The sequence below is a fragment of the uncultured Thiodictyon sp. genome (assembly GCF_903946935.1).
Lineage (GTDB): Bacteria > Pseudomonadota > Gammaproteobacteria > Chromatiales > Chromatiaceae > Thiodictyon.
This window is the reverse complement of the sequence record NZ_CAJAXH010000270.1, coordinates 1-49,040: the sequence shown is the minus strand read 5'-3', so window position 1 is coordinate 49,040 and position 49,040 is coordinate 1. Positions and strand designations below refer to the sequence as shown.

Genomic DNA, 49,040 nt, shown 5'->3' with positions numbered 1-49,040 from the left:
GCGCAAACCGACTTCAAGCGAAACGCAGGTTTATATTGCATCCGGACGCTTGCTTCTTCGGCAGATCTGCAATAATCAAACGCCATATTTATTAGCCGTTAAGTAATCCTCTACCTCAAAATGGTTCTTAGACAGCCTCTTAACCGCTCGATGGCGATCCGGGCCGAGCAGTACTTCGCCGCCTATTCCGACCAGCCGCCTTTGTCATGGTTCCGACCGCCCTGCTGTATTCTGCGCGTCCATGCTGGCTGAGCGATTGCCGTCCCTGGTCTGGATTCCGGCGTCCCGGCCTGAATGACAGCGCGCCCTGACCGAAGCGACGATCCATCCCCAACCGGAGGTCGAGGCTTTAGCCGGTGGCGGCGCCCGACATATCCAAGGAAGATCAGTGGTGCCTGCGCGCTGGGCCGGCTAAAGCCTCGACCTCCTGTGGTCGGAACGATGATCAGGGCCGGTGCAGAAGCAAAAGGGGCCAAGCTCGAATAGAGTTCAGGGCCGCAAGGCCGAAATTCACTCGAGCATGACCCCTTTACCTTGGTGAATGGTCAGGCCATTTTCAGGATTCATCATTGAGCCCGGCCCCTTTTTGCATTACAGAGCAATGACGTTGGCGGCCGCCGGGCCTTTCTGGCCTTGCTCAATGGTGAACTCAACGCGCTGACCTTCATCCAAGGTCTTGAAGCTGGTAGACTGGATGGCGGAAAAGTGTACGAACACGTCTTTGCTGCCGTCAGCCGGTGAGATGAAACCAAACCCTTTCTCCGCGTTGAAGAACTTTACCGTGCCAGTCATTTTGTTTGCCATAACAGTCTCTCAGTTGATTTCGGATTGCGACGGATGGGCGGCCTAATAAGCCGCCGGACCAGCGGTAGTCAAGCAAATCTCGCTCTGCTTGTCAACGACATTGCAATAAGGCGCCAGGCTCGAATGGCACTAAGTTAAGGGCTTGGCTCAGATATATCGTGAACTTACGCGAACCTGGCGGAACCAAGATCCTGGTTTCTCGGGCGCGGCATCCCGTGTTTCTCAGCTTTCGAGCCAGCATCCGAGCCACGGGCGCCCGATTCGAGTTCTCGCAAGCCAATGATTTATTCTGACGCTGAGTTTAACTTAGTGCCATTCGAGCCTGGCCCATTTTTGCTCTCCCCAGATTGAGGTCGAGCCCGGCAACAACCGCGTAACGATTACTTCGGCTTGAAGGAAGCCGAAACGCGCTTTATGATTGGATCAAATATGCTTTTCTTCCCTGCGGGGTATTCCAGGATAAACGTGAAAAATTGATCGCCGGCCAAGATGGTTTTCTGGTAGAAAACCCTCTCGCCGTCAACGCCGGAAACGACAAACCAATCGCGCTTCATGGCTTTATAGGTGACAACTTTTTTCGGGCTATCCGTTGACCCACTGCGTGCAGCGTCAAGGTAAACGTCTTCCAAGGTTTGCTCAAGCGCATTATTTGATCCATAAACCAAGAGACTTGCATCAGCATCTTTCGTCAAGAATTTCTGGCCGTCGCCGTTATCTGCCTCGCCTTGTGGGTACAGAATCCCTGCGGGATAGTCGATCGAGTAACCAAATCGTGCATTCTGATAAGTGTTATAATGATCGGCGAGCACGACCTGACTCAATACAGTAAAGACGAAAATCAGCAAAAGGTAACGCACGTTCTTGAACTCCGATTGTGACCCCGGCCAGGGGTGTGAATTCCAGGGGTAGTATACCTAATTCAGGTTTGGCGCGAGGCTGAATTAAGTAAGCTGCACCGATAGTTGAAGAATTGGTGCCGGCCCCAGGCATTCCCGGCGCAGAGCGCCTGACACATGCGTGACACCGCTGAGCGGTGTCACGAGAGCGGGGGGGGGGGAGGTTCGGTGGCTGGGATAATGATCAAGGCCGCCGGAACGATGGTCATCGCCCTCGCGCCAGATGCGCCCGTACCATTTTGATCTCGCCATAGGAATAGTCATCGCCGAGCGTCTGCTTGGCAAGGGTGAGCGCATCAGGCCCGGTCTGCTCCAGCACGGCGGCGATCCTTGCGAGCTTCTCTTTATTGATGAAATCCGTGACGGCGAGCTTGCCGCTGCGGATGTAATGGGCCAGATGGTCCTCAATGGTGGTGGGTTTGAGCGACCGGCGGCTGGCGATCGCTTCGATGCTCATGCCCTCCCGGTAGAGGTAATAGCTGATCGATCGTGTGTTGGCTTCCGCCGCACCGGTTTCGGTCTTGTCCGGCTGCCCGGGGCGGGGGACGGCCGCGGGGTCGATGCCTTGGCTGCTGCACCAGTCGGAGACGATGCCCAGTATCTCCCGGCCGTAGCGCTCGACGGTCTGCTTGCCGATCCCCTTGACGGCGGCCAGCGCCTGCGGGTCCTGGGGCAGGGTGTCGGCGATCTGTCTCAGCACGGCTCGGGTCAGGATGCGGTAGCGGGCGACGCCCTCGCGTTCTTCCTCTGCCGCCTTCTGGTCGCGCCAACGCCGAAGCGCCCCCAGCAGCCCCGGGGCTTCGGCGTCACCGGCCCCGGGGGCTGGCCCTCGATCCGGCGGCGGCCCGGCGGGCTCCGCGTCGATCCGCGCCTTGGCCAGCGCGCCCAGATGGGCGGCCGTCGCGAACCCCTCCCGGCAGCTCGCAACCCCGGCGGTCTTGACTGCCAGTTCCTTGCGCAGTTCCTCGACGGCCTGGCGGAGCTGCTTGCGCAGCGCCTTGTTGTCGGTCCCGAACGAGAAGGCGTCGAGCCAGGGGCGCAACCCCTGCTGGAGCCTCTCTGCGAAATAGGCGGACGCCTTGCGCACGCGCTCCTGTACGCGCGCGTCGTCCTCCGGGGGCAGGTCATCCCGGAACAGCGAGCGGAGCTGGCCCCGGAACTTGGCGGCGACGGCGACCACCGCATCATGGGTCTGTCGCTCCAGCGCGTCGATGGCGTCCATGCCGTTCGCGTCGATCACCCGCCGGTTGTCGCGCAGCAGGCTGAGCAACCGCCGCAGCCGGGCGCCGAGTTCGTCGAAGTCCCAGCACTCCTGGAGCAGCCGCTGCTGGTAGGCACGGCGCGCGCCATCGATCCGCTCCTGGGTCGGCGGCTCCCGGGTGGCCTCGGCGACATAGTCCGCAACCACCTGGTCGGTCATGACCGCCCGGCGCGGGATCGGGGTGCCGAGCACCAGTCCCTCGAAGGTCTTGCAGCGGCTCAGGGCCACATAGACCTGCCCGGGCGAGAAGGCCGCCCCGGCGTCGACGATGGCCCGCTCGAAGGTCAGGCCCTGGCTCTTGTGGATGGTGATGGCCCAGGCCAGGCGCAGCGGGTATTGGGTAAAGCGGCCGATGACCTCCTCGGAGATCGCCTTGCTCTCTTGATCGAGGCTGTATTGGATGTTCTCCCAGGTGGCCGGCTCGACCTCGATGGCGTGCTCGTCGCCGGGGCAGCGTACGAGGATATGCGCGTGCCCGAGGTGCTCGATGGTGCCGATCTTGCCGTTGAAATAGCGCTTCACCGGTGCGCCGTCGTTGCGCACGAACATGACCTGGGCGCCTTGTTTCAGGGTCAGCGTCTCGGCGGTCGGATAGCTGTGCGCCGGGTAGTCGCCCTCAATCGTCGCGGCGAATGCGTGCGCCTTGGTGCCGAGCGCCGTGAGGTGCGTCTCATTGATGCGATCGGCGCCCTGGTTGTGCGTCGTCAGGGTGATGTAGCCCTCCGATTCCGCGGGCCGGAACCCGGGCAGATAGCGTGAATTCAACCGCTCCAGGGTCGCGTCGTCCAGCCGATTGTCGCGCACGCGATTGAGCAGCTCGATGAAGTCCGCATCGGTCTGGCGGTAGATGTGCTCAAGCGCGATCGGCACCACCTCGGTCGCCTGTAGCGCCCGGCTGCCGAAGAAATACGCGGAGTCATAGAAGTCCCGCAGGATGGCCCAGTCCTGACCGGGCACCACGGGCGCGAGCTGATGCAGATCGCCGATCATCAGGAGCTGGACGCCGCCGAATGGCCGGTTGGAGCGGCGCTCCCGGCGCAGCACGAAGTCGACCGCATCGAGCAGGTCGCAGCGGACCATGCTGATCTCGTCGATCACCAGCAGGTCCAGGCCCTGGACGATCTCGCGCTTCTGCCGGCCCAGGTGCTGCTGCGCCGCCTGGCGCTCGACCTCCCCGCCGGGTACGAAGGGTCCGAACGGGAGCTGGAAGAAGGAGTGCAGGGTCACGCCGCCGGCATTGATCGCGGCCACCCCGGTCGGGGCGGTGACGACCGTGCGTTTGGGCAGGTCTGCTTTGAGTGTATGCAGGAAGGTGGTCTTGCCGGTCCCTGCCTTGCCCGTCAGAAAGACGCTCAGATCCGTGCCACGGATGAGCTCCTGCGCCAACTGCAACTGTGGATTGGGCATTTGCGTCTCGACGACTGTGCGGGCTGGGGGTCATTGTCCGGCTTTTCTGGTCTGGCGGCCACTCGCGGGGCCGGCTTTGATCGGGTAGACCTGCCCAACCCGCCTCGCGGCCTGGTGACACCGGCACGTGATGCGACTTGACGCGACTACCGGTGGGGCAAATACTGGATCAAAGGAATATCCTTCCAATGCCTTGTCCCGACCAGAGTCAACCAAGATGCTGCAAACCTACACAGCAAGATATACCTGCTTTCACGGCGGCTACATGGGTCAGTTGATCGACTGGCCTGAGGTCGTTACAGAAGGTGCCAACCTCGAAGAGTGCCGGGCCATGCTCCGCGATGCGTTGCACGAGATGGTCCAGGCATACCAAGACCTTGGCCGAGAAATTCCGGAAGGTGATTCCGGTCAAGCGGCACAAGCAATTCGATCGCATAACCGCAAATGAGCTGTGCAAACAGGCCGGGTTGGCTCCGAAGTATTGAGTGCGTAGGCTGAAGTGGGGAGACGGCCAATCTGCGGCATAATCGCCCGGTCGCCGACCGAAACACCGCGAGACCCTGACCCATGCCCACCCGCAGACTCAGCCCCATCGCCCTGCTCGCCGCCCTATTGTCACCAGCCGTCGGGGCGGCGCCATTGCCCGACGGCTTCGTCTATCTGCGGGCGGTCGCCCCCGATATCCCGCAGGACATGCGTTATTTCGGCAGCCACAACTTTATCGGTCGGCCGATCGACGGCTACCAGGCCCCGGAGTGCATCCTGACCGGTCAGGCCGCGGCGGCACTGAAGGCGGTGCAGGGAGACGTGGCCGCCGCCGGCCTGCGGGTCAAGGTGTTCGACTGCTACCGCCCGACGCGGGCGGTGGCGCACTTTGTCCGCTGGAGCCAGGACGTCGCGGACCAGCAGATGAAGGCGGAGTTCTATCCGCACATCGACAAGGCCGACTTCTTCCGGCTGGGGTATGTGGCGGCGCGCTCCGGTCACTCCCGCGGGAGCACGGTCGACCTGGTGCTGGAGCCCGCGGCGGCAGGGCCGACGCCGGTCCCGGCGGTGAGCGATCAGCCGCTGGTGGCCTGCACGGCGCCGCAGGGGCAACGCTTTCCCGACAGTCCGCTCGACTTCGGCACCGGTTTCGACTGCATGGACCCCCTCTCACATCCTGACAGCACCGCGGTGCCCGCCGCGGCCCAGCACCACCGCGCCCAACTCGCGCAGGCGATGGAGCGGCACGGCTTTCGCTCGTTGCCCGAGGAGTGGTGGCACTTTACCCTCAAGGCCGAGCCCTTCCCGCAGACCTATTTCGACTTCCCGGTGACGGCGCCGGGCGTCGGCAGCGAGTAAGCTATGCAAGCCACTAAGCTCACCCCCGAATTCGCCCTGATCCGCGCCCATTTCGCCGCCCTCGGGGCCGCGCGGTCGGACGTGCTGCTGGGTGTCGGCGACGACTGCGCCTTGCTCGCGGTGCCGGCCGGGCAGCAGTTGGCGGTGAGTATCGACACCCTGGCGGCCGGGGTACATTTTCTGCCCGACTGCGACCCGGAGGCGATCGGTCACAAGTGCCTGGCGGTGGGCTTGAGCGACCTGGCGGCGATGGGTGCCGAGCCCGCTTGGGCGACCCTGGCACTCACCCTGCCGGCGACGCTGCCGCGCGAATCGCCTGACTGGCTGGCGGCCTTCGCCCACGGTTTCGGCCGCCTGGCGCGCGCCCACCGTGTCGCCCTAGTGGGCGGGGATACCACGCGCGGGCCACTCTCCATCACGGTGCAGGTGCATGGGCTGGTCCCGGTTGGGGCTGAGATACGCCGCGCTGGCGCCCGTCCGGGCGATCTGGTCTGTGTCAGCGGGACCTTGGGCGACGCGGGGCTGGCCCTGCGGGAGTTGCTGGCCGGGCAGGCGCCGTCGCCAGCGCGGCGTGCGCGGCTCGAACGCCCGACCCCGCGGGTCGCCCTGGGGCTCGCCTTGCGGGGGCTTGCGAGTGCCATGATCGACTGCTCCGACGGGCTGGCCGCAGACCTCGGCCATATCCTGGAGGCGAGCGGCGTGGGGGCGGAGCTGGACCTGGCCGCCTTGCCGCTGGAGGCGGCGGTGGCCGCCGCGGTCGACCTGGATGGTGACTGGGGGCTGCCACTCGCCGCCGGCGACGACTATGAACTGTGCTTCTGTCTGCCGCCCGCGTACCTGGAGCGGTTACCGGAGATCGCCGCGCGCTGCGGCTGTCCATTGACCCCGATCGGACGGATACTGAGCGGTCCCGGGCTGGTCTGTCGGGCACCCGATGGGGCGGCGGTCGCGTTAGAGCGCGTGGGGTTCGATCACTTTCATTGATATGGGATCGTCATCATTATGAATACAGATGAACAAGTCATTACCCAAACCAGGAAATGGGTCGTCGATGTTGTAGTCGGATGCAATTTCTGCCCCTTTGCCGCCACCCCGGTCAAGCGCGATACCATCCATTACCAGGTCGACCGTGCGACCGACCTGGAGGGCTGTCTGACGGCGCTCCTCGCCGAATGGCATCGGCTGGATGCGCATCCGGAGATTGAGAACACCCTGCTGATCTTTCCCGATGCCTATCCGGAGTTCACCGACTATCTGGACCTGGTGGCCATGGCGGAAGACCTGTTGGCCGCGGAGGACTATGAAGGCACCTATCAGGTCGCCGGTTTTCACCCGGATTATTGCTTTGGCGATGCCCCGCCGGACGATCCGGCCAACTATACCAACCGGTCAATCTATCCGATGCTGCATCTGATCCGCGAAGAGGGCCTGGAAGAGGTCCTGGCCCATTACAAAGACCCAGACGGCATTCCGGACCGAAATATCGCCTTTGCCCGGGAAAAGGGGCTGGCGTATTTGAAAATGCTGAGAGCCGCGTGTCTTTAGCCGCCAGACGAGAGAGCGCGTCCAGCCCGGATTTCTCAGGAGTCTCACGCCAAGGCGCCAAGCTCGCCAAGAAATACAAGAGGGTAGGGCTGGCATCCAGATTACCCGCCGGGTGGCTGCGCCAACGCTGATAACGCACTGAAAACCCTTGGCGAGCTTGGCGCCTTGGCGTGACAACTCCCCTTTCCCGGTTCACAGGCTCTGTCGGGGGCCAAAAAAAGGGGCCGCAGTGGCGGCCCCTGGCGTTCTCGTGTGACCCGGCCGGGGGGCGATCCCCCGGCCAGGCCGACTCTCAGGCGCCCCCGACGGCACTCCCGACGACCGGCGGCTTGGTCATGGGCTGGCTGCCGGTCGTGGCACCGTTGCCCTTGGGCGGCGTGGCGGACTGGTCGGTGTCCTCCGGGGGCTCGCGTACCGGGCGGCCGTTCATGATGTCGTCGATCTGGTCGCGGTCGATGGTCTCGAAACGCAGCAGCGCGCTGGCCATGGCGTGGAGCTTGTCCATGTTCTCCACGAGCAGGTCCTTCGAGCGCTGGTAGTTGCGGTCGATGATGATCCGCACCTCCTTGTCGATCGCCTCGGCGGTGTCGCCCGAGATCTGACGCTGCTGGGCCACCGAGTGTCCCAGGAAGACCTCGCCCTCCTCATCGGCGTAGGCCAGGGGACCCAGGTTGTCGGAGAGGCCAAAGCGGGTGACCATCTTGCGGGCGATTGCGGTCGAGCGCTCCAGGTCGTTGGAGGCGCCGGTGGTGACGTGTTCGGGCCCGAAGATCAACTCCTCCGCCAGACGCCCGCCGAACAGGCTGGAGATCTGGCTCTCCAACTGGCGCTTGCTCATGCTGTAGCGGTCGCGCTCAGGCAGGAACATGGTGACGCCGAGTGCCCGGCCGCGCGGGATGATGCTCACCTTATGCACCGGGTCGTGCTCCGGCACCAGGCGCCCGACGATCACATGCCCGGCCTCGTGATAGGCGGTGAGCTTCTTCTCGGTGTCCGACATGACCATGCTGCGCCGCTCGGCACCCATCATGATCTTGTCCTTGGCCTTCTCGAACATCTGCATGGTGACGCTGGTCAGGCCCGCCCGCGCGGCGAACAGGGCCGCCTCGTTGACCAGATTGGCGAGATCCGCACCGGAGAACCCGGGGGTGCCGCGGGCGATGGTGCGGGGCACCACATCATCGGCCAAGGGCACCTTGCGCATATGCACCTCAAGGATGGCGGTGCGGCCGCTGAGATCCGGCAGGCCGACGACCACCTGGCGGTCGAACCGGCCGGGGCGCAGCAGCGCCGGATCGAGCACGTCCGCCCGGTTGGTGGCGGCGATGACGATGATGCCCTCATTGCCGGCAAAGCCGTCCATCTCCACCAGCAACTGGTTCAGGGTCTGCTCGCGCTCGTCGTTCCCGCCACCCATGCCGGCGCCGCGGCGACGGCCGACGGCGTCGATCTCGTCGATAAAGACGATGCACGGGGCGCTCTTCTTGGACTGCTCGAAGAGGTCGCGCACCCGCGAGGCGCCGACGCCGACGAACATCTCCACGAAGTCGGAGCCCGAGATGCTGAAGAAGGGCACCTTGGCCTCGCCGGCAATCGCCCGCGCCAGCAGGGTCTTGCCGGTGCCGGGCGGCCCCACCATCAGCACGCCGCGCGGGATGTGCCCGCCCAGGCTGGAGAACTTCTGCGGGTTGCGCAGGAAGTCCACGAGTTCGCCGACCTCCTCCTTGGCCTCCTCGCAGCCGGCCACGTCGCGCAGGGTCACCTTGACCTCGCCCTCGGCGTGCTGGCGCGCGCGGCTCTTGCCGAAGCCGAAGATGCCGCCGGGTCCGCCGCTGCCCCCGCTGCGCCGCATGAACCAGACCCAGACGCCGATCATCAGCACGAAGGGCAGCCAGGCGGCCAGCATCTGCCCGAGGATACTCGGCTGGGCCGGGGGTTCGGCGCGGATGGTCACGGTGTTTTTGAGCAGATCGCTCACCAGCCCGGGGTCGCCCGGGTCGAAGGTCTCGAAGTGGCTACCGTCGGTGCGGGTGCCCTTGATGCGCTGATCCTGGATGCGCACCTCTTGGATCGAGCCGTCGCCGATTTCAGTGAGGAACTGGCTGTAGCTCAGGTTGCGCGACTCCATCTGGGTGGGTCCGTTCAGGCCGTTGAGCATCATCACCAGCCACAGGGATACGGCGACCCAGAGCAGTATATTCAGGTTCTTGGCATTCATGTTCCGCTAGGATCCTCAGCAAAAGGCGGCACCGCGCTGAATGACGCGGTGCAGTGTTGCGAACTACATCGGGGCAGGGGGGGCAAAACCAAAGGTGCGGGGTAGGGGGGCGCCGCCGGGTCGCGGGGCGCGCGGCCGCGGTGCGGCGTCAGGCGCCACCGAACAGGGTCGCGATCCGGGCCTGGATCGCTTGGGCGGCCGCGCGCGGATCGGCCGCGTCGCGGATCGGCCGGCCGATCACGATATAGTCGGCGCCGTTGCCAAAGGCCTGCTCGACCGTCACCACCCGCTTCTGATCGTCCTCCGGGCGATTGTCGACCGGACGGATGCCGGGGGACACGACCAGGAATTGGGCGCCGAGGTCTGCGCGTAGCCGCGCCGCCTCCAGTCCGGATGAGATCACCCCGTCGCACCCCAGCCGCAGGGCCTTGCGGGCGCGCGCCAGTACCAATTCCTCCACGTCGCATTGGAAGCCGAGCGAGTCCAGATCGGTGCGGTCGAGACTGGTCAGCACCGTCACCGCCAGGATCTTGAGGTCGCGCTTCTCCCGCACGGCCGCCTCGAGCATGCTGTCGTTGCCATGGACGGTGGCGAAGTCCACCCCGCGATCACGCAGTTGGCGCACCGCCCGCCCCACGGTCTCGGGTACGTCGAAGAACTTCAGGTCGCAAAACACGCGCTTATTTTGGCCCAGGAGCCATTCGATCAGCTCGAAATAGCCGCCGGCCATGAAGAGCTCCAGGCCGATCTTGTAGAAGCCCACGGTGTCGCCCAAGTCGCCGACGAGGCGCTCCGCGGCGACGCGGTCAGGCACGTCCAGCGCGAGGATCAGTCGCTCGGCGACGGGTATGTCTTTGTTGGACAGCAGGGCGCTCATGGCTGAAACCTCGGGTGATTCTGACGCCGCAGTTTAGGCCCTCGCCTGCCCGCTGTCGACTTGGGCGGGGGTCGCGCGGCGCCCTGAGCGCACGTGTCAGGCCGGCACTCAGGGGCGCTTGTAGCCGTCGATCATCCCGCGCACCAGATTTTCCTTGTGTTGGAAGCTGGCGACGGCGACCCCGATCAGGTGCAGTGGGACCAGGGCCAGGGTGGCGTAGGCGAGGAACTCGTGGACATCCTTCCACGCGTGGGCACTCTGGGTGGCCAGACCGGTGAGCGTGGTCAAGATGAGTCCCAGGATGAGTAGGACGGCCATGGCCCCGCCGGTCGGGTTATGGCCCAGGTAGCGTTTCGGGTGCCCGCGCAGGACCTCCCAGGCATAGGCCTTGACGGCGGTGGGTCCGCGCACGAAATTCCACCAGCGGGCATGCCGGGGGCCGATCACACCCCACACCAGCCGCGCGGCGAGCAGCCCCATGATGAAATAGCCGACGGCGACATGCAGGTCCTCGAGCTCATCCCCGGTGAGGAAGGCGATCAGCACGGCGACCGCCAGGCTCCAGTGGAAGAAGCGCACGAAGGGGTCCCAGACGCGCACGCGTTCGGCGGTGGTACTTGGGTCGGTCATGGGTCAATCTCCTTAACGATGTGACGTCGCGCCGGTCGGCGCAGGCGGGACGCCAGAGTAGCCGCGCCTCCCGCCGAGGTCTGTATGGTAGCGCACCCTAATCCGGCTCCCGACTGAACCCCCGCGACGGCGGGGTCCAGCCCCGTTCGGTGCGGTCGTGCAATTGCATCCGGTCCGAGTTGAGCGCGTCCTGCAGGGTGCCGACATGCTCGCGGATGCGCGCCTGCAGCGCCAGATTACGGGCGATGTCGGGGTCTTGATCCCACAGGTCATACATCCCGGCGAGGCCCGCGGCCTCGTGGCGGCGGAAGGCGCGTGTCATCCGCTCGACCTTGTAGGGGTGCATCCCCAACTCCCGCAGGGCCGCGGCGCCCAGGCCGAGCGAGGTGTCAAAGACCTCGCGCACCGCCAGATCGGCCCCAGCCTGTTTGAGCAGATACAGGTGCCCCACATCGTAGGCCCGCGCCAGGATCCGGACCTGGGGATAGGTCCGCCGACAATAATCCACCATCTCGACCGCCCGGTCCCGATCGTCGATGGCGACGATGAAGAGCCGCGCCCGCGCGAGCCCCGCCGCGTGCAGCAGGTCCGGGCGGGAGGCGTCGCCATAGTAGCTCTTGATCCCCAATTTGCGCAGCAGGTCGATCTGGTCCGCCCGGTGGTCCAGCACCACAGTCTCGATCCCGGCGGCGACCAGCAGTCGGTTGACGATCTGGCCAAAGCGGCCGATCCCGGCGATAACCACCGTGCCCTCCTCCTCGATGGTGTCCGGCGCCGGCCCCTTGCCGTTGCGCAGCCGCGGGGCGATCAGCCGGTCATAGAGGATGAAGAGCGCCGGGGTGAGGAGCATCGAGAGCGCAACCACCAGCGACAGGGTCCGCGCCAGCCCGGTCGGTACCACGCCGTTCTGCACACAGAAGCCCAAGAGGACGAAGCCAAACTCACCGGCCTGGGCCAGGCTCAGGGCAAACAGCCAGCGGTCCCCCGCGCGCAGCCGGAACAGCCGCGCCAGCGCGAGCAGCACCAGCGCCTTGAGCCCCATGACACCCAGGGTCAGGCCGAGCAGGGTGGCGAAGTCGCCGAACAGTAACGGCAAGTCGATCCCGGCCCCCACGGTAATGAAGAAGATCCCCATGAGGATGCCCTTGAAGGGCTCGATGTCCGATCTCAGTTCGTGGCGGAACTCGCTGGTGGCCAGGATCACCCCGGCCAGGAAGGTGCCGAGCGCCGGGGAGAGTCCCACCAGGGTCATCAAGAGCGCGGTGCCGACGACCAGCAGCAGGGCGCTGGCGGTGAAGACCTCGCGCAGCCGGGATTCGGCGATATAACGGAACAGTGGGCGGGACAGGTAGTGCCCGCCCAACACCACGGTCGCCACCGCCCCCAACACCACCAGGGCATAGCCCCAGTTGGGCAGACCGGCCACCAGCCCGGCGGCGCCCTGGGCGGCCGAGTTGTCACCGGCCGCCGCGCTCAACCAGGCGGCCAGCGCGAGCGGTTCCGGCTGGGCCAGGAAGGGGATCAGGGCGAGCACCGCGATCACCGAGATATCCTGGAACAGCAGGACGGCGAAGCTCGCCCGCCCCCCCTCCGTCTTGGTCAGGCCCTTTTCGCTTAGGGTCTGGATGACGATGGCGGTGGACGACATGGCGAACACCAGGCCCACGGCCAGCCCCAGGCCCCAGTAGAGCCCGAGCGAGAATGCCAGCGCGGCGATCGCCAGCGCGGTCAGTCCGACCTGGAGTCCGCCGAGCCCGAGCAGCCGGCCACGCATCTGCCACAGGAGCTTGGGCTCGAGCTCCAGACCCACCAGAAACAGCATCAGCACCACGCCGAACTCGGCCACCTGCTGGATGTCTTTGGTCTCCGCGCCCACCAGCCCCAAGACCGGGCCGATCAGGATGCCGGCGATCAGATAACCCAGGACCGAGCCCAGGCCCAGGCGGTGGGCCACCGGGACCGCCACCACCGCGGCGGCGAGATAGACGAAGGCGTGAAACAGCATTCCCTCCATGGGTCAGGCCCCCCGGATGATCGCGTCGAGGTCGGCATTGAGCTTGGTCCTGGGGGCCGCCGCCGCCAGGTCCAGCCGATGATCGCGCAGGGCCTCGAGCACCCGCACCCAGTCGGCAATGTGTCCCGCCAGGCGCCCATCCTCCACCGCGGTACGGGCGCCGAACAGTGCGAACGGCGGCAGGAAGACCATGCCGCACAGTCGCGACATCTGCTCCAGGGGCGAGAGCAACTCGCGGATCGTCAGATGGTTGTAGCCGGCGGCGCAGTAGGCCGCCTCCGGCCCGCCGGCGGTCAGTGCATTGAAGAAGACCTTGCCTTGCAGGGCGGGGGCCGCGGCGTCGTAGGCGAACCCGCGCTCCAGGACCAGGTCCTGCCACTCCTTGAGGATCGCCGGGGTGGAATACCAGTACAGCGGATACATGAAGCAGAGGGCATCATGGGCCAGGAGGCGCTCCTGCTCCAGGTCCACGTTGAAGTCGAAGGTCGGATACTCGGCATAGAGGTCCACCAGGGTCACCCCCTCGACCCGGGCGGTCGCCGCGGCCAGGGGTCCATTGACCTCCGAACGCTCCAATGAGGGGTGGGCGAACAGCACCAGGATGCGGCGCCGACCGACCGCCTCGTCCACTTTGGTCGACCCTGGCGCGTTCGACATCGCGGTGCCCCCGAACAAGTTGCTGCCTAAAGCGGTGCAGCTTACCCAAGGATCGCGGTCGGGCATAGCCCCTTGGTCGGCGCGCCCCGGGACCCCAGGTCGTGCGGCCTCTGCTAGCAGCCTGTCGGACTTGATGGCGTAACCGATTGATTAAACAGGAAAACGACTTTTTGGCGCAAAAGAGGAAACTCTTTGCATTCAATCGGTTGCATCACTAAGTCCGACAGCCTGCTAGGCGCTGCTGCGGTATCCCGGCTAGCTGCGGCGAGCGTCGCCGGGTCCTCAGCGGCCGCGGCGGGCGTGAGCATCAGGGCGGACAGCAGGCACAGGGCGCGGGCAATCCTCAGTCTCATTTCAGCTGCGCCTCTATCCCATCCCAGTGCCTGTCCGTCACCATCACGAAACGACAACGCCCGTTGGAGAGGTTCGCCCACAAGCCGCCGATCAAACGGTCATCCGCCGCGGCCTTCCAGCGATCGGCGCCCTTGTATTCGACAGCCAGAATCGAGCCTGGCTGCCCCTGGGACTTCGGCAGTTGGCACACAAAGTCCGGATAGAAGCGCCCGTCAGCCTTCTGGAGAAAGAAGGAACTGCCCTCTCTCCGCACCAGGTTGCGAACCCAGAACTGGATATGGCCCTTTTGCGCCGCGATGTCCAGCCAGCAGGCGCACTCGAATTCCTCCTTGCTGTCGAAATCGCCAATGCGCCCGTAGAAGTGCCGGCGGAACTCAAAGCGCCCGAAGCGACCGTCGTAATCGCGACTCGGCGCATAGGCCTGGGCATGGAATTCAAAGGCATACTCGTCGACCACCGTCACACGCGACGCCGCATCATCCCCAAAGAGGGTTAGCTGAAAGGCCTTGCCGACTGCCTGCTTGCGCAGCTCCCGGATACGTGCCTCAAGACGGTTACGGATCATGAACTTTTGCAGATTGGCGCGCGCCAGTGTGCCATCATCGCGCTCCAGCAACTGCCCCAACCACGCGGCCACAAAGGCCTGCTTACTGGCGTGCGTCAGGGATGGTTCCGGCAGATTGGTACATAACCAGGTCGCCAAGCGTATCGCGTCCCAATGTTCAGGCTGATAGACCAGCCCCAGGTCGCGTTGCATTTCCTTTATGAAGCTAGACACGACCTTGCCACTGGCGTCGACATCGATTTGACCGCCTTCGGAGACCTTTAGGCCCGCATCCAAGGTGGCGATGTCCTCGCGCGTTGGTGCTGCATCGTACTGTCCCAAATCCCAGGGGTACTCCAACACCTCCGGATCATCGAATAATCTCAGCTCCCCCTGGACCCACAACGCCAGTTGCGGTACCCGCAAGCGCTCGCCGCGTTCAGCCGGTGTCTGGAACACCTCGATCGCCGTCGTGCGGCTGACTTGCGCCGCCGCCTCGATCGCCGCCGCTGCCGTCTGCGTCACGACCGCGGCCTTGAGCACCTCGGTTTCTTCCACCGTCAAGGGCGCGTTGATCGTCAATGTGTTGAGTTTGCCGTCCCATACCACCTTGTCGCGCACGGGCTTGGGCACACTCTTGAGGTTCGGCTTCTCCAACAGGGTGACGGGCACCGGATGGACGACCACGCGTCCCCCGTGCCCAGCCAAATCAAGCTGCCCCTGCCCATCCTTGGCCGCCCTGACGAACGCAGAGACCTCGCGTCGCTCGAATCCGGCACCGGCTACCAGACGATCACGCAATGCGCCGGCGGTGTCGGCAAAACTCGGCGACACGACGAAGGCATAGGACTGATTGAGCGCGCGCGCCACCCGATGACTGGCATCGGGTTGCCGTAATATACGTCCGAGCAACTGCTCCACCGCCGTCGCCGAATGCAGTGCGGCCATGCTCACCAGGATATAGGCAAAGGGACAGTCCCAGCCCTCGGCTAGGGCGCGCTGGGTGATGACGAACTTGACCGGGCAGTGTGGGTCGGCAATGCCCAGCTTATAGTCGGCATCGATCTGCTCGAGCCCCTTTTCCTCCCCGGTGGCCACCATAATCTCGTAGGCGGGGATACCGTGGTTGCCGATCAGCTCATCTCGTACCCGCTCAAAATCCAGCGTCTCGACCCCGGAACGGCGCGGCTCGGACTGAATCAGCACGATCGGCCGCAGATAGGGCGCACCAGTGCGCCGCTCCTCTTCCGCCAGTTTATGCAATGCCTCCCGCCGGCCGATGGCGTCGGCCAGGCATTGTTGCCAGTTGGGCTCGGTCTCCAGCACCACCGGCAACTTGATCATTTCCTCCGCCTTCAACTCGGCGGCGCAAACGCTATGCAACACATTGCTCGGGGTGCGCTCAAGGTCCGGCGTGGCGGTCAGTTCCAGCACCCCGCTGGGGCGGAAACGGGCCAGCATATTAAAGGCCAGTTCGGTGCGGCTGTTGTGCGCCTCATCGACGACGACGAACGGTCGACGCAGCCGCAGCATGTTGGCCAGCGAATAGGGGATGGTCCGGTCGGCGCCCTCCCCATCGGTCAGGAGTTCATCGCGCTGGGAGGGTGACAGATTATCGAAATGATGCATCAGCGTACCGCTGGACTGATACACCTTGCGGCATTCCTCCTCCTCCACCTGAAAGGCCTGCCGGGTCGCCACGATGATCGTGGTCGTGGTGTCCAGCGTTGCGCGGGTCAGGCTCCTGGCCTCATCCAGGTCCATCACGGTGATGGCGCCGGCCTCGCGCAAGGCGGTGTGATACGGGTGCCGCCGGTCCCTGAGACATTTGAGCGTCTGCTCGCGAATCGGCCGGCTGGGCACCAGCCAGAGGATGACACTGTGCTCACAGCGCAGCAGATGGGTGTTGACCAACGCGACGCTCTTGGCCGCCAGCCAGGTCTTGCCGCCGCCGGTGGGCACCCGCAGACAGAGATAGGGCATATCCGGCGGGAAGCCCGGCAGGGCATTATAGGCCAGGCCGCGCCCCCACAGGCGCTCGGTGACGGCCGTGAAGGCCAGCGAGGGCGACGGCAACTCATGACACGCCTTGAAATAGGCCTCGAGCGATTCGAGCACCTGCGACTGATAGGTCTTGGGGGCGAAGGTCGTCATGCTCACACGTCCAATGCGTAAGGGGTTTGCTTGAAGGTGATGCCCTCGCGCGCGGTGCGTGAGCCCAGCCGGTTGGCGGCGGCGTAGATCACCTTGGGGCCGGTGAATTTCGGCAGCGCATCAAAGACCGGACCGGTCAGCACATTGCCGCCGGCCGGCGCTGTGTCCTTCAGGATGCCGTTATAGAGCAGATAGATCGCAATGCCTTCATTGACGCCAATCAAGGGACCGTCGGCCGTCCCGGCATAACCGCTACCGGTCTCGGCGAACCAGACGAATTCTGCAAGCTGCGCGAATGTCACATCAGCGCGGATCTGGCCGGTGGCATCGAACAGTGGTTCGGCGGAAAGGCGGCAGAACTGGAAGCCCCCACCGAGGCCCTCGACGGCACTGCCCTTGGCGTTGGTGTAGCCCTGGGCGACACGCTTGACGCGCTCGGCGGTGACGCTACGGGCGATCTCTTGCTCCATCTCGACAAGGATGAACCGCCGATCACCGCCATCTTCCCCATTCTGCTTAATGACTGCATGAGCGCTAGTCCCGGAGCCCGCGAAGCTGTCGAGAATCATCGAATTCTGATTGGTGGCGATTTGTAGGATGCGCTGGATCAGGCGGGTAGGTTTGGGTGTCGCAAAATGTACGTCAACATTTAAGTTGTTCAGCTCTAGCTTGCCTTCCTGGTTATTCCCAGTTTCGTCGGCGGTCCAGAAACTTCTAGGAACGACCCGTTTTGCCTCCGTGAGAAATTTTTTGAGGCGTGGCTTTTCGGAAAGCCCATCGGCACCCCAATAAATCATGTTCTCCGCAACGTGTCGGTCATGGGTGGTCCTTTCGTAGGCCCAAACGCGCGTTCTACTTGGCCAGATTGGCTTACCAGTATGCGGCTGGCGAATTTCATAGTAAAGATTTGGACGTTCGTCCGCCGTCTTTGCACAGGTGTACGCTGAGGAGTTCCACGGCCCGCGGAGGTCATTATCCGGGTTTCGATAGTTACCGACTTGCTTATCGGTCATTACCAAACGATTTGGACGCCAGGATTCGATCCTCTTGGCGAAAACGATGATTGAATCCAAGTCGGTGCTGAAATATTTGGCATCATTGGCGGGAGACACCCGCTTATGCCACGCAATGGTCGCTACGAAGTTGTTGGAGCCAAATATCTCATCCATCAATAGTCGCAGCGTTGCAACCTCGTTATCGTCGATGGAAACGAAGATGGCGCCATCCTCCTGCAAGAACTCTTTCAGCAACACCAGCCGCGGATACATCATGCACAGCCAGCGGTCATGGCGATCCAGTGTCTCGCCTTCCTTGCCGACCACGTCGCCGAGCCAGCGGCGGATCTCCGGGCTGCTGACATTGTCGTTGTAGACCCAGCCCTCGTTGCCGGTGTTGTAGGGCGGGTCGATATAGATGCACTTCACCTGCCCGGCATAGCGCGGCAGCAGGGCCTTGAGTGCGTGCAGATTGTCTCCCTGCACGATCAGGTTGCCGCTGTCGGCGGGTCCGCAGGACAGTTCAGGCACCGGCTCCAGCAGCCGAAACGGCACTTCCCGGTGATGTCTGACGACGGCTTCTTTGCCGATCCAATTCAACGTAGGCATTCAGGTACTCTACAATAAAAAAATGCAGCTATCCCAGTGCAATTTCATCTGCGATGCTTAGCGCTTGCCGATAGACCGCATCACTCAACCAAAAGCCGGCCTGAGAGCGCAAGGCATCCAGGCTCGGACCGACAGCCGATAGCAACCCGCGCTCCTTTGCAAGCAATAGCACACCGACGACCCCATGGTCCGCAGACCCATCCGCTGCGCACGATGCCGTCCCTCGCGCTCGTCCATCAAGACCAGCGTGGCGCCGATCTCCAGACCCAGGGCGATAGTCGCCGATTCTCCGGCATCAAGGTCCTGGCTTAGCGCCAAGACCAGAGAGCGGTTCTGAACGTTGTGGCACTCCACCCAGGAGGCGGCAGCAACTTGAGCCCGGCCCGGCCAGTGATGCCCTCCCGCTGCAAGTTCCAGCTGCACAGCCTCGGCGATATGCACCCGGCCGAGCAGCCGCTCCAGCAACCCCATCGCTCCAATCGCGGCCAGATTGGTCAATGGCGACGTATTGCCGACGACCCCATTCATGACCCGGCCTGACGCAGGTCGTCCAAGATGGCTAAGTCTTCGGCGAGGTCCGATTCATCGTAATGCGGGGAGATGCGCCGGGTGCCCAGTAATTGGCGGAAGTCCCATAGCGACATTCCAGCGAGTTCCCGCGCCTTGCCGATGGACAGTCGCCGCTGGGTATAGAGCGCAAGGGCAAGCTCTTGCTTAATCTCCGGGACCGACAAGCGCGCAGATTCCAGGACATCCGTCGGGATTTCGATTTGGGCCACGGCCATTGGCTGCTCATTAGTTATGCGGGGGGGGTGTCGATCATCGCTCCGGCCAGCGGCGACCTCAGAAATCTCTCACGAAGACACAAAGGCACAAAGGTCTTCTTCTCCGTGTCTCCGTGTCTCCGTGTCTCCGTGAGAGAACAAGTATTAACGCGCCCCCCGCAGCCGCGGATCGAAGGCGTCGCGGACCACGTCGGCGAACAGGTTGGCGGCCAGGACCAGGGTGAACATGAAGAGGAAGGCGGCGGCCAGTGACCACCACACCACCGGGTCACGGGCCAATTCCAGGCGGGCGCTGTTGATCATGTTACCCCAACTGTTCATGGTCGGGTCGACGCCGATGTTGACATAGGACAGCACCGCCTCGGCCAGCACCAGACCGCTGAAGTCCAGCACCAGGGTGATCATGACGATGTGCAGCACATTGGGGAGGATGTGCCGCCCCAGGATGGCGAAATGGCCGACACCCAGGGCCACACTGGCCTGGACATAGTCTGCCTCCCGCAGCTTCAGCGCCTCCCCACGCAGGAGCCGGCAGAGCCCGGTCCAACTGGTCACACCGAGAATCAGGCACAGGAACAGCAGCCGCAGGTCGGCCCGCTGCACCAGGCTCTCGAAGGCCTCGGCATGATTCGCCATATAGACCTGGAGCATCAAGATGGCGGCGGCGATCAGCAACACCCCGGGGATCGCATTCAGTGTGGTGTAGAGATATTGGATGATGTCGTCCACCCAGCCCCGGAAATAGCCCGCCATGATTCCCAGCAGGACCGCCGCCGGCAGCATGACCAGGGTAGTGAGTGTGCCGATGACCAGCCCGGTACGGATGGATTTGAGCGCCTGGAAGAAAACGTCCTCGCCGACCTTGTCGGTGCCCAAAATGTGATACTTGAGCGCCAGTGTACCCGCAACGAAACCGAGTACCAGCATCGCCGCCAAGGTTCCGAGGACGGTGCGCCAGGGCACCTCGGTGCGAGCGGCGCGGGCCTGCGCGAACATGACCGACAGGGTCAACCCCCGTCGCCGCGCCTTGCGCCAGAGGATCGCCGCCACGATCGACCCCCAGACCGCCAAGCCTCCGATCAGCCCCCGCAACGCGGTGGCAACGATGTCCCACCCCCGTTGGCTCGGGTCCTTCAGGTGTTGTCCGCCGTATCGCAGTGGCGGGTAGTCCCGGATCACGCTGCCGTCCGGTTGGGTAATGGCCTCCTTGACGAACAGGTGAGTGGCGAAGGGCGCCGAGTAGGTCTTCTCCTGGCGTTGCCGCAAGGGGGTGGCCCAGGCGTCGAGTAGGCTCAAGACCTCTGGGCCGAATTGGCGCCCGGCGGGCTGACTGACTTGGTCGGCGAGCGGGAGGCGAAAATGGATGGTATCCAGGACCCCGATCAGGCAATAGCAGGCCAAGACCACCAGGGTACACATGCCGACCCGTGAGCGGGCGACCCGCCGCCAGGGGGCGCGCAGGTGTTCATGGCGGGAGGCATAGAGCGCGAAGCCGAGGCCAATGGCCAGCAGCAGGAAGACCAGTGCGTCGGTCCAGAGGATGACTGGCATGACGGGCATTATTGCAACCGCACCCGTGGATCGACCAAGGTATAGGAGATATCGGTCAGGATCAGTCCCAGGATATAGAGCACCGCACCCAGGAAGACCATGGCCCGCACGATGGCGAAGTCCTGATTGCTGATGGCGTCGATGGTATAGCTGCCCAGCCCCGGGATGCCGAAGAAGGATTCGGTGATCAGGCTGCCCATGAAGAGCAGCGGCAGCACCACCACCACCCCGGTGAGTATCGGAATCAGGGCATTACCCAGTATATGACGGAACAGCACCCGCCGCTCGGTGAGGCCCTTGGCGCGGGCGGTGCGCACATAGTCCTTGGAGACCTCCTCCAGGAAGAGCGTGCGATACCAGCGCGCCCCGGAGCCCACCCCGCCGATGAACCCGACGATGACCGGCAGGATGAGGAACTTCCACGCGTTCCAGCCGGTGTCGTAGCCGGAGATGGGCACCAGATGGAACAACTTACTCAGCAGGAACTGGCCGCCGATGATATAGAAGAGCCCGGAGATCGACATCATCGCCACCAGCAGCACCACCGCCCCCAGGTCCAGATAGGTGGCGCGAAAGAAAACGATAAAGAGGGCCAGGCTGACGTTCAGCGCCAGCCCCACCAGCAGCACCGGGACCGCAATCGCCAGGCTCGGCCACATGCGCTGCGAGATGTCATAGCCGATGGCGCGCCCGTTGTCCGACGAACCGAAATCGAAGGCGAAGAGCTTGACCGAACGCTGAAAGAAGATGGTTTGAGTGACCTTGGCGAGGCCCGGCGCCGCCTCGTTGAAGAGCAGGGGTTGGTCATAACCGTGCTCGCGCTTCCAATTGGCGATGGCCGCCGCTGTCACCCGCTTCTCGCCCAGTTGCATCCGCGCCATCTCATCGGGCGTGTTGAGGACGAAAAACAGGACAAAGGTCAGTAGGTTCACCCCGATCAGGATCGGGATGGCATAGAGCAAGCGGCGCAGGATATAGGCGGTCATAGTGCGGTACTGCGTTCGCGCCGCCGCACCATCCAGAGGGCCGGCAGCACCAGGACGAGGCCGAGCCCCAGGAGCCCCCAGAGCGGCCAGAGGATGGGCGGATTCCACTCGCGGCGTAGACGATCCCGCAGCACCGGATCGACCCGTCGGTATTTCAGCGTGTTATTGGCCATCTTGTTGGGGTTGGCATTGAATAGCCACTGGTGATGTAGACTGAATCCCTTGGGATAAAAGCCCCAGAGCCAGGGGGCGTCGCGGCGGGCGATTGCCATCATCTGGTCCACCACCGCCTGGCGTGCGGGGCCATCCTCCATATATTTCATCCGATCGAAGAGCGCGTTGAATTCGGGGTTGTCGTAGTTGGATGCATTCTCGCCCTGGTGCTCCGCCTTGCTGTTTGGCCCGTAGAGCAGAAAGAGGAAGTTCTCCGGGTCCGGATAGTCCGCGTTCCAGCCCCACATATAGACCTGGCCGGTCCCGTTCTGCATCTTTTCCTGGAAGCGGTTGTAGTCGGTGGAGCGGATGACGAGCTCGATGCCCAGCTTATCGAACTGCTTGCGCATCCAGGCGAGCCGCGACTTGTCATCTGGCCCGGTGGCCACCGCCTCATAATTGATACTGAGTGCGCGGCCGGTCTTGGCATCGCGCCCGCCGGGGTATCCGGCCTGCGCCATCAGGGCGCGTGCCTCCTCAATCCCGCGGCGTACCGGGCGGCCGTCTTGCCATTGATAGACATAGGGGTTGATCCCGCCCTCACCCTCGCGATAACCGCTGATCCCGGGCGGCAACGGCCCCTGGGCGATCAGTCCGCGGCCGTTGGCGAAGATGGAGACGAATTCCTCATAGTCCACCGCAATCGAGATCGCGCGGCGCAGCAGCCGTGCCTGCTCCGTATAGCCGCCCACCACTGGGTCCAGCATATTGAAACCCAGGTAAGAGATCGAGGTCTCCACCGAGGTCAGCAGCGCGATACCCCTGGACTTCATCTCATCGGTGAGGCTGGGGCCGCCGTCGCCGCCGATGCGCACCGCCTGATCGAAGGCGTCGGAGGAGATGCCGGACGAGTCGTAATAGCCCTGGACGAACTTGTTCCAGCGCGGGATATCCTCCTTTTCCAGGCTGTAGATGGCCCGGTCGACGAAGGGCATGGGCCGGCCGGCGTCCTTGAGCAACCCGGCCGCGGCGTCCCCCGGCATCCCCTGGGTGGGGAAGGTCTCGCCCCAGAAGTTGGGGTTGCGTGACAGCACCATCCGCAGGTTGGGGTTGTTCTCGGTCAGCATGAAGGGGCCGGTGCCGACCGGATACCAGTCGAGCACGATGTTGCGCTCCTGCATGCCGGGCTGGGCGTAGAACAATTCCGCCTCCCAGGGCATGGGGGCAAAGAATGGCATGGCGAGCCAGTAGACAAACTGTGGGTATTTGCCGATGACACGGATGCGCAAGGTCAACGGATCGACCACCTCCACCCCGTCAAGGCGCGCCTCGCGCAGGGCCTGGACGCGCGCGACCGGGTCCAGCGTGTCCGCCGCCGCGAGCCGCTCGCCCAGTTCCCTGAAACCCAGGATATGCTCCTGCATCACCCCGGCAATCGGCGAGTGCAGCCAGGGCGCGGCCAGACGCTTGATCTGGTGTGCAAAGTCAGCCGCGGTGAGCTCGCGGGTGCCGGTGTCGGGGAAATCGGCCAGGCGGTTGATGCCGCGCAGGTCTGACGCGGTCAGTCGGTGGTAGCGCGGCGCGCCCGAGCCGTCGCGGGCGAAGGCCGGGTGTGGCTGGAAGCGCACCCCCGGGCGGACGTGGATCAGGTAGTCGCTGTAGGCGATCTGCTCGGCCGGGGCCGTATCCGGCAGGGCCTGGCCCTGGGCGTCGATAAAGTGTGCGACCGGCACCTGCGTGGCGGACAGGGGGGCCAGTTGGTAGGGCCGCAGCAACAACTGGTACTGGAGCGGGGGCTCGTAGACCTGGGCGAGAAAGGCATACTCGTCGGCGGAGTAGGAGCGCACCGGGTCCAAGTGCTTGGGGCGCTCGCTGAAGGAGGCATAGAGTGTGTTGGTCAACCCCTCGCCCGCGGGGTAGGGGTCATTCCAGGGGGCCTTGCCGCAGCCGGCGAGCGGCAACGCCAAGGACAGTGCGAGCAGTGCCGCGCCCACGCGCATCCGCGCCGAGCGGCCGCCAAGCGCCCGTGGCCCACCTGCCGCGGGGCAGGCTGGCACCGGCCGACAAGTTTCGGTAGTGTTATGGGTTCCCATAGGGTGCCATGATCGCACGGGACACGGCGCCGCCGAAAGCCGCACCGCGCCCCACCAGCACACACCCTGCGCCCGACACTCACCGACCACCACCACGGAGCAACGACGACCCATGGGCTTCCTACAAGACAAGCGCATCCTGATCACCGGCGTGGCCAGCAACCGCTCCATCGCCTGGGGCTGTGCCACCGCCATGCACCGGGAGGGCGCCCAGATCGCGCTGACCTACCAGAACGACAAGCTCAAGCCGCGGGTGGAGGAGTTTGCCTCCCAGTTGGGCTCCGATATCGCCCTGCCCTTGGACGTCGGCAGCGACCGGCAGATTGCCCACTGCTTTGCCGCCCTGGAGGAACGCTGGGATGGGCTGGACGCCATCGTCCACGCCATCGCCTATGCCCCCAAGTACGAACTGGAAGGGGACTATGTGGACGCCCTGACCCGCGAGGGCTTCAACACGGCCCACGAGATCTCCTCCTACAGCTTCTCTGCCCTGGCCAAGGCCAGCCGGCATTTGATGGAGGGCCGCAACGGCTCGCTGCTCACCATGAGCTTCCTCGGCGCCCAGCGGGCCGTACCCAACTACAACGTGATGGGGCTCGCCAAGGCCAGCCTGGAGGCCAATGTCCGCTATCTGGCGGCCTCACTCGGCCCGCACGGCACCCGCGTCAACGCCATTTCCGCCGGACCCATCTACACCCTGGCCGCGGCCGGCATCTCCCACTTTCGCGCCATGCTCAATCAGGTGGAGAAACACACCCCGCTGCGGCGCACCGTGACCACCGAAGAGGTGGGTAACGCCGCCGCCTTCCTGTGCTCGGATTTGGCCAGCGGTATCACCGGGGATGTGCTGTACGTCGATACCGGGTTCAACATTCTGGGCCTGGGGTAGGTCGCAAGGGGCGTTGATCCTCTCGTGACACCGCTCCAGCGGTGTCACGCATGTGTTGGGCGCTGTGCGCCCCGAGGCGACCGGAGTTATGCAAAATGTTGTATCCCGTCTACATCCATCTGGGCGACGCACAACACGCGCATGGGGTGACGATCCCTGATTTCCCCGGATGCTTTTCGGCGGCAGATGATTGGGAGGCACTGCCGGCCCAGCTCCAAGAAGCGATCGAGGTCTATTGCGAAGGTGAGGACCTGGTCATCCCGCCGCCGACTCCGTTGGAGGAAGTGGCGACGCGCTCAGAGTATGAAGGGGGTGTCTGGCTACTGGTGGATATCGACCTTGCAAGACTGAATCCCAAGGCAATCCGGCTCAATATCTCACTACCCGAGTCCTTGGTACGGCGCATCGATGACTACGCAAAGGCACATCACCTGAGCCGATCGGGCTTTCTGGCCCGGGCGGCATCGCAAGCATTGGAGCAGTAGCGAAAAAATGCCTTAACTAGAGTGTATTTTGCTTATCTGGCGCTCCTAAACACTCGTGCCTGGCTACCTTGCTTCATTTTTGAAATTGCGGCGTTTACAGAATATGCATAATCAAACATTTAGCTCTGGTAAAAATTTTCACTTAAATGCGTGCGTCGGTGAAAATTCCGGCCTTTCAGATAATCGTTACGGATATTCGCGTGGATTCTCCGACGCCGTACGCGTATTGCTTTCGGCGGCAATCAATGGCAACTATCGTGATTTAGTGACCGGAGAAGAATCGGCCACTATGATTGATGGATTAATCTATCCAATTTGTTTTTGCGCTAGACACCACATTGAGCTTTTTCTAAAGGGGCAGATTTTAGTTGTATCCGGTATACGAGGACAAACCGAACACATATCAAGCGAACATAGCCTTAAAATACTTTGGGATATATTTTACGATCATTGTAAAAAGACAGATCGACGTCTAACAAAACTAGCAACCCCAATAATTGATTTCATTACGGACTTCGACCAATTGGATCCTAATGGCCAAGTATTTCGCTTTGCATACGACAAAGAAGGAAATGAACATCTAAAAAGTCAACACACAATTAACATTGAAAACTTTAGAGTTCGCTTTAACGCTCTATCAGACTTAGTTGAAGAGTTCGAAATTCAGAGCGAACTTATTAGCCTTGAGTATAATTGCAACACCTTTAGCAAAGAACTTTCGAGAACTGAAATTGAGGAATTAGCGAACCTACTTCCCGCACGCTCAGAATGGAATTCGGATGCCTTTATCAATGCAAAAAAGAGCTTTATGGAAAAATACAGCTTATCTAACAGAGCGTTTAGTCGCGCGATTGCGATTATCCAGAAGAGTCGAGAGTTTTCTATCAAAATTGGCATCGAGATTCCGATTTCAGAAATAACGTCCGACGTTTTTTGTCGCCTTAAGCGCATAGCATCAAAAGCAGAATCTTCAGATATTCTGTCTCGCGAAGAGTGGAGCGCCTTATATGCCGTGTGCGAGATTGGCCATTCATTTAGATATTCAGATGGTTACGATCAAATATACGAGCGAGCATTGTCTGAAATGTCAGAAAGCTGCATCTCCCCCTCCGACGTTTTGCGCAACACAACCGCTCGGAATGATCGGTTCCGCATCGGCTTAAACAAACTGGGCCAAATTTCTTTACTAGAGAGCTTTAATGCCATTTTCCCTAAACAGAATTGATTCGCAAAGATTGAGCGCCGTAGGTTGGGGTGAGGAACGAACCCCAACCTACCGATCTCGACCGAACTTTTAATCCCCGCCAGGAGCATCAGCGATGAGCGTAGCCGAACAAGTGTTACTCGAGAAGATCAGGCAACTACCACCGCAACGACTGGCGGAGGCGGAGGATTTCGCCGATTTCTTACGCACGCGCGAGGACGATCGGCGCCTCACGCAAGCTGCCGCCAGGGCGGGCGAAGCAAGTTTTGCGGCGGTATGGGACAATGACGAAGACGCTGCTTACGATCGGGTATGACGGTGGCATACACCTTCGGCGACGTCGTATTGATGGCGGTTCCGTTCACCCTAAGCCCGGGAATTGCTCACGCCAAGGCGCCAAGCTCGCCAAGAAATACAGCCGGGAGTTCCACTATCCAGATCACCCTCCGCGTGACTGGCGCAAAGCGAATAACGCCTTGGCGAGCTTGGCGCCTTGGCGTGACAACTGCTCTTTCTGGGTTCACCGATCAGTCGGGCGCCAAGAAGGTGAATCTGGCTTGAATGGGGCAGTCTGCTCGACTCAGCGAGGCGCCCTATTTTGACCTACGTCCCTTGCTCGCCCTTCCCGGCAAGCAAGGCGCCCCCTTGCATCAACTCCCGCCGCGATTCAGCCAGGCTGAAATCTTACCGATCCATTCATAGCCCACCGGATCATCCGGACACTGTGAAATGCCGCATTCCAATAAGGTCGAGACCAGGTTGGCGGCAATCAGCAAGGTGAACACCACCAGCACCATGCCGGCCAACCAGCCGTGCCGGCGCCGGGCGGCAGCACCGTCCGTACTGTTGGGGAGACTGAGCAGCACGGCCACGCCAACGATAATCCCGACGAAGGTGATGAAGGCCCAGGTGTAATAATGCAGGCCTAAGAGCGGACTACCGAAGCCCGGATCGCCGGGTGCAATATGCAGCAGGACCTGTCGCATGGCCACGGCCGCCCCGACCAGTGCCGCCATGATCGCCAGGCCATAATGCAAGGGTCTGACGCCAAAGCGTACATTGAGCAGGAAGCCCAATCCGGCAGCCCCCAGCGCCGCGCGCTGCAGTAGGCACAGGGGGCACGGCAGTTCACCAAACACCAATTGATCGACAAAGGCCGCCACTAATGCCGTCGAGATCAGGACCAATGCAAGCACATTCAGCCGAACAACCCATACCGATGCAGGCATAATAACTCCGGGAATCATTGAACCGATCAATACGCGGACCTACAGACTGATCGGCAGTTGATCGGTCATGTGATGAACCAACAACCCGCCGATCACCACAATCGTCACGAAGCCGGCAATGACCCCAGTGGCACGCGCACCACTCAGGATCGACACCGCAGCAATCAGACACAGCAGGAAGGTAATGTACATGGGGATTCCTTACGCTTGAGGATGACCTGAGTGGATTCCCGCCGGGATCCGCCGCGCCGCCTTGCTCGCCGTTGCGGTCACCGCCATTCGAGTCGCAGAGCGCCCAGCACCTGCGTGACACCGCAAAGCGGTGTCACGAGAACGGTTGAGGTTGGCTTGTCTCACCTCAGATGAGGATCTCATCGGCATGCAAAAGGTCGCCGAACAGGTCCTTCTTGATCACTTCCCAATTGCGGCGGGCCTTGGCCGCGGCGCCCAGGATATAGCGGCGGGCGATGAAGACCTTGCGGCTGTCCTGCTCCGCCTCGTCCATGAGCAGCCAGCCGGTGTAGAGATAGCTGTAGATCTCCACCAACTCCTTGGCGGCGATGCTTTGGAACTGCTTATCGGTCTTGTCCCCGACATACTTGAGACAGTCGAGGAAGAGCGCCCGCATCTCCTTCAGCTCATCCGCGAGGCGCGCCAGGTTGCCGGAATTCTCCTTTTGTTCCCGGGCGGTGAAATGGTCGGCAAAGATATCGTTGATGACCCCGCCGACCGCCGCGACCAGCTGCAACTGCGAGGTCCCTTCATAGATATTGGTGATCCGCGCATCGCGCGTCAGGCGCTCGACATTGAACTCCTTCATGTAACCGGTGCCGCCATGGACCTGCAAGGCGTCATAGCTCACACGATTCGCGTTCTCGCTCAACACATACTTGGCCATCGGGGTGAGCAGCGCGGCCACCCGGATGGCCTCCTTGAGCTTGGCAGACTCGGCCGATGAATCCTTGCCCGCCGCCTTGAGCGAGTCGATCTTCTCCTCCAGCTTATTGCGCAGGTCCACCCAGTGACAGGCGGCGTAGAGCAGCGAGCGATCGCTCTCGATGGTTACCCGCATATCCATCAGCAGGTTAGTGACCACCGGGATATGGTAAATGGCCTTGCCGAACTGCTCGCGCGCCTTGGCATAACTCAGGGCCTCCTCATAGGCCGCCTGCGAAATACCCAGACCCTGCGCGGCCACGCCCAGGCGGGCGCCGTTCATCATGTCCATCACATACTTGATCAGGCCAAACTTACGCTTGCCGATCAGCTGCGCCGGGGTATCGTTGAATTGCAGTTCGCAGGTGGGCGAGCCGTGGATGCCCAGTTTGTTCTCAATGCGCCGGATCTGCACATTGTCTTTGCCATAGCAGGCAAACAGACTCAGGCCCCGGCCGTCCTTGGTGCCAGGTTCGGAACGGGCCAGCACCAGCAGGATCTGCGCGTTACCATTGGTGATGAAGCGCTTCACGCCCTTGAGCCGCCACTGCCCGGACTCATCCTGATAGGCCGTCATATTGACCGCCTGCAGGTCGGAGCCGGCGTCCGGCTCGGTCAGCACCATGGCGCCGGTGGCCTCGCCGCTGGCGAATTGCGGCAGGAATTCCTGGCGTTGCGCCTCGTCGCCGTATTTGTTGATGGTCTCGGCGATGTCCTGTAGACCGAACAGGTTCATCAGCGAGGCCTCGGCCCGCGCCACCATCTCAATCGCCATAGTATAGATGGTGGTCGGGCAATTGAGTCCCCCATAGCGTCGCGGCAGGGTAAACCCCATCAACTCGGCCTGGGTCAGCTTTTCCAGGGCCTCCTGGATGCCCTTGGCATAGGTGACCTTGCCGTCCGCAAAATGACTACCCTCTTCGTCCACGGCCGCCGCCTGCGGGGCCACGGTGTTGGCGGTGATATCGCCGACGATCTCCAGCACCTTGCGATAATTATCCAAGGCGTCCTGGTAGTCGGTGGGTGCGAAGTTATAGCTAGCGGCCTCGGTATAGCCGTGCTCGGCGATGTCGACCACCTCCTGGAGTTGCAGGCGGTCGAAATGAAACAGCAGATCGGTGTTGTCGGTGAAATAGTTGGCCATGGCTCTGCTACTTTAGTTTGTGCTTGTAGGCGTCGATGAGCATCGGGATCACGTCCATCGCCTCGCCGACGATGCCGTAATGGCAGACGCCGAAGATCGGCGCGTCGGGATCGGAGTTGATGGCAATGATCTTATTGGCGTCCTGCATACCGGCCCGGTGTTGGATGGCCCCGGAGATGCCGCAGGCGATATAGAGCTTGGGGCGTACGGTGACACCCGTCTGGCCCACCTGCCGGGCATGATCGATATAACCGGCATCCACCGCCGCCCGGGTGCCGGCGACCTCGCCGCCGATGAGCCGGGCCAACTCATAGAGTATCTGGAAGTTCTGGTAGTTCCCCATGCCGTAACCACCGGAGACGATGATGGGAGCGGCCTTGAGGTTGACCTTGCTCTCCTCATGATGCCGGGCAATGATGCGCACGAGTTGGTCGGCCGCCACCGGCGAATAGGGAACCGGGGTGATCCGTCCGTCCACCGGTTGCGCCAGCGGGACCTTTTCCATGACCCCCTCGCGTACCGTGGCCATCTGCACCGGCGAATCCGGGCAGATAATGGTGGCGATGATGTTGCCGCCGAAGGCCGGGCGAATCTGCAACAGGAGTTGCGCGTAGTCCTTGCGCAGATAGGTGACGTCTGAAATCTGGAGGTCCGTGCAGTCGGCGGTCAGTCCGCTGCGGGTATGGGAGGCGACCCGGGGGGCCAGGTCCCGGCCAATGAAGGTCCCGCCAAACAGGAGGATGCGCGGCTGATGCCGATCCACCAGCTCGCTTAGGATGCGGCTGTAGGGCAGGGTGTTGTAGTGTTGCAGGTCCGGATGATCCGCCAGCAGGACCTCGGTGGCGCCATAGCGAAAGGTCTCCGCGGCCAGGGCCTGCACGTCGTGCCCGAGGAGTACCGCCTTCAATTCGCCATTCAGGCTTTCGGCCAGCTTACGGCCCTTGGAGAGCAGTTCCAGACTGACATCGGCCGGCTGGCCGTCGCGCTGCTCGATAAACACCCAAACCTGTTGCTGATTATCTTTCATAGGGGTTATCCGAAGATGTGGTCTTCCATCAGTTTATCGATCAGCGCGTACATCCCATCCTTGTTGGCGGGGATGATTTCGTGTGTACTCGCGCCCAATACCACTGACTCGATCTTGTGGACCTTGGTCGGCGACCCGCCGAGCCCGCAACGGGCCGGCTCGACATCCAGATCGTCTGCGGTCAGGGTGGGGATAAAGAGACCCTTCGAGACATACTCCTCCTTGAGCTGATCGACATACAGCAAGGAATTGCCCTCGGTCATCTTTTCCAGTTCCAGCAGGGTATGGGCATTCTTATAGGCCATGACCCGCTTGGCCCGGAATGGCCGGGGCGTGGCGGCATCCTTGACCACCGTGATCAACAGTGGCAGGGTCCCCTCCAATACCTCGAAGCCGTTATCGACCTTGCGTTTGACGGTGATCTTATCGCCCTGTGCCTCCATGATCTCCTCGGCATAGGTGATCTGCGGCAGCCCCAGCTTTTCGGCGGTTTGCGGACCCACCTGGGCGGTGTCGCCGTCGATCGCCTGGCGACCGGCAAACACGATATCGTAGGGCGCCATCTTACGCAGCGCCTCGGCCAGGACATAGGAGGTGGCCAGGGTATCGGCGCCGGCGAATTTGCGGTCGCTCACCAGCACGGCCTCATCGGCCCCCATATAGAGGCAATCGCGCAGCAGGTCCGAGGCCTTTAGCGGACCCATGGTCAGCACCCGCACGGTGCCGCCGTAGCGATCCCGCAACTGCAATGCCAATTCCAGCGCGACCTTATCCTCGGGATTGAAGATGGTGGGGAGTTTACTGCGATTGACGGTACCGTCGCTCTTCATGACCTGGCCGGAGATATTGGCCGTGTCAGGTACCTGTTTGACCATTACGATGGAATGGTAGCTCATGGTCTGCCTTATGATGTGCTGCGGGAGTCATTGGATCATGATACCACCGGGGCCAGCGGGGCTGAGAAAGCGCAAGGGGGTGGTTACATTGACCGAAAAAAACTAACCGGCCAATTCTACCTCATTTTTTTCTGGAGCGGGTCGCCGACCTTGACCTCATTGCGACCAGCAGTCATCGACCGGTCGGGGCGCGATTATCGCCGCGGCGGGCGGGATGCCAGCAGCAGCACGCTTGGATGGGCCGCGCCGAACAGCGCAGACCACACCAGGTCGCCGAACGGCACCCCGAGCACCGAGCGGCCGCTCCAGCAGGCGCGCGTAGGCGCGCCGACGGCGCTCGGCCGTGCCGGACACCTGACCGAACATCGGCAACTCGACGTTCTCCAACGCGGTCAGGGTTGGCACCAGGGCGTAATCCTGAAACACGATACCGATGCGCGCCGCGCGCAGGCGGGACCAGGCCGCGGCATCCGGCACCTCCTGGCCGGCGAAGCGCACCCGTCCATAGGACGGCCGGTCGAGCCCGGCCATCAAGCCGAGGAGGGTGGTCTTGCCCCCGCCGCTCGGGCCCTCGATCGCCAACCCCTCTGCAACAGGGGCGCGCGTGGGTCGTCGGCCCCAGGTGCCGCCGCGACCAACGAGCAGGCGAAGGCCAACACGAGGGCGAGACCGCCGCCGCGCCGATGTGCGGGAATGGGGGGGCGGCGCCAGTCATCCGGGTTCTCCAGTCCGGTCTGCGGACCTGGGCCGAATGCCGAGCCCGGCCAGGACCAAATCGGTATCGGAGAGGTCGCCGATGACGCGGCGCACCGGCAGGGGCCAGCGGCGGATCAAGGTTGGGTTCGCCATGATCTGGTCCTCATTGGCGCGGTCCGGGCGCTCCAGCACGTCGATGATCTCGACCCGATAGCGTCCACGCAGCTGGTCGTCGCAGAGTTTCTTGAGATTGATGACGGCGTCCAATGAGCGTGCCGTATGCCCCAGAATATAGAGATGCAAATCCCAGAACTCGTCTGGGGCGTCGCCACACCCGGCGACCTCTTCGCGCAGACCATTGACTGCCATGTTTTCCTCTGCTGGATGATGCGCGTCTCACGCCCGCTCAAGCGCGCGGCCGGGGACGCTGATACTGTTCGGCAAGCAAGCCCATAACCACCCTCAATGAGGGGCACATCGCCCCGCGTCAATCCTCCAAGACGCCAGGCGTGGGTAGCTCGGGCCCGAGGTCGATGTCCAACGCACGCCCCAGTGCGGCCAGGATTTCCTGGGCGCTGTCCCACTCGAAGCAGCCGAGCTGGTGTTCCAATTGGGCCACCAGGGGGGACCAGGCGCCGGCGCCCAGTGTAACCTTAAGACCGGCGAGGCACGGCGCGGCCGCCATGTCACAGTGGCTCACCAGCGTCGCCAGTTGCCGCAGGACCGGCCCGAGGCGATCGGGGTCCAAGACCTTGGGGTCGTCCGCCACGGGTGCGGGCGGCAGCCGGGCCAGGCCGGCCAGGACCGGCGTCAAGGCCGCCTCCAAGGCCTCCAGGTGGGTGGGGATCAGTTCCAGCGCCTCGCGCTTCAGCGCATCCTCCAGCGCGGCCGCGGCGCGCGTCACCACGGCCATCGCCCGCGCGATGGCGCCGATGTCCGCGACGGCGCCGGACCCGAGCGTTCCCGCGTGGGGGTCGAGCAGTTCGGTCAGGGTCGCGATCAGGGCTGACTCATTGATCGGTTTGATGAGCACACCGTCCACCCGGGCGTCCCCGGCCAAGGTCATGGCATCTTCCCGGTCATGGGCGGTGACCATGAGGATCACTGGGGTCTGCGCCAGTCGGCTGTCGGCCTTGAGCCACCCGGCCAACGCGATGCCGTCCAGACCCGGCACCCGCCAATCGGTGAGGACCAGATCGAAGGTGGTGTCACGCCCGGCCGCCGCCGCCAGCACCTGTCGGGCCGCGGCGCTGGAGTGTACCGCCACGGCGGCTACATCATGGGCGCCGAGCATGGCGGTCAAGGCCTTGCGGATGGCCTGGTCGGCGACCACCACCAGCACCCAGGTGCCGGCCAAGGGCCGCAGTCCAAGGCGCGGCGGCGGGCCGTCGAGCGCGGCGATCCCCAAGGTGACGGCGACGGTCACGGTACTACCCCGCCCGGGCACCGTCTCCACCTCGACCCCACCGCCCATCAACTGCGCCAGCTGCCGGCAGATCGCCAGCCCCAGACCGGTCCCACCGTAACGGCGGGTGTGGGAGCCGTCGGCCTGGGCGAAGGCCTGGAACAGCCGCTCCACCTGTTCCTGGACCATGCCGATCCCGGTATCGGAGACCGCGAACCGCAACTGCACCGTGGCCGCCGTCACCGCGGCCGGCGTCACGCGCACGACGATCTCGCCGTGCTCGGTGAATTTCACCGCGTTGGCGGTCAGCTTCGTGAGGACCTGGCCCAGTCGCAGGGCGTCTCCCACCAGGCAGCGGGGCGTCTGCGGGGCCACCGCGACGCTAAAGGCCAGGCCTTTCTGTTGGGCCTTCAACGCCATGACATCGGTGAGGTCCGCCAGCAGCCCATCCAGTGAGAAGGGCGCCGGGTCCAGTACCAGTGTGCCGGCCTCGATCTGCGAGAAGTCCAGGAGGTCGTTGATGATGCCCAGCAGCGCACGGGAGGCGGCGTCGATCCTGGCCAGATAGTCTCGCTGTTGCGCGCTCAGTGCGGTGCGCAGGGCGAGGTAGGTCGTCCCCATGATGGCATTCATGGGGGTGCGGATCTCATGGCTCATGTTGGCGATGAACTCGCCCTTGGCGCGATTGGCCACCTCGGCCTGCGCTTGGGCGATGACCAATGCGTCCTGGAGCTGCCGGCGTTCGGTGGCGAAGCGTTGCTCGGCCGCCTGCCACCGCTGCGCATGGCGCCGATTCAACCACAATACCGCCCCGGCGGCGCCCATCAGCAAGCACAGCAATTGCAGAACCATCAAACGACCCACATCACAGTCACCCGCCATCCGACCCAGTTCAGCGCGCCTCGTGCTCGCGCCGGTCGGCCCGGCCGATCAGGGCCGCACAGGCATCCAAATCGAAATTATAGGCCCAAGCCCCCAGCGTCGTCCGCAGCCCCGCATTACGTTCGCCGAGCTGTGCCGCCAGGGCGCCGATGCGCCCGAAATCGCCCAGACTGACGGCCTCACGCAGACCGGCGCGCCATGCTGCGGGAAGGGTGGCCAGGTGAGCGGCCAGTGCTTCGTCAGACATCTGGACCGCCGGTACCCGGGCTTCCACGGCCCGGATAAACCGCAGCCCCGCGCGGCGCTCCAGGATGGCGAACAGTTCCTCCGCCAGGAACGGCTTGCGGGCGAAGGCGTCACAGCCGCAGGCCAGAAAGCGGTCGCGGTATTCGTTGAAGGCACTGGCGGTCAGCGCCACGATGAGGGTCCGCACCGCCGCGGGCCGCGCCGCCATGCGCGCCTTGATCTCTCGGGTGGCCTCCTCGCCCGACAGGATCGGCATCCGCATATCCATGAAGACCACATGGGGCTGCCACTGCTCCCACAGGTCCACCGCGGCCGCACCGTCGGCCGCCTCCCGCACCGCGAGCACGGCCGGTTGCGGATTCAACCCCTCCAGCAAGGCCCGTAGCGGCCCCCGATTGTCCGCCCGATCATCCACGATCAGCACCCGGCAGGCCGGCTGGCCGGGCACCAGACCGATGACCGGGCGGTCGCTCCGCTCGGGAGTCGGTTCGGCGGCACCCACCGCGGGCAACGCCAGGGTGAAGGAGAACGCGCTCCCCCGGCCGGGCGTGCTCTCCACGCTCAGTTCACCGCCCAGGAGGCGGACCAATTGGCGACACAGGGTGAGCCCGAGGCCGGTCCCCTCCTGCAAGGCCCGGCCGCTGGCGGTCTGGGTGAAGGGTTCGAACAGTCGTTCCAACTCGTCCGGGGCGATCCCCGGCCCGGTGTCGGCGACGCAGAACCGGACCCGCTCCGGGTCGACGGTGGCGACCCGCAGCACGATCGACCCCGCGCTGGTGAATTTGACTGCATTGCCGACCAGATTGAGCAGGACCTGGCGGAGCCTCTGGGCATCCCCGCGCACCAGCGGGGGGAGCGGCGGCGCCTCGACGGCGAGGCTCAGTCCCCGCTCCCGCGCCCGCGGCTGGAAGACCTCCGCCACCTCGGCCACCAGCCGGTGCAGCGCGAACGGGGCGGCCTGCGGGGTCATCCGGCCGGCCTCGATCTTCGCCAGGTCGAGGATGCCGTCGATGAGTGTGAGCAGGTGCTCGCCGCTGCGCCTGATAATGGCCAGGCTGTCGTGCTGGGTGGCGGTGATGGCGGGGTCGCGCGCCAACACCTGGGTGAAGCCGAGGATGGCGTTGAGCGGGGTGCGGATTTCATGGCTCATATTGGCCAGGAAGATCGACTTGGCGCGGTTGGCCGCCTCCGCCTGGTCTTTCGCGATGACCAGCGCCGCTTCCGCCCGCTTAGCCTCGCCGATGTCTTGCAGCAGGGCGACGGTATACTTGAGCGAGCGATCCGCCTCGCGTACGCATCCGACCGACAGATGGACCCAGATCGCCTCCCCGTCGCGGCGGATAAAGCGCTTTTCCAGCGCGTAGGTGTCAATGTCGCCCGCGCGCACCCGCTCGAATTGGGCCACGTCGGCTGGGAGGTCGTCGGGATGGGTCAATTGCGCCCAGTTCATGCCGGAGAGCTCCCGTTCCGTATAGCCGAGCAGCGTACAGATTCCGGTATTCACCTCCAGCCAGCCCTTGTCCGGGGAGGTAATGGCTATGCCGATGAACGGCAATTCAAAATAACCCCGGAACCGGGCTTCGCTCACCGCCAATTCATTGGCCGTCCGCTCGGCCGACTCCTTGGCCCGGCTCAGATCGGCGGTCCGCTCCAGCACCCGCTGCTCCAGTTGGGTGCGCTCTTGCGCCAGGGCGCTCAACGCGGTATTGCGTTGGCGCATGACCGTGATCAATACCCCGATCAGGACGGTCTCCAACGCCAGGACGATGAGCGTGATGACAATACGCCAACGGTAGAGCTCCCACACCGAGACGGGATGGTTGATCACGACACTCCCGCTCGGCAGCGCCCGCCGCGCGATACCGAAGCGCTGCATCGCCCGGTAGTCGAAGAGATCGGTGGCCGGCGAGGTCATGACCACCGGCAGGTCGGCCACTGGCGTCCCCTCGAGAATACGCAGTGCCAGGTCCCCAGCCGCCCGGCCCTGGTCGGCGCCGGTCAGTATATGGCCGCCGAGTACGCCGGTGTTGAGGTGAAAATCCCAGAAGCTATAGACCGGAAAGGGGCTGGCAGCGGCAATCAGGCGGCCGTTTTCCTCCGGCGTGAGTGCGCGGCCCGCGCCCTGATCGCGGGTCTGACCGGCCAAGAAGACCACGGTCGCGCGCGGGAGCTGCGCCAGGCGGGCGCCGATTTCGGCCACTGAGGCGTCCTTGAGCACCACCAGGTCAAAGCGGTCGCGGTAGCGGGGCATGACCTCGGACTCCGCGATCTCGGCGATCCGCTTACTGCTGGCGTCGCCCGTGGAGGTGATGAAGACCAGGGTGCGGGTCCGGGGCTGAACCTTGAGCGCAAGGTCGACCGTGGCCGTCATGTCGATCTCCTCGTTCACCCCAGTGATATCCGTGCCGCCGCGCAACACGGCCGGGCGGAAATTGTTATAGCCGCAGAAGACGATCGGGCGTCCGGGAAACAGCCGCGCCCGCTGATCGAGCGCGAAATCGAAGGCCGCGTTGTCTGAGACGATGACCAGGTCCGGCCGATAGACACGGTACTTGGCAGCCATGGCATTGGCCAGTGCCGCGGTGATGACCGGGTCAGCGAAGCGGCGGCTGTCCAGATATTCAACCGACAACTCGATGGGCCGACCAGCCCCCTCCAGCCGCTCCCGCAGGCCCAACTCCACCGCGTCGCCCCAGGAGTAGCCGCGGTGGTATGAATTGATATAGAGAACGCGGGCGAGCGGCTCGGCGGTGGTGGCGCTTACCGGTGCGGCACAATTCAGCAGCAGCGCCAGCACTAGCACCATGGGCCGCCAAGACCGATCGCGCACCCGGTCAACCGAGCGCGCCGCGCAGTATCGCGTTAATGGATCTGGCATCACGAGGGTAGACCCTCAAACCCGTCGGCCCGCCCGATCAGGGCGGCGAATGCATCCAGGTCAAAATCGTAGGCCCACTGGGCCAGCACTGTGCGCAGCCCGCTATCGTCCTGCCCGAGTTGCGTCACGAGTGTACCGATCCGGCCGAAATCGCCCAAATTCACGGCCTCGCGCAGCGCGGCGCGCCATCCCGCGGGGAGGGCCGCCAGGCGTTCAGCCAATTGTTCGTCAGACAACGGGAGCGCGGCCGCCGGGGGGGCGCTGGCACGCATGAATCTTAGACCCACCCGGCGCTCCAGGATAGCGAACAGCTCCTCGGCGCGGAACGGCTTACAAGCGAATTCATCGCAACCGCAGGCCAGGACCTCGTCGCGACTGTCAGTGAATACGCTGGCGGTGAGTGCCACGATCGTCGAGCGCACGGTCTGCGGCCGGGCCGCCATCAGGGCCTTGATCCGGCGGGTCGCCTCCTCGCCCGACATGACGGGCATTCGCATATCCATGAAGACCACCTGGGGCTGCCACCGCTCCCACACCGCCACGGCCGCGGCCCCGTCGGCCGCCTCCTGAAACTCCAACACCGGCGGTTGCGGATTCAGCCCCGTCAGCAGCGCGCGCAGCGGCGCCCGGTTGTCCGGCAGGTCGTCCACGATCAGCACCCGACAGACCGGCTGACCGGGTGCCAGGCCGACAATGGGGGGCTCGGTGAGATCGACCGTCGCCTCGCCGGCGGTCGGCGGAAGCACGAGGGTGAAGGAGAAGCGGCTCCCCTGCCCAGGCGTGCTCTGCGCCCTCAACTCACCGCCCATGAGATGCACCAACTGCTGGCTCAGGGCCAGCCCGAGCCCGGTCCCTCCCGTGGCCTCCCGGCCGCTGGCGGTCTGACCGAATGGCTTGAAGAGCCGCTCGATCTCCTGCGGCGCGATCCCCACTCCAGTATCGATGATGCTGAAGGCGATCGTCTCGGCTGCGGCCGCCTCGACCCGGAGCGTCACCGTCCCCGCGGTGGTGAACTTCATGGCATTCCCCAGCAGGTTGATCAGGACCTGGCGCAACTTCACCGCGTCGCCCGACACCATACGGGGGAGCATCGAGGTCTCCCCCGTCAGGACGAGCCCCCGCTCATGGGCGCGTTGACTGAAAAAGGCCTGACTCTCCGCCACCAGTGCGATGAGGTCAAAGGGGGCCGTCTTGACGGCCATCCGGCCGGCCTCGATCTTGGCCATATCGAGGATGTCGTTGATGAGGTTTAGCAGGTGTTCACCGCTGCGCTTGATGGTACACAGGCTCTCACGCTGAGTGAGGTTCAACTGCGGGTCGCGGCTCAAGACCTGGGCGAAACCGAGAATGGCGTTGAGGGGGGTGCGGATCTCGTGGCTCATGTTGGCCAGGAATTCGCTCTTGGCCTGGCTGGCGGATTGGGCGGCATCACGCGCCTGTGTCATCGCCTCCAGGATGCGTGACTGAATGCTGGCCAGCTCCTCGAACTGATAGGTGTTGGCGGGCGGCGTTGATGACGGTAACCCCTGTTCAAGCACCGGCATCTTTGCGGCGAATGAGACAATGGGTTCTACGATGAGTCGGTTGATCCGGCGATGCCTGATTACCACCAGCAGGATCAAGCCGCCCATAAAGGCCGCCAACAGGATCAGCAGCGCATTACGCTGGCTATCCAGCAGCTCAGTGGGGATCAGAATGGCGATCTTGGCCCCGATCGTATCGACCCCGGAAATCATCGGTATCCAGCGCCGGCCACCTGCTGACAGGGTGCGGTGTGGGTTGGGGGTCTCCTGCCAGCGTTTGAGATCGACCGTGGCGATGTGCAGCGCGGGGTCGCCCGAGAGCATGACGAATCCGTCGCTTGCCACCAGCATCAATGGCGTTCCGGAGAAGCGCGAAAACTGCGTGAGGAAGTTCTGAACATAGGACAGGTCCAAGCGTCCCAGGTAAAGTTGGCCCGCGGCGCGGATGGCGAAATAGACGCTGGGCGCATCGTCCTCGTGACCGCGCATGATCTCGGACAGGTCGTTATGGGTGCCGACGGAGGCCAGATAGCCGGCCAGCTTGCCACCGGAAAAGGCATAGCCGACAAATACCTTACTGTCCGATGCGGCCTTATAGATGCGCTGCACACCCAGCCGGGAATCAAGCTGGTAAATGTCGGAAAAGGCGGAAAAGAGATTCAGCACGGCCGGCGAGCGTTCGCCCTCGGGCAGGGCCGCGAACGCCGCCAGACTCTCACGCGCGGCATCCAGATGGCTGGCCAAGAAGAGATGGACCCGCGCCGCGTCGGCGCGGCGCAGATCCAGATATTTGCCATTCATCCCGGCCAGGGTGAACCAGACGGCCACGAACAGGATGGCGGTCGTCAGGGTCAACGATCCAATCTCCAGAAACAGGGTATAACGCCAAAAGGTGGTCCGGCCAAACAGGGTCATTGGAGTTCTTTTTGCAGGTCCTGAATAAAGTAGAAGGTCCGGGAGACATCGCCCGTGGCGTCGAAGGCGATGGGTCCCAGACTCGTCTGGTGGGTCGGCGCCGACAGCAGATACTGCTTGACCTTGGCTGGGGTGTCATAGCCCCGGCTGAAGGCCTGATCGAGCAGTTCCAACGCCTGCCAGACGCCGATGGTCATCGCGTGTGGTTCATAGCCAAAGCGGGCGTGGAAGCGCCTGAAATAGGCGTCGATTGCCGGGTCGTCGTGGCGTGATGGGTACTGGCTGGGGAGGATGATCCGCTCAATCGCGGGGCCGGCGGTTTCGAGAATGGCCGGCGAGCGCGCCCAGGGTGTCAGCAATATGGGTGCCGCGGGATGCAGATGATGAAAGAGCTGGGCCATATTGCCGATGGCGGCCTGGAAGCTGCCCGCCAGGATATAGAGCGCGTCGTACGGCTGCGCCATGATGGGCGCAAACTCATCCGGCTTGAATTTAGGGACCATGAGCGGGCGGTGAACGATCTGCCATCGGCCCAGTGAATGAAGCTCGGTGGCGAACGCCTGGAACGCCGGGTCGGTATAGGGCAGATTGCTCTCGTCCTGCAACACCAGGATGCGGGTGCCCGGCAGCCGGTCGACATAGCGGGCAATGGCCCGCTGCTCCTGAACGGCGTCGGCGACGATGCGAAAAAAATAGTCGTCCTGACCCGTCAGGGCCGGGCTGGTCGATGCGGTATTGATGAGGAGCGCCCGCGGGTCCGCGAACAAGTGGATGCTCGCCACGGCGCAGTTGGACGGGTGGGTGGAGACGAAAAACCGCACCCCCTCGCTCATCGCCGCGGCAATCGCGGGTGCGGTCTTTTCGGGCTGCCACTGGTCGTCCACTGGCCGCACCCGGATGCGGCTGCGCGGATGCTCCTCCCGGAAGAGATCGGCGGCATTCATCTCGCTGGAGCCGACCACCGCGGCGGCGGCCAGCCAGCCGACCACCCCCACCGGGATGGGCGGCGGCGGGCGCAGCGCCCGCCAGAGCAGCAGGGACGCGGCAACGACGACCAGCAGGGCCGCCCAGAGCACTCGTTTTTTCATATTCTTACCCGTCTCCGGCCAACGGCCATGGCGCCCGCACCACAGCGAAAGATGAATCTAAACCCGGGAATTGCTCACGCCAAGGCGCCAAGCTCGCCAAGAAATACAATCGGGTAGAGCCAGTATCCAGCCCCCCCTCCGGGTGACTGGCGCAACGCTGATCACGCACTGAACAGCCTTGGCGAGCTTGGCGCCTTGGCGTGACAACTACTCTTTCTAGGGTGAAACTGGTGGGCGACCTGGCCGTTCCCCCACCCCGCCCCCCCAAAGGGTGAGGGGGCATTGGACCGCGCTCCCGGCCCGACTTTCATTAGAGCGCACTCGAAAAGGCATCCAGGTCATAGCGATAGGCCCAGTGCGTCAGTGCAGCATAAAGTGCTGCGTCGGTCTCGCGCAGCGGCTCCAGCAGGGCGGTGATGCGGCCGAAGTCGCCCAGGTCCACCGCGTGTTGTAGTTCGGCTCGCCACGCGGCGGGGGCGTTGGCCAGGTGCATTGTCGCCTCGTCAAGCGACAACCGGGGCGCGTTCGGCGGCTCCGCGGCGCGGACGAACCTCAGCCCGGCACGGCGCTCCAGGATGGCGAACAGCTCCTCGGCGCGGAAGGGTTTGCGGGCAAAGGCGTCGCAGCCACAGGCGAGGAAGCGGTCGCGTTGGTCGTCGAATGCGCTGGCGCTGAGCGCCACGATGAGGGTCCGCACCGCGTCGGGCCGCGCGGCGATGCGCGCCTTGATCTGCCGGGTCGCCTCCTCGCCCGACAACACCGGCATCCGCATATCCATAAAGATCGCGTGTGGCTGCCACGCCTCCCAGAGCGCCACCGCCTCGCGACCGTCGGCCGCCTCGCGCACCTCCAGCACCGGCGGTTGCGGGTTCAACCCGGTGAGCAGCGCCCGCAGCGGCTCCCGATTGTCCGGGACGTCATCGGCGATGAGGACCCGGCAGACCGGCTGCCCCGGCGCCAGCGCGGCCACCGGGAGTGCCGGTGGGGCCGGGGTCGACCCATCGATCCCCGCCGGATCCAGCGCAATGGTGAACGAAAAACAACTCCCCTGCCCCGGCGTACTGTCCGCGCTCAGGGTCCCGCCCATGAGCCGCACATATTGGCTACAGAGCGCCAGGCCGAGCCCGGTCCCGCCCGGCACCTGCCGGCCGCTGTCGGTCTGGTTGAAGGGCGTGAACAGCCGCGCCAGTTCCTCCGGGGCGATCCCCATCCCGGTATCCTGGATGCTGAAGCGGATGCCATCGCCGATGCCTTCCACCCGCAGCGTCACCCCTCCGGCCGCGGTGAACTTGACCGCATTGCCCACCAGATTGATGAGGACCTGGCGCAGGCGCAGCTTGTCGCCTGCCACCAGCCGGGGAATCGCCGACCGCTCCACCGTCAGTGTCAGCCCGCGCTCGCGGGCGCGCGGTCGGAAAAAGGCCGCGGTTTCGTCGATCAGTTGGTGCAGATCGAAGGGGGCGACCTGGCAGGTCATGCGTCCGGCCTCGATCTTGGCCAGATCGAGGATATCGTTGATGAGTGTCAGCAGGTGCTCACCGCTGCGCTGGATGGTGCCCAGGCCGTCGCGCTGGGCCACCCGCAGCTCGGGATCGCGCACCAACACCTGGGCGAAGCCGAGGATGGCGTTGAGCGGGGTGCGGATTTCATGGCTCATGTTGGCCAGGAACAGCGACTTGGCCCGACTGGCCGCCTCCGCCTGCTCCTTGGCGGCCTGCAGCGCGGCGGCCCCCTGCTGCTGTTCGGTGAGGGCGCGCACCAACGCGATGTTGCTGTGACTCAGCCGGGAGATCATCTCGGCAAACTGCATGTAGAAGTGCATCACCAGGGTGACCTTGTCCCGGCCCCAGCGCGGCACCCGCTCATAGGCGTCGAGGTAGGCCGCCTCGTCGAACCCATAGCGGCGGGCCTGTTCCCGGAAGGCCTCAGGATCCGGCGGTTCGTCATCGAAAAAAAACTGCCCAAGGAACAGATTGCCGACATGCCTGCCAGCGATCATGATCGGGGTCACCACGTCCAACATGCCGTTCTTACACCGGTAGGTCCGAAAGCTGCCAGGCACCACCCCCGCAGCGAGTACGGTGTCGCTTTCCAGGCAGTTATGGGCGGTGTCCGGATGGACCCGATGGAACTTGGTGCAGATGTCCTGCCAGCCGGTGGCCACCAGCACCCGCCCATTCAGATCCAGCAGGGCCACCGCGAGGTTGGTGAGCCGGAAGAAGTTTTCCATCACCTGCTGCATCTCGCTGCAATCGATGATGTCGGCCAGATCGAGCGTCTCCAGGTCCCCGCTCGGTGCCAGCAGCGCCTCCAGCTTGGCGCGCACCCGGCCCTCGCTCTTGGCCAGTTCGTGGGTGCGTTGCTCCAGTGCCTGGTTCGCCCGACCCGCCTGCGCCAGGGCGGCGGCGATCCGCAGTTGGCTGCGGGTCAGGGCCAACGCGCCCAATGCCAGCGCCAGGCTCAGGAGGGCACCGGCCGCCATGACCGTGCGGCTGCTTTCGTTGATCCGCTCGCTGCCCAGGTAGGCCGGCAGCGCCCTGACCCGGATGGTCCAATCGGCGCCCACAAAATGGACCCGGCGCACGCTCGCAAGCTGGCCGGTCGTGGTACCCGTGGGCGTTGCCGAGCGAAAGAGCACGGTCGCCGGTGCCCGGGGGGGCTGCGCCGCGATTGTCAGCGCGAGTCGCTTGTTCAACTCGCTGTATTCGTTGCCGAGATAGGCACCCACCACATCCTGGATGCGCAGCGCCGCGTAGGCCCAGCCGCGCAGCGCCGAGCGCCGTTGCGCAACACTCGCCACCGGCACATCGGTACGATAGACCGGCACGAAGACGAGGACCCCGGCCTGCACCCCCTGGTCGGTTTCCTGTTTCAGCGTCACCGGGTCGGACATCACCGCCTGGTTGTCGTCACGCGCCTGAAGCGCCGCCGCCGATCGCACCGGCTCGGTGAACAGGTCGAAGCCGATGGCACGCTGGTTGCGCCAGTCGAAGGGCTCCACATAGATGACAGAGGAGTAGGGGTCGCGACTGCCGGGCGGGCGGATGTCGTAGTCGGGGAACCCCTGGGCGCGCATGGCGGCGAGATGCCGCGCCTTCTCTGCGGCCGGTATCAGGGCGGCATAACCGATGCCCTGAATCCCTGGATAATACTCGGGAAGCTGCAACCGCTCGACATAGCGGTGAAATTCATCGCGGGTGACCTCCTGGCTGCTCATGAAGAGTCCGGCCACCCCGCGTAGGATCTGGGCGTTGGCCGTGATCCGATGCTGTAGGCCGGTCACCAACTCGCTGACCCGTAGCTCGAACTCCGCGCGCTCCATGGCGCGCTCGCGGCTGCCCAGTTGTGCCGCCAGCAGCCAGGTCAGCGCCAGGCCGCCGGCCAGGATCAGCCAGGGCAGTACATGAAAAATGCGTCTCACCGGCCGCGGGTCGGTATCATTGGTCAGCATTTGCGACCCTCGCAGGGTTCCGACAGCACAGAATCTCACGCCAAGCGTGGGTAAGGATAGGACAAAAGAGCACGCGATGAATCATCCTGGAACATACAGGGGTCGGTCATGCGCATACTGATCGTGGACGATATACCTGATAATATTCGGGTGTTGAGCACGATGCTGGCCGACGATGGTCATCAGATCTCAGCCGCCACCAACGGCCGTGCGGCCCTACGGCTGGCCGAGTCCTGCGCCCCGGACCTGATTCTACTCGACGTCATGATGCCTGAAATGGACGGCTACGAGGCGTGCGCGGCGCTCAAGTCCGACCCGTTGCTCAAGTCGATCCCGGTCATCTTCATCACCGCCCTGGCCGATGTCGAGGACGAGACGCGGGGGCTCGCACTGGGGGCGGTGGACTACATCACCAAGCCGTTCAAGGAGGCGATCGTGCGGCTGCGCGTCAGGACCCAACTGGAGCTCAAGCGCCAGCGTGACCTGCTCGCCCAACTCTCCCACCTCGACGGGCTGACCGGAATACCCAACCGGCGGGCCTTCGACGAACGGCTCGAGCGCGATTGGCGGCGGGCCATCCGCTCGGGCGAACCGGTCGCGGCGGCGATGGTCGACATCGACCACTTCAAGGAATTCAACGACGCCTATGGGCACCTGGCCGGCGATGACTGTCTGCGCCGGGTGGCCGGCAGCCTGGCCGATGGGGTCAAGCGGGCAGGGGACTTCGTTGCCCGCTATGGGGGAGAGGAGTTTATCTGTCTGTTCCACGGGGTCGATGCGTCGGGGCTGGCGGTGGTGGCCGAACAACTGCGTGCTGGTATCGAGGCGCTGCGGATCCCCCATAGCGCATCCCCGGTGTCCCCGTGGTTGACCATCAGTATCGGCGCCGGGCTCTGCCGGCCGGTGCTTGAGACACCGTCATCCGAGCTGGTGGCGGTGGCGGATCTCCAGCTCTTTACCGCCAAGCGTCTCGGCCGCAATCGGGTCAGTCTGGCGCAGTAGCGCAATGGAGTGGTGGGATTCACCCACCCACTCACCGTTCAGTGTTATAGCCTTGCGCCAGATCGGCGGGCGGGGTGTCGTAATACACGCCAATGCTGTTACCGACTGACCGCTGCCAGCTACCTGAGACCACCACGGCGGACCTCCCATTCCAGCGCGCCATGGCGGTCGAACGCCCGCCATCCATCAGGACCCCATCGAAGGCCCCGCAATGGCGTAGCCACTCACCCACCTCGGCAATGCCCGCGCTGGTATGAGTCATGAAATAGACATAACGGCCATCCTCGGAAAGCCCAATCGCCGTCCTGCGGTTTGGTCGGTTTCCGCTGGCGGGCTTTCCCTTAGTCAGGACATCTTGCTGACCGCTGACCGCGGCTTGGATCTGGCTGGCGTCGGCGCCGGCCGCCAGCCGCGTAATGCGCGCAGTCCCATCTTTACCGATCACCAGTGCCGGACCGCCCTGCGCGGAGACCCGGGTGCCTTCCCATGCCGCATACCCCAGCAGATTCACCTTGCCGACGATCACGGGCGAGAATTCATTGGCGTTGATGGCCACCAGCACCGGATGCGGCGCCCTTTGCGAGTCTGAAACGAATTGGACGGTCTTCCTGGTTTGGGTCTCCTGGGCGTCCGCCACATAGTCGGGGCAGCGCTCCGTCGTATAAAACCGCAGCCCGCTGGTCTGCGTGTCGATCTGCACGCAGTCGATTCTGTTGCGGCCCGCCGTGATGGTCGCATGCTTCACCCCCGGCCCCAGGACTGAGGCCCCGCTCCAGTCGTAACTCCCCGACTGACCATGGGCCAGCGCGGCACACAGCAACAGCGCTATCCCGACCCAGGATGGGCCAATGGGCTTATTCATCTTCACTCATCGTCATGTGCTTGATCATCGTTATAGCCACCCGCTCGTGACACCGCTCCAGCGGTGTCACGCATGTGTTTGGCGCTCTGCGCCCCGCGGCCCGCGGTCGGAGTGATGATCAAGGCCTGATCGTCATTCCGGCCGGGACGCCGGAATCCAGGCCAGGGAAGGCAACCTCTCGGCCGCCGCGGACTTGAAGAACACCGCGGACTGGCCGAACTCCGGCCTCCAGCCCACCGTCCGTGCGCGATCTTAGCGCCCAAACACGCCGGTAAACTTGGCCTTGCCGATGCTATTCGCATTGACCATATAACCCACGAGCGCCGCAGTCGCGCCGGCAGGCACCTCCAGCTTTTCCGTCTTGAGGGCATATAGCGTGAAATTGTAGCGATGTGCCTTATCCCCGACGGGCGGACAAGGACCGCCCCAACCAGGGGCACCGAAGTCGGTAGCGATTTGCGTGGCACCAGCGACCATCGCCGACCCATCGGCCTTACCCGCGCCAGCCGGCAGCGCATAGGTGGTCGCGGGAATATCGATCACCACCCAATGCCACCAGCCGCTACCGCCAGTGGGCGCATCTGGGTCATGGACGAGGAGGGCAAAGCTCTTTGTACCCTTCGGCGGGTCTTTCCAGGATAGCGCGGGTGAGATGTTATTGCCGGTGCAACCGAAGCCGTCAAACACCTGTTCGGGCTTGATGGTTGCACCAGGTTTGACATCGGGGCTGTCCAGCGAAAAGTCAGCCGCAAGGGCGTACTGAGCGGTCGCAAGCAAGGAGAGGGCCAGAATGGACTTACGCATAATGAACTCCACGACGACAGTGAAACATCAGACCAGGGCCGAGCCTAGCAATCAATCATACTCATACCATCCACGAATGCAAGGCCCCAGGTTCCCCGGGCCTTATCTCGTTCCGACGCTCCGCGTCGGAATCATCTCGTTCCCACGCTCTGCGTGGGAATGCATTCATGGCCGCTCTAGCGGCCCGATTCACCCCAGCAGGCGCGCTCTCCGTCAATCCGGCGCATGATCTCATCGTGGCCGATGCCGCTGGCCTGGTTGATCGGAAGGGTGTCAAGAAAATCATCGAGATTCCCTCGACGGCCGGGTGCCTTGCCGGCTTATAACAAGATGATGACCCGCGCCGGACCGGCTTCGGCGTTTTCCGGCAGCTCTAGGTGAAGCTCATGCTCGGGGTTTATGTGAGCGACCAATTCGATGGCTTGCATCTCTGTTTCTCTATTTCGTCCCGGTCTTGGTGTTGTTGCGGTTCGCTCCTCATCCTAACTTACGCGCTTATGACCGGGATCATCGAGAGACGAATACTCACCCGCCCGCGGCATTGCGCGACGACGACTGGCGGGGTACATCCCACCCAAAGGTCGTCTGCGCCCACTCGATCATCTTGGCGAGTACGCGCCGCGCTCGGTCTGCGCGTCCAGGAGAGCGCAGGTCGACATGAACCGGGCATCTTGGGATCACGGCCAACTCGCTCAAATAGGCGCAAGCATCGCAACGCAATAATCCTCCGCGACTTTCTGTAGCCAATCGTTGACCTCCGGATAATCGGGCGCCCTCATAAAGAACCGCCCCGTGCTCGACGGCATCCCGCACCACGCCAGTGAGCCAAGTCTAATACTTGCGGAACTCATCCGGCGTGACGACCACGATGTCCTTTGAGACGCGCACGTCACGGACCGCCCGCCGCGCCGCAACTCCCCGATCCTCAAATGGCAGATCGGTATCCGCGACAACTAAAATATCGTAATCGCTATCCGGCTGCGCGGTCCCGCGCGCACGCGACCCGAAAAGAATGATCCGGCGCGGTGCGAGGGCCGACACCAGTCGGTCTCGAAGCAATTCTACCGTCGGGTTAATCATCGGGGCTCTCGTATCTCGTTGATCTCGTTCCGACGTTCTGCGTCGGAATGCAGTCTTGGCCGCTCCAGCGGCCCGGTTGGCCACGCGACGCCAGAGCGTCGGAACTTGCTCCCACGCTGGAGCGTGAAAGCCAGAAACCCCACAGCATCGACAAGCTTTCTTGGGGTTCGTTCCTCGTCCCAACCTACGTCGCTATTACAACCGGTCGGCGAGAGCGACGTCCAGCAATCTCTTGCCGTGGATAACCGCAAGCACATGCACGTCTTCGCCGGCCACCTGATAGATCACCCGATAGCTATAAATGAAGTGCTCACGGATTGCGGGATTTGTCAGCTCCTGAACGACTCGCCCCATCAGCGGCTGCGTCAGGAATAGCTCACCCGTAATCGTTCAGACCCCCCCCTTCCGGAACGCGGTGGCGTGGGGGCATTGTGTTGGAGGATAGCACCCCAACAGTTGGTGGCGTCGCGGGGACCCCACCGTTCAGCCTGACGCGCACATGAAACTCGACCGACACGATC

General features: G+C 63.7%; 40 protein-coding genes. 9 read left to right on the top strand and 31 right to left on the bottom strand.

What is annotated here, in order from left to right; translation table 11 throughout:
- Positions 1-591: 591 nt before the first annotated feature.
- The 3 genes from QZX93_RS24020 to QZX93_RS24010 form a co-directional block, all read right to left on the bottom strand.
- Positions 592-804, bottom strand: a complete 213-nt coding sequence (locus QZX93_RS24020; protein WP_295391727.1) for a cold-shock protein — start codon at positions 802-804, stop codon at positions 592-594.
- Positions 805-1,184: 380 nt separating this feature from the next.
- The gene (locus tag QZX93_RS24015; RefSeq protein WP_295391729.1) at positions 1,185-1,661 is read right to left on the bottom strand and encodes a hypothetical protein; all 477 of its coding nucleotides are present in this window, start codon (positions 1,659-1,661) and stop codon (positions 1,185-1,187) included.
- A gap of 244 nt (positions 1,662-1,905) precedes the next feature.
- A complete protein-coding gene (locus QZX93_RS24010; protein ID WP_295391730.1) occupies positions 1,906-4,368 on the bottom strand; it encodes a helix-turn-helix domain-containing protein in 2,463 nt (820 codons plus the stop codon).
- Between the two features lie 217 nt (positions 4,369-4,585).
- Between QZX93_RS24010 and QZX93_RS24005 the strand changes: the two genes are divergently transcribed.
- The 4 genes from QZX93_RS24005 to QZX93_RS23990 all read left to right on the top strand — a co-directional run bounded on the left by QZX93_RS24005 (position 4,586) and on the right by QZX93_RS23990 (position 7,257).
- Positions 4,586-4,816: a type II toxin-antitoxin system HicB family antitoxin gene (locus QZX93_RS24005; protein WP_295391731.1), complete on the top strand. Its 231-nt coding sequence runs from the start codon at positions 4,586-4,588 to the stop codon at positions 4,814-4,816.
- A gap of 119 nt (positions 4,817-4,935) precedes the next feature.
- Positions 4,936-5,712 carry a M15 family metallopeptidase gene (locus QZX93_RS24000; RefSeq protein ID WP_295391733.1) on the top strand — a complete coding sequence of 259 codons (777 nt, stop codon included), beginning with the start codon at positions 4,936-4,938 and terminating at the stop codon, positions 5,710-5,712.
- 3 nt (positions 5,713-5,715) lie between these two features.
- The gene (gene thiL / locus QZX93_RS23995) at positions 5,716-6,696 is read left to right on the top strand and encodes a thiamine-phosphate kinase (protein ID WP_295391734.1); all 981 of its coding nucleotides are present in this window, start codon (positions 5,716-5,718) and stop codon (positions 6,694-6,696) included.
- A gap of 18 nt (positions 6,697-6,714) precedes the next feature.
- Positions 6,715-7,257: a DUF1415 domain-containing protein gene (locus tag QZX93_RS23990; protein WP_295391735.1), complete on the top strand. Its 543-nt coding sequence runs from the start codon at positions 6,715-6,717 to the stop codon at positions 7,255-7,257.
- A 292-nt stretch (positions 7,258-7,549) separates the two neighbouring features.
- Here QZX93_RS23990 and ftsH read toward each other — a convergent pair whose 3' ends face one another.
- From ftsH to QZX93_RS23930, 12 genes are all read right to left on the bottom strand, one after another.
- On the bottom strand, positions 7,550-9,475 hold the full coding sequence (gene ftsH / locus QZX93_RS23985; RefSeq protein WP_295391737.1) for an ATP-dependent zinc metalloprotease FtsH: 1,926 nt from the start codon (positions 9,473-9,475) through the stop codon (positions 7,550-7,552).
- A 148-nt stretch (positions 9,476-9,623) separates the two neighbouring features.
- Positions 9,624-10,352, bottom strand: a complete 729-nt coding sequence (pyrF, locus tag QZX93_RS23980) for an orotidine-5'-phosphate decarboxylase (protein WP_295391738.1) — start codon at positions 10,350-10,352, stop codon at positions 9,624-9,626.
- A gap of 108 nt (positions 10,353-10,460) precedes the next feature.
- Positions 10,461-10,982: a cytochrome b/b6 domain-containing protein gene (locus tag QZX93_RS23975; protein ID WP_295391740.1), complete on the bottom strand. Its 522-nt coding sequence runs from the start codon at positions 10,980-10,982 to the stop codon at positions 10,461-10,463.
- 97 nt (positions 10,983-11,079) lie between these two features.
- Positions 11,080-12,996: a monovalent cation:proton antiporter-2 (CPA2) family protein gene (locus QZX93_RS23970; protein WP_295391741.1), complete on the bottom strand. Its 1,917-nt coding sequence runs from the start codon at positions 12,994-12,996 to the stop codon at positions 11,080-11,082.
- Between the two features lie 3 nt (positions 12,997-12,999).
- Positions 13,000-13,653: an NAD(P)H-dependent oxidoreductase gene (locus QZX93_RS23965; protein WP_295391743.1), complete on the bottom strand. Its 654-nt coding sequence runs from the start codon at positions 13,651-13,653 to the stop codon at positions 13,000-13,002.
- Between the two features lie 349 nt (positions 13,654-14,002).
- The gene (locus tag QZX93_RS23960; RefSeq protein WP_295391744.1) at positions 14,003-16,705 is read right to left on the bottom strand and encodes a DEAD/DEAH box helicase family protein; all 2,703 of its coding nucleotides are present in this window, start codon (positions 16,703-16,705) and stop codon (positions 14,003-14,005) included.
- A gap of 2 nt (positions 16,706-16,707) precedes the next feature.
- The gene (locus QZX93_RS23955; RefSeq protein ID WP_295391746.1) at positions 16,708-18,309 is read right to left on the bottom strand and encodes a site-specific DNA-methyltransferase; all 1,602 of its coding nucleotides are present in this window, start codon (positions 18,307-18,309) and stop codon (positions 16,708-16,710) included.
- A 28-nt stretch (positions 18,310-18,337) separates the two neighbouring features.
- Positions 18,338-18,481 carry a DUF3368 domain-containing protein gene (locus tag QZX93_RS27515; protein ID WP_366761111.1) on the bottom strand — a complete coding sequence of 48 codons (144 nt, stop codon included), beginning with the start codon at positions 18,479-18,481 and terminating at the stop codon, positions 18,338-18,340.
- Positions 18,482-18,833: 352 nt separating this feature from the next.
- Positions 18,834-19,094 (bottom strand): UPF0175 family protein, encoded by a 261-nt coding sequence (locus tag QZX93_RS23945; protein WP_295391748.1) that lies wholly within the window; start codon positions 19,092-19,094, stop codon positions 18,834-18,836.
- Between the two features lie 144 nt (positions 19,095-19,238).
- Entirely contained in the window at positions 19,239-20,654 is a 1,416-nt protein-coding gene (locus QZX93_RS23940) for an ABC transporter permease (RefSeq protein WP_295391750.1), read from the bottom strand.
- Positions 20,654-21,631: an ABC transporter permease gene (locus QZX93_RS23935; protein ID WP_295391752.1), complete on the bottom strand. Its 978-nt coding sequence runs from the start codon at positions 21,629-21,631 to the stop codon at positions 20,654-20,656. Before QZX93_RS23935 ends, QZX93_RS23940 begins: the two co-directional genes overlap by 1 nt.
- On the bottom strand, positions 21,628-23,784 hold the full coding sequence (locus QZX93_RS23930; protein WP_295391792.1) for an ABC transporter substrate-binding protein: 2,157 nt from the start codon (positions 23,782-23,784) through the stop codon (positions 21,628-21,630). Before QZX93_RS23930 ends, QZX93_RS23935 begins: the two co-directional genes overlap by 4 nt.
- Positions 23,785-23,989: 205 nt before the next feature.
- On the opposite strand from QZX93_RS23930, the gene QZX93_RS23925 reads away from it, so the two are divergent.
- The 4 genes from QZX93_RS23925 (at position 23,990) to QZX93_RS23910 (ending at position 26,771) form a co-directional block, all read left to right on the top strand.
- Positions 23,990-24,766 carry an enoyl-ACP reductase gene (locus QZX93_RS23925; protein WP_295391753.1) on the top strand — a complete coding sequence of 259 codons (777 nt, stop codon included), beginning with the start codon at positions 23,990-23,992 and terminating at the stop codon, positions 24,764-24,766.
- 95 nt (positions 24,767-24,861) lie between these two features.
- Positions 24,862-25,251 (top strand): type II toxin-antitoxin system HicB family antitoxin, encoded by a 390-nt coding sequence (locus QZX93_RS23920; protein ID WP_295391755.1) that lies wholly within the window; start codon positions 24,862-24,864, stop codon positions 25,249-25,251.
- A 103-nt stretch (positions 25,252-25,354) separates the two neighbouring features.
- On the top strand, positions 25,355-26,476 hold the full coding sequence (locus QZX93_RS23915) for a hypothetical protein (RefSeq protein ID WP_295391757.1): 1,122 nt from the start codon (positions 25,355-25,357) through the stop codon (positions 26,474-26,476).
- A gap of 94 nt (positions 26,477-26,570) precedes the next feature.
- Complete coding sequence (locus tag QZX93_RS23910; RefSeq protein WP_295391758.1) at positions 26,571-26,771, top strand: hypothetical protein; 201 nt, start codon at positions 26,571-26,573, stop codon at positions 26,769-26,771.
- 334 nt (positions 26,772-27,105) lie between these two features.
- On the opposite strand, the gene QZX93_RS23905 is transcribed toward QZX93_RS23910, so the two are convergent.
- The 12 genes from QZX93_RS23905 to QZX93_RS23850 form a co-directional block, all read right to left on the bottom strand.
- Positions 27,106-27,684 carry a disulfide bond formation protein B gene (locus tag QZX93_RS23905; protein WP_295391761.1) on the bottom strand — a complete coding sequence of 193 codons (579 nt, stop codon included), beginning with the start codon at positions 27,682-27,684 and terminating at the stop codon, positions 27,106-27,108.
- A gap of 39 nt (positions 27,685-27,723) precedes the next feature.
- The gene (locus QZX93_RS23900; protein WP_295391763.1) at positions 27,724-27,876 is read right to left on the bottom strand and encodes a DUF5993 family protein; all 153 of its coding nucleotides are present in this window, start codon (positions 27,874-27,876) and stop codon (positions 27,724-27,726) included.
- 166 nt (positions 27,877-28,042) lie between these two features.
- Positions 28,043-29,764, bottom strand: a complete 1,722-nt coding sequence (locus QZX93_RS23895; protein WP_295391765.1) for an acyl-CoA dehydrogenase family protein — start codon at positions 29,762-29,764, stop codon at positions 28,043-28,045.
- Between the two features lie 7 nt (positions 29,765-29,771).
- Complete coding sequence (locus QZX93_RS23890) at positions 29,772-30,791, bottom strand: electron transfer flavoprotein subunit alpha/FixB family protein (RefSeq protein WP_295391767.1); 1,020 nt, start codon at positions 30,789-30,791, stop codon at positions 29,772-29,774.
- Between the two features lie 5 nt (positions 30,792-30,796).
- Positions 30,797-31,687 (bottom strand): electron transfer flavoprotein subunit beta/FixA family protein, encoded by an 891-nt coding sequence (locus QZX93_RS23885; protein WP_295391769.1) that lies wholly within the window; start codon positions 31,685-31,687, stop codon positions 30,797-30,799.
- Between the two features lie 156 nt (positions 31,688-31,843).
- Positions 31,844-32,269 carry an ATP-binding cassette domain-containing protein gene (locus tag QZX93_RS23880; RefSeq protein ID WP_295391771.1) on the bottom strand — a complete coding sequence of 142 codons (426 nt, stop codon included), beginning with the start codon at positions 32,267-32,269 and terminating at the stop codon, positions 31,844-31,846.
- 129 nt (positions 32,270-32,398) lie between these two features.
- Positions 32,399-32,752 (bottom strand): circadian clock KaiB family protein, encoded by a 354-nt coding sequence (locus tag QZX93_RS23875; protein WP_295391773.1) that lies wholly within the window; start codon positions 32,750-32,752, stop codon positions 32,399-32,401.
- Positions 32,753-32,870: 118 nt separating this feature from the next.
- Positions 32,871-34,640 (bottom strand): ATP-binding protein, encoded by a 1,770-nt coding sequence (locus QZX93_RS23870; protein WP_295391774.1) that lies wholly within the window; start codon positions 34,638-34,640, stop codon positions 32,871-32,873.
- 40 nt (positions 34,641-34,680) lie between these two features.
- A complete protein-coding gene (locus QZX93_RS23865; protein WP_295391776.1) occupies positions 34,681-37,722 on the bottom strand; it encodes an ABC transporter substrate binding protein in 3,042 nt (1,013 codons plus the stop codon).
- A gap of 71 nt (positions 37,723-37,793) precedes the next feature.
- Positions 37,794-40,232, bottom strand: coding sequence for an ATP-binding protein (locus tag QZX93_RS23860; protein WP_295391778.1), 2,439 nt, complete (start codon positions 40,230-40,232; stop codon positions 37,794-37,796).
- Positions 40,229-41,320, bottom strand: a complete 1,092-nt coding sequence (locus QZX93_RS23855) for an ABC transporter substrate-binding protein (protein ID WP_295391780.1) — start codon at positions 41,318-41,320, stop codon at positions 40,229-40,231. Before QZX93_RS23855 ends, QZX93_RS23860 begins: the two co-directional genes overlap by 4 nt.
- 310 nt (positions 41,321-41,630) lie before the next feature.
- Positions 41,631-44,771, bottom strand: a complete 3,141-nt coding sequence (locus QZX93_RS23850) for a CHASE domain-containing protein (RefSeq protein WP_295391782.1) — start codon at positions 44,769-44,771, stop codon at positions 41,631-41,633.
- Between the two features lie 108 nt (positions 44,772-44,879).
- Between QZX93_RS23850 and QZX93_RS23845 the strand changes: the two genes are divergently transcribed.
- The gene (locus QZX93_RS23845) at positions 44,880-45,773 is read left to right on the top strand and encodes a diguanylate cyclase (RefSeq protein ID WP_295391784.1); all 894 of its coding nucleotides are present in this window, start codon (positions 44,880-44,882) and stop codon (positions 45,771-45,773) included.
- 31 nt (positions 45,774-45,804) lie between these two features.
- On the opposite strand, the gene QZX93_RS23840 is transcribed toward QZX93_RS23845, so the two are convergent.
- From QZX93_RS23840 to QZX93_RS23825, 4 genes are all read right to left on the bottom strand, one after another.
- The gene (locus QZX93_RS23840; RefSeq protein WP_295391786.1) at positions 45,805-46,635 is read right to left on the bottom strand and encodes a phosphodiester glycosidase family protein; all 831 of its coding nucleotides are present in this window, start codon (positions 46,633-46,635) and stop codon (positions 45,805-45,807) included.
- Between the two features lie 252 nt (positions 46,636-46,887).
- Positions 46,888-47,439 (bottom strand): YbhB/YbcL family Raf kinase inhibitor-like protein, encoded by a 552-nt coding sequence (locus tag QZX93_RS23835; RefSeq protein ID WP_295391788.1) that lies wholly within the window; start codon positions 47,437-47,439, stop codon positions 46,888-46,890.
- Positions 47,440-48,270: 831 nt separating this feature from the next.
- The gene (locus tag QZX93_RS23830; protein WP_295391790.1) at positions 48,271-48,519 is read right to left on the bottom strand and encodes a nucleotidyltransferase domain-containing protein; all 249 of its coding nucleotides are present in this window, start codon (positions 48,517-48,519) and stop codon (positions 48,271-48,273) included.
- A gap of 195 nt (positions 48,520-48,714) precedes the next feature.
- Positions 48,715-48,876 carry a type II toxin-antitoxin system RelE/ParE family toxin gene (locus tag QZX93_RS23825; RefSeq protein ID WP_295391794.1) on the bottom strand — a complete coding sequence of 54 codons (162 nt, stop codon included), beginning with the start codon at positions 48,874-48,876 and terminating at the stop codon, positions 48,715-48,717.
- Positions 48,877-49,040 lie beyond the last annotated feature (164 nt).

What these genes read in the sequence shown, in the direction of transcription:
- QZX93_RS23875 (WP_295391773.1), bottom strand. Translation starts at nt 32,752, where the DNA reads ATGGCAGTCAATGGTCTGCGCGAAGAGGTCGCCGGGTGTGGCGACGCC.
- ftsH (WP_295391737.1), bottom strand. Translation starts at nt 9,475, where the DNA reads ATGAATGCCAAGAACCTGAATATACTGCTCTGGGTCGCCGTATCCCTG.
- QZX93_RS23855 (WP_295391780.1), bottom strand. Translation starts at nt 41,320, where the DNA reads ATGAAAAAACGAGTGCTCTGGGCGGCCCTGCTGGTCGTCGTTGCCGCG.
- QZX93_RS23920 (WP_295391755.1), top strand. Translation starts at nt 24,862, where the DNA reads ATGTTGTATCCCGTCTACATCCATCTGGGCGACGCACAACACGCGCAT.
- QZX93_RS23865 (WP_295391776.1), bottom strand. Translation starts at nt 37,722, where the DNA reads ATGGTGCTAGTGCTGGCGCTGCTGCTGAATTGTGCCGCACCGGTAAGC.
- QZX93_RS23870 (WP_295391774.1), bottom strand. Translation starts at nt 34,640, where the DNA reads ATGGTTCTGCAATTGCTGTGCTTGCTGATGGGCGCCGCCGGGGCGGTA.
- QZX93_RS23835 (WP_295391788.1), bottom strand. Translation starts at nt 47,439, where the DNA reads ATGCGTAAGTCCATTCTGGCCCTCTCCTTGCTTGCGACCGCTCAGTAC.
- QZX93_RS23955 (WP_295391746.1), bottom strand. Translation starts at nt 18,309, where the DNA reads ATGCCTACGTTGAATTGGATCGGCAAAGAAGCCGTCGTCAGACATCAC.
- QZX93_RS23915 (WP_295391757.1), top strand. Translation starts at nt 25,355, where the DNA reads ATGCATAATCAAACATTTAGCTCTGGTAAAAATTTTCACTTAAATGCG.
- QZX93_RS23845 (WP_295391784.1), top strand. Translation starts at nt 44,880, where the DNA reads ATGCGCATACTGATCGTGGACGATATACCTGATAATATTCGGGTGTTG.
- QZX93_RS23910 (WP_295391758.1), top strand. Translation starts at nt 26,571, where the DNA reads ATGAGCGTAGCCGAACAAGTGTTACTCGAGAAGATCAGGCAACTACCA.
- QZX93_RS23945 (WP_295391748.1), bottom strand. Translation starts at nt 19,094, where the DNA reads ATGGCCGTGGCCCAAATCGAAATCCCGACGGATGTCCTGGAATCTGCG.
- QZX93_RS24000 (WP_295391733.1), top strand. Translation starts at nt 4,936, where the DNA reads ATGCCCACCCGCAGACTCAGCCCCATCGCCCTGCTCGCCGCCCTATTG.
- QZX93_RS23935 (WP_295391752.1), bottom strand. Translation starts at nt 21,631, where the DNA reads ATGACCGCCTATATCCTGCGCCGCTTGCTCTATGCCATCCCGATCCTG.
- QZX93_RS23895 (WP_295391765.1), bottom strand. Translation starts at nt 29,764, where the DNA reads ATGGCCAACTATTTCACCGACAACACCGATCTGCTGTTTCATTTCGAC.
- QZX93_RS23890 (WP_295391767.1), bottom strand. Translation starts at nt 30,791, where the DNA reads ATGAAAGATAATCAGCAACAGGTTTGGGTGTTTATCGAGCAGCGCGAC.
- QZX93_RS23965 (WP_295391743.1), bottom strand. Translation starts at nt 13,653, where the DNA reads ATGTCGAACGCGCCAGGGTCGACCAAAGTGGACGAGGCGGTCGGTCGG.
- QZX93_RS24020 (WP_295391727.1), bottom strand. Translation starts at nt 804, where the DNA reads ATGGCAAACAAAATGACTGGCACGGTAAAGTTCTTCAACGCGGAGAAA.
- QZX93_RS23925 (WP_295391753.1), top strand. Translation starts at nt 23,990, where the DNA reads ATGGGCTTCCTACAAGACAAGCGCATCCTGATCACCGGCGTGGCCAGC.
- pyrF (WP_295391738.1), bottom strand. Translation starts at nt 10,352, where the DNA reads ATGAGCGCCCTGCTGTCCAACAAAGACATACCCGTCGCCGAGCGACTG.
- QZX93_RS23885 (WP_295391769.1), bottom strand. Translation starts at nt 31,687, where the DNA reads ATGAGCTACCATTCCATCGTAATGGTCAAACAGGTACCTGACACGGCC.
- QZX93_RS23905 (WP_295391761.1), bottom strand. Translation starts at nt 27,684, where the DNA reads ATGCCTGCATCGGTATGGGTTGTTCGGCTGAATGTGCTTGCATTGGTC.
- QZX93_RS23860 (WP_295391778.1), bottom strand. Translation starts at nt 40,232, where the DNA reads ATGACCCTGTTTGGCCGGACCACCTTTTGGCGTTATACCCTGTTTCTG.
- QZX93_RS23840 (WP_295391786.1), bottom strand. Translation starts at nt 46,635, where the DNA reads ATGAATAAGCCCATTGGCCCATCCTGGGTCGGGATAGCGCTGTTGCTG.
- thiL (WP_295391734.1), top strand. Translation starts at nt 5,716, where the DNA reads ATGCAAGCCACTAAGCTCACCCCCGAATTCGCCCTGATCCGCGCCCAT.
- QZX93_RS23990 (WP_295391735.1), top strand. Translation starts at nt 6,715, where the DNA reads ATGAATACAGATGAACAAGTCATTACCCAAACCAGGAAATGGGTCGTC.
- QZX93_RS24005 (WP_295391731.1), top strand. Translation starts at nt 4,586, where the DNA reads ATGCTGCAAACCTACACAGCAAGATATACCTGCTTTCACGGCGGCTAC.
- QZX93_RS23830 (WP_295391790.1), bottom strand. Translation starts at nt 48,519, where the DNA reads ATGATTAACCCGACGGTAGAATTGCTTCGAGACCGACTGGTGTCGGCC.
- QZX93_RS23970 (WP_295391741.1), bottom strand. Translation starts at nt 12,996, where the DNA reads ATGGAGGGAATGCTGTTTCACGCCTTCGTCTATCTCGCCGCCGCGGTG.
- QZX93_RS24010 (WP_295391730.1), bottom strand. Translation starts at nt 4,368, where the DNA reads ATGCCCAATCCACAGTTGCAGTTGGCGCAGGAGCTCATCCGTGGCACG.
- QZX93_RS23930 (WP_295391792.1), bottom strand. Translation starts at nt 23,784, where the DNA reads ATGCGCGTGGGCGCGGCACTGCTCGCACTGTCCTTGGCGTTGCCGCTC.
- QZX93_RS23850 (WP_295391782.1), bottom strand. Translation starts at nt 44,771, where the DNA reads ATGCTGACCAATGATACCGACCCGCGGCCGGTGAGACGCATTTTTCAT.
- QZX93_RS23960 (WP_295391744.1), bottom strand. Translation starts at nt 16,705, where the DNA reads ATGACGACCTTCGCCCCCAAGACCTATCAGTCGCAGGTGCTCGAATCG.
- QZX93_RS23975 (WP_295391740.1), bottom strand. Translation starts at nt 10,982, where the DNA reads ATGACCGACCCAAGTACCACCGCCGAACGCGTGCGCGTCTGGGACCCC.
- QZX93_RS23940 (WP_295391750.1), bottom strand. Translation starts at nt 20,654, where the DNA reads ATGCCCGTCATGCCAGTCATCCTCTGGACCGACGCACTGGTCTTCCTG.
- QZX93_RS23900 (WP_295391763.1), bottom strand. Translation starts at nt 27,876, where the DNA reads ATGTACATTACCTTCCTGCTGTGTCTGATTGCTGCGGTGTCGATCCTG.